This is a genomic window from Microbulbifer pacificus (assembly GCF_033723955.1).
GTDB classification, from domain to species: domain Bacteria; phylum Pseudomonadota; class Gammaproteobacteria; order Pseudomonadales; family Cellvibrionaceae; genus Microbulbifer; species Microbulbifer pacificus.
Genome location: NZ_CP137555.1, coordinates 57,672 through 115,342 on the forward strand (window position 1 = coordinate 57,672; position 57,671 = coordinate 115,342).

The following is a 57,671-nucleotide window of genomic DNA, read 5'->3' on the forward strand; positions in this document are numbered from 1 at the left end:
CACGCCGGCGGCCACCGCTTCCTCACCGATATACAGGTGCAGGAAGCCGCGGATCTTCTCCTCGCCGTAAAGCTCTGCGCACTTTTCCTCCATGCGGCGAATGCGCAGCATGTCCTGCAGCCATTGAAGTCCCTGTTCGCGGCTGATCTGCGAGGGTTTGTCGTTCACTCATTGCCCTCCAGGGTGGAGGTATCGCCTTCGGGCAGGCCGAGTTCGCGTGCTTTCAACAGCCTTCGCATGATCTTGCCGGAGCGGGTACGCGGCAGCGTCTCCTCGATCTGTATTTGCCGGGGCGCCACGGCCGGGCCGAGGCGCTTGCGCGCCAGCGCCATAATTTCCTGTTGCAGGGCTGCACCGGCTTCAAATCCGGGTTTCAGGGAAACGAAACCTTTGACGACTTCTCCCGCCATCGGGTCCGGCACGCCGATCACTGCGGCTTCCGCCACCGCGGGGTGCTCCATCAATGCGCTTTCCACCTCGAATGGCCCAATCAAATGTCCGGAGGATTTGATCACGTCATCGGCGCGGCCGACGAACCAGAAATAGCCATCCCGGTCGCGCCGGGCCAGGTCGCCGGTCAGATACCATTCGCCGTGGAAGCATTTCTGGTAGCGCTCTTCTTCATAGAGATAAGTGCGGAACATCGAGGGCCAGCCGCGTTTCAGCGCCAGTTCGCCCTCTTGGTCCGGCTCGACGATCGGTTCCACCGAGCCATCTTCACAGTGGCGCACCACCGCCGCCTCGATACCGGGCAGCGGCCGCCCCATGGAGCCGGGCCTGATGGGCTGGCTGAGAAAGTTGGCGATCATGATGCCGCCGGTTTCGGTCTGCCACCAGTTGTCGTGGAAGGGCAGGCCGAAGGCTTCCTTGCCCCACAGTACCGCCTCGGGATTGAGCGGCTCGCCGACGCTGGCCATAAAGCGCAGGGCGGGTAATTCAAATTGCCGTACCAGCTCCGCACCGACTTTCATCATCATGCGCACGGCGGTGGGGGCGGTGTACCAGACACTGACCCTGTGATCGCGCAGGATGCCGTACCAGCGCTCGGGGTCGAACTCTTCCCGATCCACGATCATGGTGGCGCCGATGACCAGCGGCGCGATAATGCCGTAGCTCGTTCCCGTCACCCAGCCGGGATCGGCGGTACACCAGAAGATATCCTGCGGATGCAGGTCCAGCGCGAGGCGCGCGCTGGCGTGGTGGGCGAGTACGGCTTCGTGCACATGCAACGCACCTTTGGGCTTGCCGGTGGTGCCACTGGTAAAGTGCAAAAGCGCTGGATCTTCCGGATCGGTATTCTCGATGACAAATTCATCTGCGGCGTGATCCAGTAGCTGGCCGAAATCCAGCGTTGCGGGGGGAAGGGCACTTTCAGGGGCATCCCGAACCAGCAGGACCTGTTGCAGGTGCGGCAGGGACTCGCGCAGTGCCGCAACCTTGCGCTGGTAAAGCCGCTCACTGGTGACCAGTACTTTGGCCTCGCCGATCGACAGGCGCGCACGCAGTGGTTCCGGGCCGAATGCCGAAAACAGTGGGCAGAAAACACTGCCGTTCTTCAGTGTGCCGAGCGCCGTGATATAGAGTGCCGGCTCGCGCTCGCTCAATACAAATACTCTTTCTCCTTTCTGCACGCCCAGTTGCCGCAGGACATTGGCAAACCGGTTGCTAAGCCTGCTCAGTTCGCCATAGCTGAAATCGGTGGCATCGCCTTGCCTGTCCAGCCAGCGCAGGGCGGTGTGGTTGCGGCGCTCGCCGGCGGCGTGACGGTCGACCGCTTCATGGGCGATGTTCAGGCCGCCCGCGGGTAACCCGTCCAGCAGCGCCAGTTCGTGCTCCCAGGAAAAATTTTCCCGGGCGTCATCGTAGTCCAGGAGATTGGGCACCAGTTCCCAGTCGTCGCGGCTTTTATTCAGAGTAACTAGAGCCATAAACAATGTGAGGGCATTTTCACTACAGGGATTACGAGACAGCCGGGGCGATAGGCTAAGGTTGCAGAAACAACAATTGGCCATTCTTCCCGAAGATTCATGCAAGCCGACGTCGACATAACAGACACCAACACCAATAAGCCGTGGCACTGCCTGAATGCTCAGGATGTCGCTGCGCAGTTGGTAAGCGGCGCCAGTGGACTGTCGGCTGCAGAGGCTGCCCAGCGCCTAAGCAGTTATGGCACCAACGCACTGCCACTGCCACGGCTGCCCGGGTTTTCGCGCTTGTTCCTGCGCCAGTTCATCAGCCCGCTGATCTATGTCCTGTTGGCGGCGATGCTGGTTTCACTGATCGCCGGCAAACTTGCCGACGCCTCTTTCATCGGTCTAATTCTGTTGATCAACGCGCTGATCGGCGCCTTGCAGGAAGACCACGCCCATCGCAGTGCCCAGGCGCTGCGCAAGTTGATGGTGAGCCGCGCGCGGGTGATAAGAGATGGTGAAACCAGTGAGATTCCCGCGGAAGAACTGGTGCCCGGTGACCTGGTGCTATTGAGTTCCGGCGACCGGGTTCCCGCGGACCTGCGGTTGCGGGATGCGGTTGGGCTTGAAGTCGACGAATCGGTACTCACCGGTGAATCATTGCCGGTCTACAAACACAGCGACAAGCAGTGCGATGTGCAAACGCCGGTGGCGGAACGGGTGAATACGTGTTTCGCCGGCACTCTGGTGGCCGCGGGACGTGCCAGTGCGCTGGTTGTCGCCACCGGCATGGCGACGGAAATGGGCAAGCTGAGCCAGACCATGGAAGCGGCACAGGCGGTAAAACCGCCGCTGTTCCAGCGTATCGAGCGCTTCAGCAAGAAGCTCACCGTGGCGTTACTGTTGGCGGTCGCGGTTCTGGCCACGATCGAACTGGCCCGCCACACCGAACCCCTGGTGATCTTTATGACGGCGGTTGCCCTTGCGGTATCCGCCATACCCGAAGGGCTGCCAATGGCGCTGACACTGGTGCTGTCTGTCGGCACCCGTCGCATGGTCAAGCGCCATGTGATCGTGCGCAAACTGGTGGCGGTGGAGAGCCTGGGTTCCTGCACCGTGATTGCCACCGACAAGACCGGCACACTGACGGAAAATCGCCTGACCGCGCGGGAAATACGCTTTCTGGATGGCAGCGGCGTAACCGTCGATGGCGGTAGCCTCCCCACCGAGAGTGATTTGCCGGAACAGGACAACGAACTGGTCGCACGCCTGGCGCGCTCGGCCGCGCTGTGCAACGAGGCGGAATTACATCCGCTGGGAAATGGCGACTGGCACAGCAGTGGCGATGCCGTGGATCAGGCGCTGCTGGTGATGGCGCACAAGGTCGGGTTACACCCGCGCAAGCTGCTGGATGCCTGGCCACTGCTGAATCAGGTGCATTACGAGCCCGTATTGGGATTTGCCGCCACCCTGCACGGAAACAGCGCGGGCGAGGGTGCCCCCAGACTGGTGTGCGTGAAGGGCGCGTTGGAAAAGCTGCTGCCGATGTGCGACACCATGGCGAGCGCAAACGGCAAGATGCCGCTGGATCCTGCGCTTGCCCATGCGGTGTTGGATCGCCTCGCGGAGCGCGGTGCCAGGGTACTGGCGTTTGCCGAAGGCGACTGGCCGGGTCACGGTGAATTTACGGCTGAAAACCTCCACGGCCTCAACCTGCTGGGCCTTGTGGGCATGTTTGACCCGCTGCGCCCGGAAGCGGCTGGCGCGGTGGCCGAGTGCCGGGAAGCTGGTATTCATGTGTGCATGCTGACCGGCGATCACCCGCGCACAGCGCTGAGTATTGCCCGGGAACTCGGACTGGCGGACGACGGTGACAGTCCAGTAACCGGTGCAGACCTGGCACAGGCGGAAGCGAAAGGCCCGCAGTCGCTCGATGCGCTGACCGCACATACCCGTGTTTATGCGCGGGTATCGCCGGAACAGAAATTGACCATCGTGCAGTCGCTGCAACGCCAGGGACAGTTTGTGGCAGTTACCGGCGACGGGGTGAATGATGCCCCGGCGCTCAGCAGCGCCCACGTAGGTGTTGCGATGGGCGAGCAGGGTACCGAGGTGGCCAAGGAATCCGCAGACCTGCTGCTCACCGACGACAACTTCGCATCGGTGGTGGCCGGTGTCGAGGAAGGGCGGATCGCCTACCAGAATATCCGCAAGGTGATTTTCTTCCTGATCTCCACTGGCGCTGCGGAAGTGGTGCTGTTCGTGCTGACCACGAGTTTTGGCCTGCCGCTGCCACTCACGCCGGTGCAGTTGCTGTGGCTGAACCTGGTAACCAACAGTGTGCAGAGTATCGGGCTGGCGCTGGAACCGGGCGAGGGCGATGAAATGCGCAAACCGCCGCGTCCACCCGCAGAGTCGCTGTTTAATCTGGTGATGGTGCGCCGCGTCCTGGTCTCCGGCCTGGTAATGGGGGGAATAGCCTTTACCTGTTTTTACATTTTACTGGCACAGGGCTGGGAGCTGGATGCCGCGCGTAATATCGTACTGTTGCTGATGGTGCTGTTCGAAAATGTCCAGGTACTGAACAGCCGTTCCGAAAGCCGTTCCATATTTCACCAACCGTTTTTCTCCAACCCGATTTTATTGCTGGGCACGCTGGCGGCTCAGGCGTTGCATATCCTGTGCCTGTATTCGCCGTTGATGCAGGAGGTGCTGGGTGTGGCGCCGGTGAGTGGGGCGCAGTGGGGCCTGCTACTGGGCATCGCGCTGTTGCAGTTGCTGGCGATGGAGTTGCTGTTACGCCTCGGCAGGCCAGTACCGGACGCAGGTTGAGGTGTGGGGGAATCAGGCTTCGGGGGTTCCGGTATCCTTCACTCCGCGCGCCAGCTCTTCCCGCGCGACGGCGGCCAGATGTTCATACCGGCGCAGAAAGTCCTGCAGGCTGTCGTCATCCAGCTCTTCCAGATCCAGCAGTGCATTGTGCGCGCCCTTGGTTGCACGGATGAGTTCGTCCAGCTTGAGCTGGATGGCTTCGGTATCCCGGTTCTGGGTGTTCTGGATCAGGAACACCATCATGAAAGTGACCGTGGTTGTAATGGTGTTGATGATCAACTGCCAGGTATTGCTGAAATTGAAGATGGGACCAGCCAGTGCCCACAACACGATGATGCCGAAGGCACCGGCAAAAACTTTCGGTTTTCCGCAGAAATGTGCGGCTGATTTTGCGAGCCGTGAGTACCAGGTGTTTGGATGCATGCGGGTGTCCTTTCGTCAGATTTCGATCTGCGTGCCCAGTTCGATCACACGATTTGCCGGAATTCCGAAATATTCCACGGCACTGCTGGCATTGCGCGCCATCACCGCAAAAATCCGCTCGCGCCAGTAGGCCATACCGCTCGGCAAGCTTTTCAGTGGAAAAATCGTTTCCCGACTCAGGAAAAATGACGCCTGCTGCGGATCGACCTGAAGCCCGTGTTCATCGCCCAGTTCCTGCAGTGCCTGCGCGATGTCCGGGCTCTGCATAAACCCGTAATACAACCTGATGCGGGTACAGCCATTGCCGAAATCGTGCAATCGATACCGTTGATCAAGCGGGACCCGGGGGCGATCGACGACTTTCACGTTGAGAAACAGCACGCGTTCATGCAGCACCTTGTTGTGCTTGAGATTGTGCAGCAGTGCGTGGGGCACGGATTCCGGTTTGGAGGTCATGAACACCGCGGTTCCCGGCACTCGCAGTGGAGGGTCGCGAAACAATAGATTCAGGAATTCCCCGAGTTTCGACTCTTCAAGCTGCAGTCGTTTAATGAGCACCTTCCTGCCGTCGCGCCAGGTGATCATCAACACCATGGCCGTAGCAGCAATGGCGAGGGGAAACCAGCCACCGTGCCCGATTTTCATCAAGCTCGATGAAAAGAACGCGACGTCTATGCTGCTAAAAAATATCGCACCCGCCGCGCACCATGCCAGTGGGTAGTGCCAGCGGAAGCGGTAAACAAACGAGGCGATAACGGTATCCATCAGCATGGCGCCGCTCACCGCAACCCCATAGGCCGCCGCCAGATTCGACGACGAACCGAAACCGATGACCGCAGCCAGAACCAGGATCAGTAGCAGCCAGTTAATACCCGGCATATAGATCTGCCCCGCCTGGAGCGGGGAGGTATGTCGCACCGCCATGCGGGGCAGGTAGCCCAGCTGTATCGCCTGTTTTGCCAGGGAAAAGACACCGGAAATGCACGCCTGGGAGGCAATCACCGTCGCCGCTGTGGCCAGTGCCACCATCGGATACAGCGCCCAGCTCGGGAACATGCGAAAAAACGGATTGTCTACCGCACCCGGTTCGGACATCAGCAGTGCTCCCTGGCCGAGATAATTCAGCGTGAGCGCAGGGAACACCAATCCACCCCAGGCGAGCTTGATCGGACCGCGGCCAAAATGGCCCATATCGGCGTACAGGGCCTCGGCGCCGGTGAATACCAGCAGCACCGCACCGAGTATGGCGAAGGAGCCAACGCCGTGGCTCGTGATAAAAACCAGCGCGTGAATGGGATTAAGGGCCTGGAGGATGGCCGGGTTGCCAACAGTCGCGTGGATACCCGACACCATGAGCACCAAAAACCACAGCGCCGTAATCGGCCCGAACAGCGCGCCGACCATGGCGGTACCAAAACGCTGCAGGAAAAATAACGCCACTAATACGACGATGGTCAGGGGCAAGACGAAGGGATGCAGGAACTCTACGCCCACCTCGAGCCCCTCTATGGCCGATAGCACCGAGATTGCCGGGGTAATCACCGCATCGCCGAAAAACAGCGCCACACCACACAAGCCCGCGGTGGCTATCAGCCAGCGCATGCGACGGTTGTGGCCACGGGTTGCTGCCAGTGCCAGGGCGGTCAGTGCCATGATGCCGCCCTCACCATCGTTGTCGGCCCGCATGATCAGCAGCACGTACTTGATGGTAACCAGAAGCATCAGCGCCCAGAATATCGCCGAGATACCGCCCAGGATATTGGCCTGTGTCAGTGGCAGGCCGTGTTCAGAATGAAAGATCAATTTGACGGCGTAGAGTGGGCTGGTGCCGATGTCACCAAAAACAATCCCGAGCGCGGCCAGGGTAAGGGCCGCGCGGCTTGGACCATTTTCGCGCGTCGATTCAGTCATTCGGCGCTACAGATAGAGGAAATTCCCCACGTCAGCGAACGTCAGGGAGTCACGATATTGAACCAGAACTCGAAGTTGTCCAGGTAAGACATCAACTCATCCACCTTGGCCTGGCTGCCATTCACCTTGACCTTGCTTGCGGACACTGCGTCTTTCATCGTGGTCTGCTTCAACACAATCTGGTTCAGGGTATCCCGGGACAGCTGCAGCGTGGCATCGGCATCCTTTGCCTGGCGTTTGGGGGTATGGTTGAGCACACCATTGACCATCTCCAGCACGTATTTTTCACCGATATCCGCAAAGTCCATATTGATAACGATACGCTTGCCGGCTGCCTTGTCGGCGTTGAGTCGCATGGCGAGGTAGTCAAAAAACAGGTCCAGATCCATTGCGCGCACCGTATCGGGACTCGCGGTATTGGGCGCAGGTAATTTCGCCACACCGTTCCGCAGCTCCTTGGCGCCGGTCAGATAGAAGTTGCGCCAGGGTCCGCTCTCTGCCTGGTAACCCAACTGCTCCAGTGCATCGGCCTGCAGGTTTTTCGCCGCGGTATTGGTCGGGTCGGCAAACACGGCATGATTCACCACTTGTGCCACCCAGCGGTATTCGCCCTTGTCATAATAGGCCTTCGCTTTTTTCAGTAACGCATCCGTACCGCCCATCATTTCGACATAGCGTTTGGAAGCGTCTACCGGGGTCAGCTCATGTAATGTAGCCGGATTACCGATAAACCAGCCGAGATACAGCACATAGGTAGCCTTCACGTCGTGATTGAGCGATCCGTAGTAGCCGCGATTGGAGAAGTGTTTGGCGATGCTATCCGGTAGCTGAATTTTCTCGGCGATCTCCACCATGGTGTAGCCCTGATTCGCCAGGCGCAGGGTTTCATCGTTGATGTAGCGATACATATCCCGCTGCAGACCGATATGTTCATTCAGCGCCTCGTTACCCCATACCGGCCAATGATGCATGGAAAACATCACCTGGGCCTCGTCCCCCCACATGTCCAGCGCCTGGTTCAGGTATTTTGACCAGGCCAGTGGATCGCGGATTTTGGCGCCGCGCAGTGAATAGGTGTTGTGCAGGGTATGGGTTGAATCCTCCGCGGCATTCAGCGCATTTTTTTCCTTGATATAGAACAGCATCTCGGAGGGCGCCTCGGTGTTTGGCGCATACAGGAATTCGTAGGTCAAGCCATCGATGGTGCGGGTTTCCCCGGTCTTATTGATGATGTCTGTGGGAGGGATCAGCGTCACGGTACCTGCGGAGGTAGTGGTACCGAGACCGGTTCCGACCTGTCCAGTCGGATCCGGCGGCAGAAGGTTGCCATACATATAGCTGGCACGGCGACTCATAGCATTACCCGCCATGACGTTTTCGGCCACGGCCGCATCCAGGAACCCCACCGGCGCAAATATTTTGACCTTGCCCGACTTTACGTCGGCTTCATCGACGACGCCTCGCACACCTCCGTAGTGATCTACATGGCTGTGGGTGTATATCACCGCTACCACGGGTTTTTTAGGGCGATGCAGGTAATAAAGGTCCAGTGCGACCTTGGCAGTTTCTGCAGAAATCAATGGGTCAAAAATGGTAATCCCGGCTTTGCCCTCAACAATGGTCATGTTAGAGAGATCCTGGTTGCGCACCTGGTAAATGCCGTCGGTGACTTCAAACAGTCCGGAAATATTGGTCAGCTGGGATTGGCGCCAAAGGCTCGGATTGACCGTATCCGGTGCGGGCTCTCCTTCCTTGATAAAACTGTACTGCTGCGGGTTCCAGATGGGATTGCCCTGCTTGCCCTTGATCATCTCGGTAGGTAGCGGTGCAACGAAGCCCTTGTGCGCCTGCTCGAACGAGGTTTTGTCGGAGAAGGGTAAATACTTTAAAAGCGTGTCGTTGGCGGCCTTGGTGGCGCTTGTGGCTGGTTTGGGCTTTTCCGCTGCAATTGCCGTTAACGTGAGCGCGAAACTCACCATTATCACCGCGATGCACTTCAACGGATTAGCAAGGGAAAATTTCATGACGGGCACCTCATATTTATTACTGTGCAAAGCCTAGTCAGTATTCAACAGGTTGTGCCGCCGGTATTGCGTCTCTTTGCACCCGAGCATTGCCCAGTCTCGCCTAAGAGGTTCCCGAATCGCCGTTGGCCACCTTGGTTTCCATTGCCACCACCTTTTCGATGGTGCGCAACAGTGCATCGGGGCTGAGGCTGATGGAGGTGATACCCAGGCTAACCAGATATTCCGCTACCTCGGGGTAGTTGGACGGCGCTTCGCCACAAATACCGGCGGGAATGCCGTTGCGCTTTGCGCCCTCAATTGCCAGCCGTATCATCTGCATTACCCCCGGGTCGCGCTCATCGAAGTCGAACGAGACAATATCGGAGTCGCGATCCACGCCCAACACCAACTGGGTAAGGTCGTTGGAGCCAATGGAAATGCCATCGAACAGCTGGCTGAAGGCATCGATCTGCACCACATTGTTGGGGATCTCGCACATCACATAGACTTCAAGGCCCGCTTCACCCTGCGTAAGCCCATGCTCGGCCATGGCCGCCAGTACCTTTTCGCCCTCGGGAATACGACGACAGAACGGGATCATAACCTTGATATTGTCCAGTCCCATTTCTTCCCGTGCGCGTTTCAATGCCGCACATTCCAACGCGAAGCCCTCGGCATAGGCGGGATGCGCATATCGCGCGGCGCCGCGGAACCCCAGCATCGGGTTTTCCTCGTGGGGCTCAAAACTGCTGCCGCCAATAAGGCGTGCATATTCATTGCTCTTGAAATCGGAGGTGCGCACGATCACCGGTCGTGGGTAAAAGGCGGCGGCGATGGTGCCAATCCCTTCGGAGAGTTTCTGGATAAAAAACTCATTGCCGTTTTCGTAGTAGGCTGTCAGCGCTTTCAGGGCATTGCGGTCCTGTTCATCCGTCACCTTGTCCGGGCACGCCAGTGCCATGGGGTGGGCCTTGATGTGTTCGCTGACGATAAACTCCATCCGTGCCAGGCCCACGCCCTGACAGGGCAGCGCACTCAGGCGAAACGCCTGCTCTGGGCTGCCCAGATTGATCATCATCCTGGTTTTTGGTGTGGGCACCTGATCAAGTGCGGTGGTGGTGATATCGAACGGCAGTTCGCCACGGTAGATTTTCCCGATATCGCCCTCAGCACAGGAGAGCGTCACCACTTCGCCGTCCTGCAGGGGGTGGTCGCTACCAATTCCCACCACGGCGGGAATGCCAAACTCCCGCGCCACAATGGCGGCGTGACAGGTGCGGCCGCCGCGCTCGGTAACCACTGCCGCCGCCTTGCGCATTGCCGGCCCCCAGTCGGGACTGGTGCTCTCGGCGAACAGGATCTCGCCCTCATTAAATGCCGACAGCTGCGTCGCGTCAGAGACACGGCGTAGTTTGCCGCTCGCTATGCCTGTGCCTATGGCACGGCCGGTGGAGAGCAGTGCGGATTTTTCCGGCTTCTCGCTGAATCGATAGCGCTTCAACAGATTGCGGGGTTTTTGCGAGGCCACGGTTTCCGGACGCGCCTGGAGCAAATACAGCTGACCATCGTCACCATCTTTGGCCCATTCCAGATCCATGGGGCAGGGCGCACCGCGTTCGGCGCTGTAATGTTTTTCGGTTTCAATGGCGTAATCCGCCAGGATCAATACATCGGTATCGGTCAGGCTGTAGTGGGCGCGACGCGCGTCCGGGGTTTCAATATTGTGCAGTTCCTGGCTGTTAAGGTCCTCGTCGCACACCAGGGTCTGTTGCTTGGCGCCAAGCTGCCGGCGCAGCACACAACGATGCCCGCGCTCAAAGGTGGGTTTGTGCACGTAAAATTCATCCGGGTCCACGAGTCCCTGGACAATATTCTCACCGAGGCCGTAGGCGGAGGTGATGAACACCACGTCGCGAAAGCCGCTGTCGGTATCCAGGGTGAACATCACACCGCTGGAACCGTGGTCCGCGCGCACCATTTTCATCACGGCAATGGCGAGGAAGACCTTGAAATGGTCAAAGCCGTTGCGCTCGCGGTAACTGATGGCACGCGCGGTAAACAGGGAGGCAAAGCAGCGGCGGCAGGCCTCCAGCAGGCCGTCGAGATTGCCGATATTCAGGAAACTTTCGTGCTGCCCGGCAAAACTGGCTTCTGGCAGATCTTCGGCGGTGGCGGAGCTGCGCACGGCGAGCCGCAATTGCGGCCCGTATTGTTCGCAAAGTTCCACATAGGCGGCGGCAATTTCCCGCACCAGTTCATCTGGCAACCCCGCCTCGTATACGATGGCGCGCGCCTGTGCCGCGATTTCAGCCTGCTGATTGCTGTCGGCACTCGCGAGACTGGCGAGCAGTTTGCGCAGCGGCTGCCACGCAGAGGCCTGGTCCAGCATGTCGCGATACGCGTCTGCGGTAATGGAGAATCCGTTCGGTACGTGAATCCCTTTTGGGGTTAGGGTCCGATACATTTCCCCCAGGGAGGCGGCTTTTCCGCCCACGGCAGAAATATCGGAAAGACCGGTTTCTGCAAACCAGCGGATGTAGTGGTAATCAGCCATGTCGAGTGTAACGCCTGAAATTGACATGTATTTCAACGCGAGTTGCGTTTATTTTCTTCTATCCCAAAATAGCCGAGCTAAGCTCTAAGCGCGCCCTGTTTTTCCGCATTTCTTGTGTTAAGCGCCAGCAATAGCGGAGCAATATCCGCTCTTAATAATTCCGCTGACGTAATTTTCTTTTTTGCCACTTTTTTGGCCACTTTAAGCTTTGCCGATCCAATTCCGGGGGGAGCCGCTATGCCGTTCAAACACCTGTTAATTCCGTTGGACAGTTCGTCACTTGCCGAGGAAGCTATCGCACATGCGATTCCCATAGCGCGGCAAAGTGGTGCCGACATCCACCTGCTGCATGTGCAGAAATCCTCCTCCCATACCGATGATCATTGCACCGATCCGGTGGACTGGCGGCTGCGGCGTGCCGAAATTCGCAGCTACCTGAACAGCCTCAACGAGCAGATAGCCGCTCAGGACATCCAGGTAACCGTCAACATTGTGGAGGGCCGCCCGGCGGAACAGATTGTCGAGTACTGTGAAAAACATGCGATCGACCTGATCGTCATTACTGCCTATGGCAAGGGCGGAATCAGCCGCTTTGACTTCGGCAGTACCGCGCAGAAGGTGTTCAGCGGTGCCGGGCGCTCCTTCCTGATCGTGCGACCCGGTGATCGGCCCTCGTCGCAGGAGCCAACCGCCTATCGGCGGATACTGGTATCCATGGACGGCTCGCCGCGCTCAGAATGGGTCGCGTGCAAGGTGGCTTCACTCATGCGTGGCCAAGAAGTGGAGATCATCCTGCTACAGGTGATTGCCGTACCCGAAATGCCGCGGCGCATGCCTATCACCCGTGAGGAGCACGCAACACGGGAGAAATTTGTCGAGAGCAACCGCCGCGCGGCGGAGGCTTACCTGGAAGAAATTGCCAATCAACTGAAGAACGGCATCAAGGTGCGTCCGCGGTTACTGATTGCCCAGAATGTTGCCGAGCGCATTTATGCGACGGCGGCGGAAGAGGGGGTGGACCTGATCGCAATGAGCGCCCACGACTGGCAGACCGGGGCGCAACAGGTCACCGGTACTCTCTGCCATACCGTGATGTGCCACAGCAGACTGCCGGTTCTGGTGTTCCAGGACATGCCCGAATCCCAATTGCAGGCACTGCGCGGCGGTGTCGACACTGATCATTCATCCCACCCATCATTAGCGAATAACGGCACCAATCATCAATGAAACTGCGTCGTGGAAACTCCGACGGGCTCGCCCGTGCGCGCGAGTTTTTCTCGCGCAAAAAAAAATACCATCGTGCGCCTCTGCCCGCACTGGAGGGTGGCAATACTGCCGCACCCTCTGCGGATGACGAGCAAAAGCGGCGAGGGGATATCACTTCACTGGCCAAGCGTCACCGCCATCTGGTCGCTGCCGATCGTGTCTACCCACTGAATACACGCCTGCGGAATCTCGAACGGGACTTTCAGGATATATACCGGCGCCTGGCCGCGCGTGTGGAGGCAGGGGAGAAAGGCAGCCGCAGCGAGGAGTGGTTGCTCGACAACCGCCATGTGGTTCAGGAAGCGCTGGAGCTGGTCCGCGAGTCGCTGCCGCGCACCTATCTTCGCCAGTTACCCAAGGTCGAGGCAGAGCAGGGCGGAATCGATTTACGTGTGGGGGCACTGGCGACGGCGCTGGTCGCCAATGTACGGCAACCGCTGGACCTTGAGTCTGTTTACGACCTGGTCGACCACTATCAACAGGAAAGCATCCTAACCACCGGTGAACTGTGGGCACTTCCAGCCATGTTGCGGCTGGGTCTGCTGCAGCACCTTGTGGGGTTTGCCGAAAATGCGCTGGACAAAGCGGAGGCGGGCAGCGAGGGCGAGAGCGTCGGGATCGCGAGCGCCATCATCAGCTTGCGGGAACTGCGCACCCACGACTGGCGGGATTTCTCAGAAGCGCAAAGCCGCGTGGATCGCATTCTGCGCGCCGACCCTGCCGGCGCCTACGGGCAAATGGATTTTGAGACCCGGGATCGCTATCGAGGCGTAATCGAGCAACTGGCGCGAGGCAGTAATACGCCGGAGCACCGCATCGCCGAACAGGTCGTGGAGCTGAGTGAAAAGGAAGTTCTGCAGGCGCGTCGTCGACACGTCGGTTTTTACCTAGTGGATGACGGGCGCAGGGAACTGGAAGAAGTGCTGGAGTTCACGCCGAATATCTTCCAGCGGATACATGGATGGGTACTCGAACGCGCGTCCATGGTCTATTTCTCCACGCTCGGTTTACTCTCGATCCCGCCACTCCTGGCTCTGGCCATCTATCTTTTGCACCACGGCACGTCACTTGGGGTGATGTTGCTGACCGTTGCCGTCGTGGCGGTACCAGTGGTCGGTATCGCTCTCGCGCTGGTCAATGGACTGATCACCCACAGTCTGAGCCCGCAGATGCTGCCGAAGCTGGATTTCGAGGGCGGTGTTCCCGATGAATACCGCAGCGCCGTGATCATGCCGGTGCTGTTTAGCGATACCGAGGACGTGGAGAAAATCCTCCAGTGCCTGGAAATCAACTTCCTGAACAATGACGATCGCAATCTTGTGTACGTGGTACTGAGTGATTTCGCGGATGCGGATAACCAGAGCACCGCGGAAGATGCCGAGTTGCTTGAATTTGCCAAAGATGCCGTCGACGCACTGAATCAACGCTATACAGACGGCGAGGGGCGGGAACCGTTTCTGCTGTTACATCGCGAACGGCGCTGGAATCCGGTGGAAAAATGCTGGATGGGGTGGGAGCGCAAACGGGGCAAACTGATTGAGTTCAACCGCCTGCTCAAGGGCCACGACGACCACAGTTACACCACCTGTATCGGCAACCGCTCGGCGCTGAAAAACATTCACCTCGTGATCACGCTCGATGCGGACAGCCAGATGCCTCCGGGTACTGCCGCGCGCTTGGTGGGCACCATGGCGCACCCGCTCAATCGCGCGGTGGTTGATGAACGTACCCGCCGCGTAGTGGCGGGGCACGGGTTTCTGCAACCGCGGCTGGAAACAGACCCGTCGGGTGCTGCCGATACGCTGTTCAGCGAAATATTTTCTGGCGATCGCAGTGTGGATCTCTATACCCACGCGGTGTCCGATGCCTACCAGGACCTGTTCGGCGAGGCCATTTTTGCCGGCAAGGGCATCTACGATCCGCGGGTATTTTCCCAGACCCTGGCGGGTCACCTCGCGCAAAATGCCATCCTGAGCCACGACCTGCTGGAAGGGTCCATCGGCGGTGCCGCGCTGCTTTCCGATGCCATTTTCTACGAGCAGTACCCGCCCAATGTGGTTGCCTTGTTGCGCCGATCCCACCGCTGGATTCGCGGCGATTGGCAACTGCTGCCATGGCTCGGCAAGCGGGTAACCATTGATGGCGGCGAACAGGTAAGTAACCCGCTGCCGCCGATACACCGCTGGAAAATCCTCGACAACATGCGCCGCAGCCTTGAGGCGCCGAGCCTGTTACTGCTTTTCCTGTTGGCGTGGAGCGGTATTTTGCCCGGCAGTGCCTGGGCATGGACACTGGGCGTGCTGCTGCTTTCCGCCGCTCCGGTCTGGCTCGAACCCTTGTCGACCCTGTGGCGGGCCGTGGCCAGGCCCAATCGCGCCCATCATTACCTGCGCAACCTGCGCGGAATAATGTATCAGCGGATACAGCACTGGCTGTTGTCGCTGGCACTGTTGCCGGTGCAGGCGGTCAACGCCCTTGATGCCATAGTGCGGACCCTCTTCCGGCTGGGGGTTTCCCACCGTCACCTGCTGGAGTGGACATCGGCTGCACACGTGAACCGGTCGCTTGGCGGCACTTCCGCTGCCAGCCGCAGCTGGCGCGAACTCTGGGTTTCGCCACTGCTGGCCCTATTGATCGGGGCCTGGCTTGCAGTAACTGCACCGATGAGTTTGTTAACCGCAGCGCCGCTATTGTTGGCCTGGCTGTTGCTGCCGCAACTGAACCAGCGCATCAACCGGCCACATAAATTTGAGGCACAGCCGATTTACGAAACCGACGAGCAGGAGTTGCGCTTGCTCGCCCGTCGAACCTGGTATTTTTTCGAGCACTTCATGGGGCCGGACGATCACTGGCTGCCACCGGACAACTATCAGGAAGAACCAGTGGCGGTACTCGCCCGCCGCACATCACCGACCAACATCGGTCTGGGTCTGCTGGCGACACTCAGCGCATATGATTTCGGTTACCTCGACCTCACCCATTTGCTGGCGCGCCTCAACAACACGTTTGATCGTATGCGCGGGCTACAGCGCTACCGCGGGCACTTCCTCAACTGGTACGAAACCCGTGAGCTTCACCCGCTGGATCCGCGCTACGTATCGACTGTCGACAGTGGCAATCTCGCCGGTAGCCTGCTGACTCTGGCAAGCGGGCTGGAAGCTCTGGATTCCACGCCGATCAACGGCCGTCAGCTGGTGCAGGGGATTGCGGACACCCTCGGTGTCGTGGTCGAGACCCTGCAACCGCAGGAACCCGATGTGGCATCCAGCGCATTGCGTGAGGTTACCGGCTATATCACGCAACTGCGGGAGCGGCTGGCAGCCGGCGGCGAAGGCGGCGAAGGCGGTCACTGGTGGCAAATCATCGACGACATTTACGAACGCGAAGTGCCGGCGTTGCAGGATCGCGTAGTGGCGCTTATCGAGGGTGACGAAAGTTTCAGTGCGGAATCCCTCGGGCGCCTGCGCCACTGGCTCGATGAATTACTCCAGCATTCCATCGCGGCGCGCCGCTACCAGGAAAACCTGGAGCCCTGGCAGCGACTTATCGACGCGCCGCCGGTGGCGTGTCGTGAGCAGGGCGGTCAGGTCGCCGAGTTGTTCCAGCAATTGCACGAAAAACTGAATGCCCCGGTTACCCTGGTGACCTTGCAGGAAACCTGTGCGGAGGCATCGCTGCAGCTGGATCAGCTGCAGGCGGCATTGTCCTATGTAGGCGGCCAGCACCGGGAAGAGGCCGACGCGTGGATCGGCAAGATGCGGCGCTCTTTCGTTGTGGCGCAGGAGAATGCAGAGAAGTACCGGCGGGACCTGAAGCGCCTCGCGGAAAAGGCTCGGCTTTGGGTCGCTGAAATGGACTTCGCGTTCCTGTATGACCCGGAGCGCCATCTGTTCCATATCGGCTACAACGTCAACGACGCCGCACTGGACCCCAATTACTACGACCTGTTGGCCTCGGAATCCAGACTCACGGGATTTATTGCCATTGCCAAAGGCGATGTACCGGCACGTCACTGGCGTCACCTGGAGCGTCCATTCCGGCGCATCCAGCGCCGCGCGGTGTTGATGTCCTGGAGCGCCACGCTATTTGAATACCTGATGCCCCGCCTGCTGATGGAAACGCCGCATCACAGCCTGGTCGGGCGCGCTTGCCGCAATGCCATCGACGTGCACCGGGAATTTGCCGACCGTTACGGAGTGCCCTGGGGTATCGCCGAGTCGGGTTTCTATGAACTCGACAGCCATCTGCATTATCAATACCGGGCGTTTGGTGTGCCGGGGATTGGTTTTCGCCGGGACCTCGGCGAGCGGCTGGTCATTGCCCCATATGCGTCCATGATGGCACTGCCATTTTGTGCGGATAAAGTGATGGAAAACCTGCGGCAATTGCGCAGCCACGGCGGCTATGGACAGTTCGGCCTGCACGAAGCGATCGACTTTGGCCGCACTTCCAAGCCGGCGCCGCGCCGCCCGCGCACGGTGCGGTCTTATATGAGCCACCACCAGGGGATGATCCTGCTGGCGGTCAACAACTTCCTTCACGGCGATGTCATGTTGCGTCGTTTCCATAACGACGCTCGCGTTGCTGGCCTGACACCTTTGTTGCACGAGCGCATGCCGTCATCGCCGCCTGCACTGAAGCCGTGGAAGCGCCCCGGCATTATGCGAAGCTTCCACGCTGAAGTGGTGCTCGAGACCTGGTCCGCAACACCGTCCCGTCCGTACCCGCAGTACAACCTGCTGTCCAACGGACACTTCTCTACCGTACTCGCGGCGGACGGTGCTGGGGGCAGCTACTGGGACAACATCGCGCTGACGCGCTGGCAGACAGATCCCACCCATCATCAATGGGGACGTTATTGCTATGTGCGGGATCTCGATAACGGTGCGCTGTTCTCCGTGGGGCTTGCCCCCTGCGGTGGCAACGATCCGCGCAGCGCGGCCTACTTTTCACCGCAGAGTGTGGAGTACCAGCAGCGGAAGTCGGAACTTTTCTGTCGCCTGCATGTAGCCGTCAGCTCCCAGCACGATGTCGAGGCCCGCCGCCTGAGTATCAAGAATGAAAGCAATCGCGAGCGCCATTTACTGCTGGCAGATTTTGCCGAGGTGGTGCTGGCGCCGGAACGCGACGACTTGCGGCATCCCGCCTTTGCCAAGCTATTTGTGGAAAGCCAGTACCTGCCGGAAGAGCAGGTGATGATTTACCGGCGACGTCCGCGCGGCAGTAATGAAAAGCCGATTTATCTCGCGGTCTCGGTGCTGGTGCAGCCCGGCGTGCGCCACCGTTTGGCGTGGGAAACCGATCGCTTCCGATTCCTCGGTCGCGGTGGTTCACCGGCACGGCCTAAGGCCATGATGGAAGGGCTGGGGAGTTTCAGCGGCACCACGGGTCCGGTGCTGGATCCGATTATCGCCGCCGCGCAGGAAGTCACGATTCCACCGCAGTCGGAAATCGAGGTTGTCTACCTCACTGGCGCCAGCAAATCACGCAGGGAACTGCTCGCAACCCTGAGCGCCTACCGTTCGCGTCCGAAGGCCCGCTGGGTATTTGATCTCGCGCGTATGCAGTCGGAACAGGAGCTGCGCAATCTGCATATCACCTCCGGGTCGATGCACTGGATGATGGATTTGCTTTCTGCAGTTCTCGCGCCCATTGCGCCGCTGCGCGCGCCATCCCGGATTCTGGCCCGCAGCCGGCATATTCAGCCGGGCCTGTGGAGCAAGGGCATCTCCGGGGACAACCCGATCTTGCTGGTGCATATCCGCAACCAGCACGAAAGTGACTTCGCGGGGCCGATCCTGCAGGCGCATACCTACTGGTGCGGGCGCGGGGTCAGCGTGGACCTGATACTGATCGATGAGGAGTCAGCGGGATACGAGCAGCAGGCCAGGGACCGGCTGCAGGAAATGATCACCGACATTCGCGGTCGCACCCTGCGCAAGCTTGCGGGGGCCGTGGTAATGATCCCGGGGCAGGAGTTGCCGGGGGATACGCGTATCCTGTTGCTGGCCGCCGCGCGGGTGATACTCGACTCATCTGCCGGCTCGGTACAGTCGCAACTGCAGAACGGTTTTGTGGCACTGCAGACACAGCTGCAACCGCTGCCGCCGTTTGTGCCGGTGGCTCCCGCAGACACCATCGAGCAATCGACACCAGAATTGCAGCGACCGCAAGACCTGTTGTTCGAAAACGGTCTCGGTGGTTTTTCCGCGGATGGTCGCGAATATGTCATGCATCTGGAACCGGGCCAGCGACCGCCCGCACCCTGGGTCAATGTCATCGCCAACCCCAACTTCGGTTGCCTGGTATCTGAAGGCGGCTCCTGTTGTACCTGGGCCGGTAACAGTGGCGAGCACCGCCTGACCGCCTGGAACAACGACCCGGTGCGCGACCCCAGCGGCGAAGTGCTCTACCTGCGCGACGAGGAGACCGCGGAAGTGTGGACGCCGACACCGGCGCCGCGCCCGGCCAATGCCGCCTATCAGGTACGCCACGGCGCCGGGTACAGCGAATATCGTCACAACAGCAATGGCCTCGAGCAGTCCTGGAGGATATTCGTCGATCGCGAGGCGCCGGTGAAGATCGGTCGCCTGACGTTAACCAATTGCTGGGACAGGCCGCGCAGACTCACCGCAACCTATTACGTGGAGTGGATCCAGGGTTTGGTGCGGGCCAATAGCTGGCCGTATCTGGTGTGCGAATTCGAGTCCGATAGCTGTGCGTTACTCGCGCGCAATGCGTTTGTACCGGACGAAAAGCCCGGGGTAGCCTTTCTTACCGCGAGCCTGCCACCTCACGGGGTCACCATGGACCGGCACGAATTCCTCGGGAATTCGTCCGGTCTCGAGGCGCCCGAGGCACTGTTCAGAATCGGCCTGTCTGGCCGGGTGCAGTGCGGCGGGGATCCGTGCGCGGCCTACCAGGTGCATATCGATCTGGCCGCCGGTGAAACACAGCATGTGTATTTCGTCATGGGCGAAGGCGTAGACCGGTCGCAGGCACTGGAGCTCGCTACAGAGTTTCGCAGTCCGCAACGGGCGGAAACCGCACGGGAGGAATTTGAGAAATTCTGGGAGGAGTTCCTGGGCAGGGTGCAGGTGGAAGTGCCGGACAAGGCCACCGAAATACTGGTCAACCGCTGGCTGCCTTACCAGACCCTGGCCTGCCGTCTTTGGGGGCGCAGTGGCTTTTACCAGTCCAGTGGCGCTTTCGGGTTCCGCGATCAACTGCAGGATGTACAGGCACTGCTATGGACACACCCGGAATGGACCCGCGAACATATTCTGCGCGCGGCATCGCGCCAGTTCCAGGAGGGCGATGTACTGCACTGGTGGCACGAGAAGCCACTGCGCGGGGTGCGCACCCGCTGCTCCGATGACTTGCTGTGGCTGCCATTCGTTACTGCGCAGTACATCCGTACCACCGGCGACTACGACATTCTCAATGAGTCGGTTCCCTACCTGAAGGGGGCTCCGCTGAAAAAGGATGAACACGAGCGCTACGCCGAGTTTGATACCAGCGACGAGTCGGGTTCACTCTACGAGCACTGCTGTCGAACCATAGAGCGGGCAAGCTCTGTTGGCCCCCACGGCCTGCCGATTATCGGCAACGGGGACTGGAACGACGGCTTCAGCCGTATCAGTACCACGGGTCGCGGCGAAAGCGTGTGGATGGGTTGGTTCCTGCTGCGGGTCTGCCGGGATATGGCGCCGCTTTGCGAATACATCGGCGATACCGCACTGGCCGAGCACTATCGCAAGCTTGGCGAGACCTTCCGTGAAGAGGTCGAACAAAGTGGCTGGGACGGCGCCTGGTACCGGCGCGCCTATTACGATGACGGCACACCGGTGGGGTCAAAAGAAAGTGACGAGTGCAAGATCGACCTGATCGCGCAGACCTGGTCGGTACTGGCTCAGGAAGCGCCGACCGCACGTGCACGCGAGGCGATGACCTCTGCCTACACCCATCTGGTGCAGCAGGACGCGCGGCAAATCCTGCTGTTGAAGCCGGCGTTCGATAAAACCAAGAAGGATCCCGGCTACATCAAGGGCTATCCACCGGGTATTCGTGAAAACGGCGGCCAGTACACCCATGCGGCGACCTGGGCGGTTTGGGCCGCAGCGGGACTGGAGCACAGCGAGCGGGCACACCACCTGTTCAGCCTGTTGAATCCGATCACGCATACCGACAGCGCAGAGGGTGTCGCCCGTTATCGCACCGAACCATATGTACTGGCCGGTGATGTCTACGGGGTTCCTCCCCATGTGGGGCGCGGCGGCTGGACCTGGTATTCCGGAGCTTCCGGCTGGCTGTATCGCGGGGCACTGGAGGCGTTGCTGGGCGTGCGTATTCTCGACGGCAACAGTCTGGAAATTAAGCCCTGCCTACCGGAAACCTGGGGTGAATTCCGTCTGTCACTGCGTTTCGGCAACAGCCGGTATGACATAGAAGTGCAAAACTGTGGTGAATGTCCGCGCGAGATCGCGGAATTGACCGTGGATGACCAAGCGATAACCGGCGAACGCGTTCCATTGCGTGACGATGGGCAGCAGCACCGGGTGCGGCTGGTGTTTTCTATGGCCGCGACAACAAGCGAAAATTGAGGTCATTTTCAATTGCAGTGAGCAACATCTGGCATGGCCAGATAGCTGGGTCTCTATAATTTTTCTACCAAGCATTTCCGCCTCGGGGCAGGTTTTGCAGTTAACAGGTGAAAAATTCGGGACCAGAGCATGCCAGCCAAGCTCATCAAATTTGGTACAGACGCCCACACGCAGTTGATCGCGGGCGCGGCAATACTTGCCGACGCGGTTAAGGCCACCCTGGGGCCTAAGGGCCGAAATGTCATCATCGAGAAGCATTTTGGTTCGCCCGGCGTCACCAAGGACGGGGTTTCCGTGGCGAAGGAAGTGGAGCTGGAAGACAAATTCCAGAATATGGGCGCGCAGATGCTGCGGGAAGTAGCGGCCAAAACCTCCGATGTGGCCGGGGACGGGACGACCACGGCCACGGTACTGGCCCAGGCCATCATGCAGGAGGGGTTCAAGGCGGTGGTGTCGGGCATGAATCCGATGGACATCAAGCGCGGTATTGATCTGGCGGTCGCCGCCGCCGTGGAGCAGTTACACCAGCTGGCAACGCCCTGTGAAACCAGCAAGGCCATTGCACAGGTGGGAACCATCTCTGCCAACGGTGACGAGGACATCGGCAGCATCATTGCCCGGGCGATGGATAAGGTAGGGCGCGACGGTGTGATCACGATCGAGGAGGGCTCGGGGTTGATCAATGAGCTGGAAATCGTCGAAGGCATGCAGTTTTCTCGCGGTTATCTTTCCGCTTACTTTGTCAACGATCGCAGTGCCATGCGGGTAGAGCTCGAAGACGCGTTCGTACTTCTCTACGACAAGAAAGTTGGCAATATCCGTGATTGCCTGCCACTGCTCGACCAAATTGCCAAAACCGGCAGACCGCTGCTGTTTATTGCGGAGGACGTGGAAGCAGACGCGCTGGCGACCCTGGTGGTCAACGCGATGCGCGGGACCATGCATACCGTAGCCATCAAAGCCCCTGGTTTTGGTGATCGTCGCAAAGCCCTGCTGGAAGATATCGCGGTAATGACCGGGGGACGGGTGATTACGGAGGAGGTGGGGCTCAGCTTTGAGAACGCCACGCTGGAGGACCTCGGGCGCGCCCGCAAAGTCATCGTGACCAAGGATGACACCACCATAATTGGCGGTGCCGGTTCGCAGGAAAGTATCAACGCACAGATCGAGAATATCCGCGGACAGCTGGAATCCGCGCCGCTGGAATATGAAAAGGAAAAGTTGCGGGAGCGCCTCGCCAAACTGTCTGGCGGCGTGGGACTGATCAAAATCGGTGCGGCTACCGAAATCGAAATGAAGGAAAAGAAAGATCGGGTCGACGACGCCCTGAATGCCACCCGCGCTGCGGTGGAAGAGGGCGTGGTGCCTGGCGGTGGCGTGGCGCTTATCCGTGTCATGCAGGCATTAAAGAAAGCCAGGTTGAAGGGCGCCAACCACGATCAGGATGTGGGCATCGGTATCGCCATCGCGGCGCTGGAGCGACCTTTGCGAGAGATTGTGAACAATGCCGGGGAGGATGCCTCGGTGGTGATCAATGAAGTTAAGAAGCACAAAGGCAATTACGGTTATAACGCACAGACCGAAAAATTCGGTGATTTGGTGGAAATGGGGATTATTGATCCAGCCAAAGTGGCACGTACGGCGCTGCAGAACGCTGCGTCAATTGCCGGGCTGATGATCACTACGGCGGCAATGATTGCGATCAAGCCGCAACCCCAGGATGCACAGCCGGGTATGGAGCAGGGTATGTGACGCCGCGGTTAACACCGCGTCGTTATCGGGTCATGCTTGCTTTCTTACAATCGGTAACAACAAGAATTACATACTTCTGAACAGCAGCTCTGCATCCTCGCTGCGGCAAAGTTCGGTGCCCTCGGTCATGACAGCGGCCGCGCCGGCGGCCACGCCGAACTTTGCCGCCTCCAATAGCGTCATACCCCGAGAGAGGGCTGACAGCAGTCCACCAACCACGGCATCGCCGGCCCCCACCTTACTGCGTAGATGAACCGACGGCGCTGATATGCGCTCCAGTCCATCTCTGGTAGCAAGCATCACACCCGCTCTGCCGAGGGACAGGATCACCACCTCTGCGCCACGGCGGTCGATAATTTCGCGCACCGCCTGTTCGATCGCTGCATCATCAGTGAGCTCACGCCCAACCAGCTCCTCCAGTTCGCGCACATTGGGTTTGATCAGGTACACGCCAACATCCAGGGCGTGGCGCAGCGCGGCCATTTTGGTATCCACCACCACACGTATCCCGGCGGGCACCATGCGCAACAGCTCGCTGTACCATTCTGGTGCTATGCCCTCGGGCAAGCTGCCGCTAAACACCACGTACTGGGTGGCAGGGGGGATTTGGCGAACCTGGGCTAGCCACTGGGCGCGCTCTGTTGCCGAAAGCAGGGGACCCGGCATGCCAAAGCGGAAGAGGTTGCCGCTAGACGCCTCCTGAACAATTAGGTTCTCCCGCACCGACTCCGCAATCGGAATCGGCAGGTGTCGGACTTTTTCGTTATCGAGGAATTGGCCCAGCCTGCGGCCATTTTCACCCCCGCACGTCCAGTAGGCGGAGACATCGATGCCCAGTCGGGTAATGACCCGCGCTACGTTAAGGCCGCCACCGCCGGGATATGCGCCAATGTCGCTACAGGTAAGCTTGCAGTTGGGCAGGATTTGCGCGACGGATACCGTCTTGTCGATGCAGGGGTTCAGCGTAATGGTGACGATGGTCATGGGCGCGGTGCTCCACCGATGGCTACATCATCCGCGTGATCATATCCACGCAGCGTTGCGAAAACGCCCACTCGTTGTCATACCAGGCAAACACCTTGAGAAATTTGTCGCCCACCATCAGCGTATCTTTGGTAGTTATGATGGCACTGTAGGGCTTGCCGACGATATCACTCGATACGAGCTCCCGGTCGTCGACCGCAAGGATGCCCTTTAACGGACCCTCCGCCCAATGCCGGAATACGTTGTTGACCTCGTCGACATTAGTACCTTTTTTCAGGGTACAGGTGAGGTCGAGTAACGAGCCGCACTTAAGTGGCGAGCGCACGGCACAGCCGTGCAGCTTGCCCGCCAATCCCGGCAGGATCAGGCCGATGGTCGCCGCCGCGCCAGTGGTTGTGGGCACCAGATTGGCGGCCGCGGCGCGACCTCGACGGAATTTACTGCATTGGCCATCAACGAGATTCTGCGAGGATGTATAGGCATGGATGGTATTGATCATGCCGTGTTCGATACCGAATTCTTCGTTGAGGACCTTGGCCACTGGCGCGAGACAATTCGTGGTGCAGCTGGCGGTGGAAATGATGTTGTGCCGATGCCGGTCATAGCGGTGATCGTTGACGCCAACCACAAAATGGCCATCGATCATGCTCTGGCCTGGTGCGGATATAAGCACTTTTTTAGCGCCCGCCGTGATGTGTTTGTTGGCCCCGGCTCTGGTGCGAAACATGCCGGTAGCCTCGAATACAACGTCAACACCCTTTTCACCCCAGGGCAGTTTGGCGGGATCCTTCTCGGAACTGGCAGAAATTTCCTGACCGTCAACCAGCAGTACGTTGCCTTCACCGTGAACCTTCATGTCGCGGGTGTGGTAGGTGGTATCCAGCTCCAGCAGATAGGCGAGATTTTCCACGCTGGCGAGGTCGTTCACGTGCACGACTTCCAGACCACCGTGATGGGATTCAAGTGCGATGCGCAGTACTTGTCGGCCAATACGACCAAGTCCGTTTATGCCGATTCTCATTCGTTACTTCCTAATGTCCGTCTGCGGTCAAGCGCGGCAGTTGGGGGGCAACCCTGCACCGACACATTTCCTTATACGGTGGTCAGGTCGAGGGTATAGATAACCTGGGTGTGATCCCCCGGGTCGGTGCGGCAATCCCAGCCCATATTGCGTGCCACTTCACGCAGCCGGGAATTTGCCGCCGAGTCGATTGAGTAGAGGTGCTCAATCCCCCGTGCTCGGGCCGATTCAATCAGGCGGTTGATCAGCAGGGTACCCAGCCCCTGCATCTGCCAGTCATCGGCGATGACCACCGCACACTCGGCCGATTTGCCCGCAGGCTCAAGCGCGTAACGGGAAACACCAATTTCCGTTTCATCACCGTCGCTTTCGATGGTGGCGATAAAGGCCTCCCGCTGATCATGGTCGATATCTGTCAGCTGCTGCAGAAGAATTTCACTGGGGGCGCCGACGCCACCGAGAAAACGAAAATGGCGGGATTCCGGCGAGAGATTGGTAATGAATTCGCGCTCAAGGTCGATATCCGCTCTTTCCAGGGGACGTATCTTCACCACTTTGCCACTGCGCAACTTCTCTGTGACCGTTCTGGATAGTGCTTCCTGATGATGTTCGTTCGACATTGTCACCTGTCTCCTCTCAAGTGGTACCGTCCGTTTCTACACTCTGCATGAATAATAGTTCTGTGCGTTTGCTACCGCCCAATCCACAGAGGCAATTCGTGCACAATCTTTGGCGGCCCCGGGATGGGGTAGGGCGGTGGAATCATGGGAAAGTTCCTGCTGCAGGCAGACGATCTGGATGTGCTGATCCAGGTCATTGGTGCAGAAGGACACCGGCTCGTAGGGCCGGTTTTACGCGATGGCGCGATTGTCTATGACGAAATCCACAGTGCCTGCGACCTGCCGCGGGGCTGGACCGATGAACAGGAAAAAGGTCAGTACCGAATAAAAAGACGGGATGACGGCGCCTATTTCGGCTACGCCGCCGGCCCACACTCCTGGAAAAAATTTTTGCAGCTTCCGCGTCGTCAGGTGTGGCAGGCAGAAAGAGACACCAGCGGCATACGGATCACCGCCATAGAAGAGCCAGTGCCATCACTGGCATTTATTGGGGTGCGCAGCTGCGAGCTGCACGCCATTGCCATTCAGGATCGGGTCTTTCTGAGCGACCGCTATCCCAATGACAGTTACGCCAGGCGACGAAAACCTTTACTGGTGATTGCGGTGAACTGCACCGCTGCCGCATCCACTTGCTTTTGCACATCGATGAATACCGGGCCGGAAGTAACGCTGCCAACGGACCTGACCATGACCGAAGTCATTGACGGCGAAACCCACTTTTTCGTGATCGCGGCCGGCTCCAAACGGGGCGAGCGAATTCTTCAGCAGTTACCGGTGCAACCCGCAGAAACACAGCACATCGAGCAGGCACAGCGGGGTATTCAGGCCGCGGAAGTGCAGATGCAACAGGGCCCCCGCCACTTCGACAGTTCCGATATCAAGGACCTGCTGTATCGGAATTACGAAAGCCCGGAATGGGAGGAGGTGGCCAATCGCTGCCTCAGCTGTGCCAACTGCACCATGGCGTGCCCCACCTGTTTCTGCTCGACGGTGGAAGACACCACAGACCTGAGCGGTGACAACGCGGCGCGTTGGGAGCGCTGGGACTCCTGCTTCACCGGGGACTTCAGCTACATCACCGGTGGTGCAGTGCGGCCAGATACGCGTTCCCGCTACCGCCAGTGGATGACCCACAAACTGGCGACCTGGCACGATCAGTTTGGAACCTCTGGCTGCGTGGGCTGCGGTCGCTGTATTGCCTGGTGCCCGGTGGGAATAGACCTGACAGAAGAACTACAACGTATACGGGAAATGGAAAAACCATGAAAAGCATGGCGCAACTGCTGCACGAGCACCCGTTCTTCAACGGCATGAACGAAAGCCAACTGGACTTTATCGCCGGTTGTGGAGAAAACCATATTTACAATGCCGGCGAATATATCGCGCGGGAAAACGAACCGGCGGATCACTTTTTCCTGATCCGGGACGGGCAGGTGGCGGTGGAATGTTTCGTACCCAACTACGGCGCGCTGTGTTTGCAAACACTGCACGACGGCGACATCTTCGGCTGGTCCTGGCTGTTCCCGCCCTATCTCTGGACCTTTGATGCCCGTGCCGTGGATGAGGTGCATGCGATCCGTCTCGATGGTAAGTGCCTGCGGGAGAAATGCGAGACGGACACGGCGATGGGATGCGAGCTGATGAAGCGTTTCGCACGCATCGTTACCCAGCGGCTGCGCGCAACACGTATGCAGCTGATGGACGTTTACAGCCTGCAGCGTCCGCCAGTGGATCGCGGTCAATGATACCGACACTGTATCGGATCGATGAACGCAGCGAAGAATATACGGGGACTTTTACCCTGCAAATTCGCCCGCAACCCGGCGACCGGCCAACACCGTTTGTGCCTGGGCAGTTCAATATGCTGTATGCATTTGGCGCCGGCGAAGTGCCTATTTCCATGAGCGGCTCACCGTCGGATGACGACAGCTACGTACACACCATCCGCAGTCACGGTTTGGTCACCCAGGCGCTTGCGCGACTGAGACCGGGGGATGTGATCGGGGTGCGCGGTCCTTTTGGCTGCGGTTGGCCACTAGAAGTCGCAGCCGGCAAGGAAGTATTGATCATTGCCGGGGGGCTCGGGCTAGCCCCTCTGCGCCCGCTGATTTACAGCCTGCTGGGTGGACACCACCGCGCAACTCGAGTGTGGCTGTTTTATGGCGCTCGCCGTCCGCAGGAACTGCTCTATCAGCGAGAACTCGAGCGCTGGCAATCCGAACACAGCGAGGGGGACCTGAAACTCACCGTAACCGTGGATCAAGCGGACAGCGGCTGGCGCGGCAGGGTTGGTGTAATTACCCAACCACTCGAGGCCGCACACATCGACGGCCAGAGTGCCATAGCGTTTCTGTGTGGCCCGGAAGTGATGATGCGCTTCTGCATTCAGACCCTGCTCGACAAGGGGGTCCCTGAAGGCGCCATCTACCTGTCGATGGAGCGTAATATGAAATGCGCCACCGGCCTCTGCGGCCACTGCCAGTGGGGGCCGAATTTTGTGTGTAAGGACGGGCCGGTGTTCCGTTACGGGAGTGTGCGATCGTGGTTCAACCTGCGCGCACTCTAGACGAGCCCAATGACAAGGCGCGCCTGGCGGTGTGGAAATTCACCTCCTGCGATGGTTGCCAGCTGAGCCTGCTGGACTGTGAGGATGAACTGTTGCAGCTGGCGGACTGTATGGAAATTGCCTATTTCATGGAGGCTTCCAGCAACCCGTCACCCGGGCCTTACGATCTGTCGCTGGTGGAAGGTTCGGTGACCACCGCGGATGAAGTACGGCGAATCCGCGAGATCCGCGCGCAGTCCCGGGTACTGGTGACCATCGGTGCCTGTGCAACCGCCGGCGGTATCCAGGCACTGCGTAACTTCGCCGATGTCGACGATTTCATCGCCGCGGTTTACGCCCAGCCGGAATATATCGACACGCTCAAGACCTCGACGCCCATCAGTACCCATGTAGCCGTGGACTTCGAGCTGCACGGTTGCCCCATCAATAAAAAGCAATTGCTGGAAGTCATCAGTGCTTTCCTGCATCGGCGCCCGCCACAGGTGCCACCACACTCGGTCTGCATTGAGTGCAAAATGCGTGGCAATGTGTGCGTCTGGGTAGCGCACGGGACCCCCTGTATGGGGCCGGTGACCCACGCGGGCTGCGGTGCCATCTGCCCGGCGTATTCCCGCGGTTGCTACGGATGTTACGGACCCAAAGAAAACCCTAACACGGCCTCCCTGAGTCACTGGTGGCAGCGCGAACTGGGTGCCGAGAAGGTGGTGCTGATCGAAAACCTGCGCAACTTCAATGCCGCTGCCCCGGATTTCGAAGCGGAGAGCCGGCGCCAGGAAGGTGGCGATGGCCAAAAGTAAAACCATCAAGGTCGATTACCTGGCGCGGGTGGAAGGCGAGGGAGCGCTGTACATCCGCTATGACGACGCCGGCGTGCACGACGTCAAATTGAAGATCTTCGAGCCACCGCGTTTTTTTGAAGGATTTATGCGTGGGCGGGATTTTCGCGAAGCGCCGGATATCACCGCGCGCATTTGCGGCATCTGCCCGATTGCCTACCAGATGAGCGCCGTCCACGCGATGGAAGACGCACTGGGGCTGACACTGCCACCAGAACTGCATGCGCTGCGCAGACTGATCTACTGCGGTGAGTGGATCGAGAGCCACACACTGCACATATATATGCTGCATGCACCAGACTTTCTCGGTTATCCCGGGGCGGTAGCCATGGCCAAAGACCACCCGCAGATTGTGCAGGACGGTCTGAGCATCAAAAAAGCCGGCAATGCCATCGTCGGCTTGCTGGGGGGCAGGGAGGTGCACCCGATCAATGTGCGGGTTGGGGGCTTCTACCGGGTGCCGAGCGCGGGTGAGCTTCAGCCGCTGCGCGAACAATTGTTGCATGGGCGGGACATGGCCATGGAGACCGTACGCTGGGCGGTATCCCTGCCATTTCCCAAATTCGAGCGCGCGCTGTCCGAGCAGTACGAGTTTGTCGCGCTCTCCCATAGCAACGAATACCCGATGAACCGGGGTTCCATTGTTTCGACCCGCGGGCTCGCGATACCCGTGCGCGACTACGACAGTCATTTCCGCGAGGAGCATGTCGAATACAGCAGCGCTCTCCACAGTACCCTGATTGAACGCGGTGCGTATTTTGTCGGCCCGATGGCGCGCTACAACCTGAATTACGACCGGCTGTCACCCATGGTGCGGCAAGTGGCAGGCGAAATGGGCTTCCCGCCATTCTGTGCCAATCCGTTCCACAGCATAGTGGTGCGAAGCCTCGAAGTACTTTTTGCCTTCGATGAAGCCGTGCGACTTATCGATGAATACCGCAAGCCCGACGTCGCTTATATATCTGCAGAAACTCACGCGGGAACTGGCTATGGCGCCACCGAAGCACCCCGCGGCCTGTTATACCACCGCTACTCCATCGACGACGCCGGCAAAATTACCGAGGCAAAGATTGTTGCACCGACCTCGCAGAACCAGAAAACGATCGAGGATGACCTGCGCCTGATGTTGCCGAAGTTTATGCACCTGCCTGAAAAGCAGTTACAGGCCCAGTGTGAACAGGCAATACGCAATTACGACCCGTGTATATCCTGCTCCACCCATTTCCTGAAAATGAACCTGCAGCGCGTCGAGAGGACCAGTTCATGAGCGATTGGGCGGTAATCAGCCTCGGCAACCGCTTTCGCGGTGACGACAGTGTCGGCCCCTATGTGCTCCACAGGCTGCGGCCACACCTAGAGCCGGCGGTGCCGTGTATCGAAAACGGTGGGGACATCGCGAGCCTGCTGGAGGTGTGGAAAGACCGCCATGTTTGCATGGTGGACGCCGTGGCCGCGGACGATCTCGCCACCGGCGCGATCCTGCGCCTCGACGGGCTCGCGCAAGAGATTCTGCCGAGTCTCTGCACCACTTCAAGCCACGGCATCAATCTCGGTGAGGCGCTGGAGATGGGCCGCCTTCTGCAAGCTCTGCCACAACGGCTGGAAATCTATGGGATCTGCGGCGAGAACTTTGCCATTAGTGCCGGCCTGTCGCCGGCGGTACAGGCCGCCGCAGAAATCGTGGAACAGGAGATCCTTGCTCTGCTAAATACATACTCCGGAGGTTCGCCATGCACGAACAATCGCTGATCAATAACCTGCTCGACAAGATACAGCGGCTGGCGGCCACCGAGGACGGCCGGCTGATCGCCGCGACACTTCGCCTGGGGGTACTGGCCCATATCTCTGCCGAGCACCTGCGCGAACATTTCGAGCAGGCTACGGCCGGCACCAGCTTGGAAGGACTGCGGCTACATATCGAGGAACAACCGGACATCCACCACCCCGAGGCGCAGGACATCATCCTCGACAGTCTGGAGTTTGAACGTGCCGATGAATGCTGAAGCTCAAGAGCGTCTTCGACTCGATATTCGCGGGGTGGTACAGGGGGTCGGCTTTCGCCCGTTTATCTATAAACTCGCCATGGCTTGCCGTCTGAACGGCTGGACCGCCAATAATGGCACCGGTGTCAGAGTGGAAATAGAAGGGAGCCGCGCGGACCTACGTCGATTCCTGGAAACATTGCCGCTGGAAAAACCCGCACTTGCGGAAATCGAGTACCTTTCAAGCACACCCATCCCGCTTCAGCAGGCTAGGGGTTTCCACATCTGCACCAGCGAAACCGGCACCGAGGTTGCGGCGGTACTTCCTCCGGACCTCGCGCCCTGCGAGGACTGCCTGCAGGAAATTTCCGATCCGGAAAACCGCCGCTTTCGCTACCCATTTACCAATTGCACACGCTGCGGCCCGCGTTTCAGTATTGTCGAGCGGTTGCCCTACGACCGCGCCCGCACCGCCATGAAGCATTTCCCGTTGTGCGCCGCCTGTGAACGCGAATACCGCGACCCTGGCAACCGGCGCTTTCACGCCGAACCAATAGCATGTCCGGATTGCGGGCCGGCTCTGACGTTGCTGGACCAGTTTGGCAATGCGCTCGCGGAACGGGACGATGCTCTGCGACAGGCAGTCTCGGCAATCCGCGCCGGCAAGATTGTTGCGCTAAAAGGCGTCGGCGGTTTCCAGTTACTGGTGGATGCCGCCAATACCACCGCTGTAAAGCGGCTGCGGGATCGCAAGTGTCGCCCCCACAAGCCATTCGCACTAATGTACCCGGACATACAGAGCCTGCAGGCTGACTGCGTTACCTCGACGGAGGAAGAAGCCCTACTGTGCGCCCAGCAACGACCAATATTGCTGCTGAAAGCTAAAGCACAGTCACAAGCCGTTATCAGTCCCGAGGTGGCGCCGGCAAATCCGAACCTCGGCGCGATGCTGCCGAGTTCGCCATTGCACTATTTATTGCTGCAATCGTTGCAGCGACCACTTATCGCCACGAGTGGCAACCTGTCTGGTGAGCCGATCTGTATCGACAATGCCGAGGCAGTCCAGCGGCTCGGTAAAATTGCCGACCTGTTTTTGCTCCACGACCGCGCCATCCTGCGCCCGCTGGACGATTCCGTGGTGCGGGTGATGGGGGGGCAGCCCGTGCTGTTTCGCCGTGCGCGCGGCTATGCACCGCTGCCGCTGCCATTACCGGATACCTTAAGCTGTGACGAGCCATTGCTTGCGCTTGGTGCCGATCTTAAAAATTGCGTAGCGGCCTGCTGCGGTAATACCGCCTATCTCGGCCCCTATGTCGGTGACTTGCAGGACCGCAGCGCGCAGCGACAGTTTGAGCGCGCCATTGCCGATATCGCCCACCTGCACGGCCTGACACCAGCGAATCTGCTGTGCGATCGACACCGGGGTTATATTTCGAATCGCTGGGCCCGCCAGCAATGGTCAGAACATGGTGGAGAGAAGACCGCGGGAGCGCTGGAGATTCAACACCATGTCGCGCACTTTTTTTCCTGCATGGCAGAGCATCAGTACCGCGGCTCGGCGGTGGGAATCAGCTGGGACGGCACCGGGTTCGGGGAAGACGGTAGCGTGCGCGGCAGTGAGTGCCTGTACTGGAACGGCCGCGATGCCGTAAAGCGCATCGCGAGTTTACGCGACTTCCCGCTACCCGGCGGTGAAAGTGCGATCCATGACCCACGCCGAATCCTCGCCGGTATGCTGTATGAATGCCTCGGAGAGCGCGCATTTTCATGTGTACTACTGCAGAACAAATTCGACACCACCGAATTATCCATTGTGCGCACCATGCTCAAGCGCGGGATCAACACGCCGCGCTGCTCCAGTATGGGACGGCTGTTTGATGCCGTAGCGGTAATTCTGGGGTTGGTCGATTCCGTCAGTTTCGAAGGTCAGGCGGCGATGGCGGTTGAGTTTGCGGCGGAGCCTTCCGCTAGCGAGATCTGCTATCCCTTCTCTATAGAAGATACAAGCCAGGCAAGCTGCACCCTCGACTGGGCACCGATGGTGCTGGCACTGCTGGATCAAGAGGATTGCGGACTTTCCGTCGCTGACCGCGCTTGCGCCTTTCACAACACCCTCGCACAAATGGTGCAGGCCGCCGTGCACCGCGCCGGCGAGCGGCATGTCTTTCTGTCCGGCGGGGTGTTCCAGAACAAACGCCTGCTGGAAAACACCGCCGGGCTTTTGCGGCACAACGGCTTTCACGTGCACTGCCACAGCAAGGTGCCGCCCAATGATGGTGGCATTGCCCTCGGGCAGCTGTATTACGCCCGCTGTATGGCCGATTGCCGGGTAGCCAGCGACGAGGGCAGTGCGATATGTGTCTAGGCATACCCGGGCGTGTCGAGGAAATCCTCAATCTCGCCGCGCTCGAGCGCACGGCACGGGTCAGCTTCGGCGGTATTACCAAGGACATCAATATTGCCTATGTGCCGGAAGCTGTTGTGGGGGATTATGTGATCGTGCACGTGGGGTTTGCCATCAGCCGCGTCAATGAGCAGGAAGCCCAACGAATATTCGATTATCTCGGGCAGCTCGGTGATCTGGAGGAACTGGAATAACCCATGAAATTCCTGCACGAATATCGCCAGCGCCAGGACATTGAGCGAGCTGCACGCGTAATCGCGAAAATCACCACCCGCCCCTGGACGATCATGGAAGTGTGCGGTGGGCAGACACACGCGATCGTCAAATACGGTCTGCAACAGTTCCTGCCATCGGCGATTACACTGGTGCACGGTCCCGGCTGCCCGGTGTGCGTCACCCCGCTGGAGATCATCGATCAGGCCATCGCCATTGCCTCGCGGTCGGACGTCATATTCTGTTCTTTCGGCGACATGCTGCGGGTGCCGGGCAGTGCGCACGATCTGCTCACAGTGAAGGCCCGGGGTGGGGATGTGCGCATGGTTTATTCCCCGCTGCACGCGCTGGCTATCGCCAGGCAAAATCCCCAGCGCAAGGTGGTGTTCTTCGCCGTCGGATTTGAGACCACCGGGCCCGCCAATGCCATGGCCGCGTTCCTCGCCCGTGAGCAAGGCCTGCGAAATTTTTCCCTGCTGGTATCCCAGTTTCTGGTACCCCCCGCCATAGCGGCAATCAGCGGCGCCACCGATTCACAGGTTGATGGGTATCTGGCCGCCGGTCATGTGTGCGCGGTGACCGGCTTCGAGTCCTACAATGTACTAGCAGATAACTTCAAAGTGCCGATCGTGGTAACCGGGTTTGAGCCGCTGGATATTCTCCAGGGAATCTTGATGGTCGTGCGGCAGCTCGAACGCGGGGAATACCTGGTACAAAACCAGTATGCGCGTGCCGTAGCGCGCACCGGTAACCAGCGGGCGCAGGACATGCTGCGGCAGGTGTTCGAGGTCACTTCACAGACCTGGCGCGGCGTTGGCGAAATTCCCGCAAGCGGCCTGCGCCTGCGCGCGCCATTTTCTGCGCTGGATGCCAGGCAACTTTTTGCCGGCGAAAGGTCGTCCCCGTGTGATACCAGTGGCTGTATCAGCGGCGAGATCATGCAGGGGCGCAAAAAACCGATCGAGTGCCCGCATTTTGGCCAGCGCTGCCAGCCTCAGCATCCATTGGGGGCGCCGATGGTGTCGTCCGAGGGCCCGTGCGCCGCCTATTACCGCTACCGTACCCGGGTGATCACCAGCGACGCTATAAACAATCAAACCAATACCTCAGCCAACAATTTAGCCAACACCTCAGCCCATGAATATTGATTGTCCGCTTCCCGTTGATACCGAAGAGACCATTCGCCTCGGTCACGGCAGTGGCGGTGAGCTGAGCCAGAAATTGTTCCGCGACTACATCCATCCCTACATCAAAAATCCCTGGTTGGACCGGTTGCACGATAGCGCATGTCTGCCATTTGCCGGTGGGCGGCTGGCGTTCACCACGGATTCTTTCGTGGTCTCGCCGTTATTTTTCCCCGGCGGCAATATCGGTGAACTCGCGGTTTACGGCACCGTCAATGATCTGGCGATGAGCGGGGCGCGCCCGATGTATTTGAGCTGCAGCCTGGTCCTCGAAGAGGGGTTGCCCCTGAAAACCCTGGCGAGAGTGATGGCGTCAATGGGGCGCGCTGCCGCACAAAGCGGTGTGCAGCTGGTCACCGGCGACACCAAGGTAGTGGAGCGGGGAAAGGGTGATGGCTTGTATATCAATACCGCCGGGGTCGGGGTGTTGGAACACGAACGAGCGATTGAACCCGGGGCCATATGCGCCGGCGATCGGATACTCCTGTCTGGCGATATCGGCCGTCACGGTATGGCGGTGATGGCGAGTCGCGAAGGGCTCGCGTTCGATACGCCGTTGCAAAGCGATTGTGCACCGCTACATGGACCGGTTCATGACCTGCTGGAGGCAGGTATCCGGGTGCACTGCCTGCGGGATCTCACCCGCGGTGGCCTTGCCACGGCACTGGTGGAACTGGCGAGAGCACGGGGCGCATCCTTTGTGCTGCAGGAAAGCGCGGTACCGATCTGCGCGTCGGTGGAGGGGGCGTGCGAGCTGTTGGGGCTGGATCCCTTCTATGTGGCCAACGAAGGGCGCTTTGTGGTGTTTGTGGCGCCGGAGGATGAACCGGCGGCGCTGGACATATTGCACCGCCATACGGTGTCTGCGGCAAGCCGGACCATAGGGCAGGTGACCGCCGTAGGCCGCCCAGACGTAGTCCTGACGAATGTCCTCGGCTGCGAGCGTCTGCTCGACCTGCTTCCGGGGGAGCAGTTACCGCGCATTTGCTGAGGGCGAAGTCTTAAGGCATCGAAATGGCTAGTCGATGTCCTCCAGTGCGGCCATTTTTTCCATCAGTGTTGTCGTTGCATTGTCGGTGAGTCGCTGACCTTCCTCGATGTACTCCCACACTGTGGCATCGCTTTTCCAGCCCCCCTGTTTCTTGATCAACTCAAAATCCACCTTCTCTCGTGCGGCGGAAGTAGAGAGACCGCGGCGAAAGCTGTGGCTGCTCAGGCTTGCCACAAAATCAAAACCGCATTCTGTACCCAGCTGCTTGAGCAACTGATTGATGGCCCCGGGATTTAGCGGCTTTTGCTGCACCTGGTCCCAGCGGTTTACCGCGCGGAACACCGGCCCCTCTTTTATACCCGCAGTATCAAGCCAGTTTCTGAGCGCGCTGCCCGGGCATACCGTTTTGTTGCCAAAGGGCAGGGCCCGCTGTATCCCCTGACCGGTCTGGTCTGTTTTCGAACGCGGCAGCCGCACGATCAGGCCCTCATCCTCCCACATCAGGTCCTCCACGCGGATCGCCACCAGCTCACTACGTCGAAACGCACCGAAGAATCCCATCAGTACCAGCGCCAGGTCGCGGTACTTCTTCGAGCTGTCCGGTTGCGTCCGCAAATGGCGCGCCATAGTGGCGATGTGCTCGAGGCGCAGCGCCTTCGCCTTCTGCTTGGGTCTGGCGTGAACACGGCGGATTCCGTTCATCGTTTTTTGAATCAGTGGCTCCACTGCCGGATTGGCGATGCCCTGGAAGCGGTGCCACTGGCCAATGGCGGTGAGGTGCAGGTCGAGCGTGCGCGGATTGAGTGTCTCCGCACGGCTCAGCAGGTAGTGCACCAGGGTTTCGCTGTCCGTCGGCAAGCGTCCGCCCCATTTTTCAAACTGGCGGATCGCAGAGCGGTAGGCCTTGCGGGTGCTCTCAGAAGTGGCCGCATTCAGGTACGCCTGCACGGTCTCCCGGGAAAGTAGTGCTCTGGGTTCTGTGGAGTCTGACGGGGTCGGAGTGTTGGTCGGCAAATTTTGTGGATGATTTTTCATAATTTGGGGCATTGCCGAAGTGGTGGTTTGTGTACCGGAGCGGCGCATATTTTCGCACAGATTAAAATCATAACGCACGATAAGTGTTATTATCGTGGGTTATAAATTGCGAATTAAATAGCGAGCTAAAAATCGTAAATTATGTATTATTACGTACCACGTAATACGTAACGTTATTCGTGCACTAAATGATTCCAAAAAAAAACAACAGGGGGCCCAGATGGCACGTATAGGCGTCAGTTACTTCGATATTGCCCAGGCAGCAGAAACTATCCGGCAGCGCGGTGACGAACCGACGGTGGACCGGGTGCGCGAGGAACTGGGCACCGGCAGCAAGAGCACCATCGCGCCGCTGCTGAAACGCTGGAAAAGCGAAACGGGAAACACCCAGCACGACGCCACGGGCCTGCCGCAAGATCTGGTGGACGCGCTCAAGGCGTTACATCTGCGCGTACAGGAAGACGCCGATCGCAAGGTGGATGCGGTGCGCGAAGAAGCGACGGCGACGGTGGAGCAGGTGAGGGCAGAACTCGCCCAGCTGCGCGCGGTACTTGCGGAGCGCACCGGCAACCTGCGGGAACTGGAGCAAAAATTGCAGGACTCTGAACAGGAGAGTCGCAGTCGCAAGCTTGCACTGGATGAAGTGCAGGCCGCACTGGTGAAAAGCGAGTACCAGCGGGAAGAGGGGAGTGCGCGGATCACTGAACTGCGTGCAAACCTCGACGAACTCAAGCAGGAAAATCGCACGGTACGCGAACATTTTGAGTTCTTTCAGCAGAGGATTGCCGACGATCGCCAGCAGGAGCGCGACCAGTTTCGCCAGGCCAATGCACAGCTCAACAGCCAGATTGCCAGCCTGAATGAGCAGCTGACGTTTGCGGGTCAGCGACTTGCCGAGCGCGAGCAAAAGATCGAGGAGCAGGGCGCCCTGCATGCTCAGCAGACCGCAGAGCTGCAAAAGACGCAGCAGGCACTGGCTGCGAATCGAGCGGAATACGACACGCTGCTACAGAGTTTTACCCGGCAACAGGCACAGCTAAGCGCGCAGCTCGAGGAGGCAGGAGGGATGCGCGACAAGATCGCCACGCTGTCGAGCAGCAATGCGGCGCTTGTCCGCGAGACGGAGCTTCAGCGTGAAACCGGCCACAAGCTCGAACGCGAGATAATGCAACAGCGCGAGGTTCTCACCGCGCTGAACACAGCGCACCAGCAAGTGCTGCAGCAGAAGGCAGAATTGCAGGGCCAATTGACCCAATTGGAACGCAAGGTATTGGCTCCGGCACCGGTCGCCTAACCGTCACCGCAGCGATCACCGCAGCGATCACCGTCGCTTGCAGAGACATATTCGTAATAAAGCAGCAACAGGGGCAGTAACCATGCAAAACACCCGCGATCACCAGCTCAGCATGAGCGTACTGATGACACCGGATATGGCCAATTTCACCGGCAAGGTTCACGGTGGTGAGCTGCTTTCCTATCTCGACAAGGTCGCCTATGCCTGCGCCAGCCGCTACGCCGGATGTTATGTAGTGACGCTGTCCGTGGACCGGGTGATCTTCCGGCAATCCATCAATGTGGGTGAACTGGTGACCTTCCTCGCGTCCGTCAACTACACCGGCAATACCTCGCTGGAAGTGGGTATCAAGGTGATCACCGAAAACATACACACCCGCGAGATACGCCACACCAACAGCTGTTATTTCACCATGGTGGCACTGGATCCAAGCGGCAAACCCACTAAAGTGCGCCCCCTGGAACCCCTGACCCTGGTTGAAAAACAGCGATTCGAAGCGGCCGCCCTGCGCCGCAAGTTGCTGCACGAACAGGAAGCCGCGCATATGGCGATCAAGGAAAAGGTGCGCAATCCGGACTGGCAACCGGAGCAGGAGGGGGCTACCCCATAGTCACGGCAGTGCGGCCGCGTGTTTCGGCGAGTGACGAAAGGACGATAAATGAGACACGCGGGGCGTCAGCCCGCCAGGCGGCACTCCTCTGGTTCAATCCAGCGGTTCAATCCAGCGCCTGGATATAAGACTGCAAGCGGGAAATATCCGGTATCGTCACTTGTCCGTAGGCGAACTCAATCAACCCCTGCGCTTCTATCTTTTTCAACACCGCATGGACCCCCTGGCGGGTCATACCCATCATATTGGCCAGCAGTTCCCGGGTCAGGCGAAAACTCGCCCCACCGCTATCGACACCCGACGGATTGTGCATCTGGGCAAGGAACAGTAACCGCCGCCCGATCCGCGCCTCAGTACCCCGCAGTACGTCGTCCTGGATAATCGACATGGCAGCCCACAGTCGCCGGTTCACGAGATCGAGGGCCACGGGGTAGGCCTCCGGGTTGCGGGCAAGCAGAGACCTCAGGGCGGTTCCGGGCACATCCACAACCACACAGTCGTCATGCGCGGTAGCTCCAAATACCCGCGACATCCCCGGGGAAAAAACGGTGTCGCCAAACCAGGCACCTACATCCAGTATTGCGAGCGTCGCCTCGCGCCCCGCGGCATTGCTGGAACAAATACGCACCCGCCCTTCGGCGACAATCGACAACTGGCTCTGCATGGAACCGGGCAGGTAGATCAGCTCATCCGCCCGGTAGGGGCGTATCCGGACAAGTGGCGCCAGCTCGGCAAAGGCCTCTTCCGGGAGGCCGCCGAGTATGGGGCAGGCCTTAAAAATGGGTATTGGGTCAATCATCGGTGCAGTGTAAACAAAAAACGTCAACAAATTGACAGTGTTGTGGGCCATTCCATTCCTAGAATGTAACCGTCCGATAACAACGCAATAACAACCAGAGAATAACGAGAGAAAACCGATGCACGCACCAACGCTAGCAATCTCATCCGCCAAGGGCAGGGTAAGCGACGCTGAATGGCAGCTGCGGGTCGACCTTGCCGCAGCCTATCGCCTGGTTGCCCACTTTGGCTGGGATGAACTGATCTTCACCCATCTTTCCGTGCGCATTCCCGGCCCAGAGCACCATTTCCTGATCAATCCATTTGGCACCATGTTCGAGGAAATTACTGCCTCAAGCCTGGTCAAAGTTGATATGAATGGCGAAAAGGTAGAAGACAACCCGTTCCCGGTGAACCCTGCTGGCTTCACCATTCACAGCGCTATTCACGAGGCGCGGGAAGATGCCCAGTGCGTGATGCACACCCACACCACTGAAGGCGTAGCGGTGTCTACTCACTGTGAAGGCCTGCTGCCGATTTCCCAGCAGTCACTGTTCCCCCTGTCTGATCTCGCCTACCACGATTACGAGGGCATTGCGGTACGGGAAGACGAGAAGGCGCGCATTGTGCGCGACCTGGGCACCGCCAATTACATGATCCTGCGCAACCACGGCCTGCTGACCTGCGCGCCGACCATCGCGGATGCCTTCCTGTCCATGTATATCCTGCAGCGCGCCTGTGAGATCCAGGTTGCGGCGCTTGCGGGGAACCGCCCGTTGACCCCGGTGCCCCAGGCCATCATCGACAAGATTCAGGGTGAAGGTAACAAGGTGACCAGCAGTAAGGGCGGCATGCTCGCGTGGCCGGGCCTTCTGCGCAAACTCGACCGTATCAATCCTGGCTACCGCGACTGAGGGTAAATAGATGGAACACGCATTAGAAAAACAAGCCCAATTCAAGCATATGGAAGAGGGCACCCAGGAAGACTGGAGCATTATTGCCGAAGCCTTCGGGCCCTTCGCCAAGGAGCTGCCCGAACGCATCATGGCCCATTTGAACCTGCTGAGCGGCGACTACGGCGGTTTCCCGGTTGATCGCCTGACCCACTGCCTGCAGACCGCGACCCTGGCCTATCGCGACGGCAAGGACGAGGAGTATGTGGTATGTGCGTTGCTGCACGATATTGGCGACACCCTTGGCAGCTACAACCATGCCGATGTCGCCGCCGTGCTGCTGGAGCCGTTTGTCAGTGATGAGAACCACTGGATGATCAAGCACCACGCCATTTTCCAGGGTTATTATTTCTTCGAGTACCTGGGCATGGACCGCAACCTGCGCGACCAGTTCAAGGATCACCCGCACTACGCCCGGACACTGGAGTTCATCGAAAAGTACGATGCACCGGCGTTTGATGCGGAAGGCGAAGTTCTGCCACTGGAATTCTTTGCCCCCATGTTGCGCCGTGTATTTGCGCAGCCTCGGAAGTCTCTGTACAAAAAGGCGATGGAAGCCACCGCCTGATCTGGCATTACCCACAGTGCGCTCCGGCATTTGCCGGAGTCACGCGCCACCGCTCCACACTACCTTTTCAATCCTCTCAACCCAGGATACTCGTCTCATTTCAGAGGACATCCCGGGCGCCTAATCATTGCCCACCAAACCCCGTTGCCGAACCACGCGACAATTGGCCGTTTGCCGAGGGGCAGGGCAGAGGTGTTGTCTATCGCCCTTGCTACCATTCCATATAGGCCACGACGGGAACTGGCCCAATTTCTATTGTTTATGGAGGCGGAGCGTGCAAGTCGAGACGTTGAAAGATGTGCTGGAGTGGACCGAACAATTTCACAGGAACTTGTCCGATTGCCTGCATGAATGCGCGGGAAAAAACGAAAGCGAGCGCGCCAGGCTGTTGCTCGATTATCTGGCAAAGCATGAGAACAAACTCTCGGGATTGGTTTCCGAATTCGAGGTTGGCGCGGAAACGAAAGCACTGAATACATGGTGCTATGACTATATGGAGAAGCATCCAATTCTGCACAGCGCGCACTGCGATGCGCCTTTCCAGAAGCTGAATGCAGAAGAAATCATGGATGTGATTACCGATCAGCACGAACAGGTTATCGACCTCTATCGCTATCTCCACGCCAGAGCAGATACCGAATCTATAAGGGAACTGATGGGCAACCTGAAATCACTGGAAGAACAGGAAGCCATGTTGATGAACCAGGCAGCGAATCGGCTACAGGATTTGTAGTTGATATATGGAAAAGCAAAAAAGGCGTCTAAATCACACGAATGTTCTATTTTGGCACGTAAATTTAGATGCATTTCCTATGTACGTGAAAAGGCTGGATTACACTTTTTATTCCACAGGTATACAAGGAGTTACCTTAGATGAAACGGCTACTTAAATTCTCACCTATCCTGGCCCCCCTGGCCCTCGCATTTTCCAGCACGGCATCCGCCGACTTCCTTGGCTTAACCGGTCCACAGGACTTTATAGTCCGTGTTGGTGGGACTTATATGTCGCCACGGCAGGACCAGGTTAGCTTTGTCGACGATAGCTTCCAGTTCTTTGATTCGTTCCGCACCACTGTTGATCCAGATACTAATTGGGGCTGGAACATCAACGTTGAATGGAAACCCATCGAACACTTCGGTATTGAACTCGGTTATATCGATGGCGACACGCATAGCGGCGGTAATGCTGACGGCTATTTTCCTCTGATTACCGAGGACATCGTATTTGGTGATGTAACCGGTGATATTGCGCGTTTTGATGCAGACGTCAGCACCGCGAGCCTGAAATTCTACCCCCTGGATGATACCTGCATGGTTCAACCCTATGTTGGTGGTGGTATCAGCTATACCGACTTCAGTGCCAATCGCTTTCGTGGTTCGTTACGCGATGACCTCGCTGAATTCGGTTTGCGGGGTACCTTCGATATGGGTTACTCCTGGGGCTATACCTGGCAGGCGGGCATCGACTTCAATTTTGGTCGCGACAGCTCCTGGCTGGTAAATGTTGCAGCGATTTACGCGCGTTCGGTAACGGATATGCGCATAGGGATATTTGACGATGTTCCGCCACCGGTCGATGTAGAACCGGTTATCGAGTCCTACTCCGGGGACTACATCTACGACCCCTGGATGTTCAATCTGTCAGTAGGCTACAAGTTCTCCTTCTGACCTTCTCGATTCGGCAGATTAAATTGGGCGCTTCGGCGCCCATTTTTATTGGGATGCTGGTCAATATTGAGGCCGCGCGCACCGTTGATCTAACCGGCGGGGGCTAGTCACACACAGTGGAGCAGGGGGCCCATACAGAAAATTGGTCATTAGCCTCCGCAACTCTCTGATCTCGGCGAATCGCCATCCTCCAGCACACATACCATTGCACACACTCAGTAACGGGATGAGTGGATACGTTGTAGAGATAAACAACGTGGCGCTGAATTCCCAGTCACCACCGAGATGATATATTGGACAGCTGCACGGTGATCAACCTGTTGCCAGCCTTCAGGGCGGCAACAAGTACACGGAAACGGTATATCCGTCTGCACAAGACTGTGCAAAACACTCGAAATAACACAATCCGGAGAATGAAATGCGGAAATCCCTGCTTGCGGTGGCCATTTTGGCTGTTGCTGCCTGTTCTGAGGCGCCTGATTCAGACGCCAAGAAGTCTGTGATGGCAACTGAAGTAGAAAACGCACAGGTAGCTGGCGACGTAACCGCGCCGGTAGCGCAAGATAATCCCTTGCTGCAGCCGAGCGCTCTGCAGTACCAGGCACCGGATTTCAATCAAATAAAGGACAGCCACTTCGAGCCGGCCTTCGAGCAGGGAATGAGCGAGCACCTGCGCGAAATCCAGGCGATTATCGACAACCCGGAACCGGCCAGCTTCAACAACACTATTGTGGCCATGGAGCAGGCGGGCTCTCTGCTTACGCGAGTATCGCGTATCTTTTTCAATCTCGTCGGTAGTGACAGCAACGAAGAACGCCGGGCACTGCAAAGTAAACTGGCCCCAATGCTGGCGGCACACTCCGACAGTATTTACCTAAATGCCGATCTGTTTGCGCGGGTGGAAGCGCTATACAAGCAGCGTGTTACCCATGAAATGGATGCTGAATCCACGCGCCTGCTGGAAGAGTACTACGATAAATTCGTCAAGGCAGGTGCCAAGCTCAACGCAGAGCAAAAAGTGACTCTGCGTGCACTTAACGAAGAGCACTCAAAGCTCACCACGGAATTCAGCCAGAACCTGCTGAAACTCAGTAAAGCCATTGCCGTGGTTGTTGAAGACAAGAGCGAGCTGGAAGGTCTTTCTGACAGCGAGATTAAAGCCGCTGCGGAAGCCGCAGCAGACGCCGGTCACGAAGGCAAATATCTCATCAGCATCACCAATACCACGCGCCAGCCCGTGCTCACTTCCTTGAAGAACCGCGAACTGCGCCAGCGCATCTGGGAAGCCTCTGCTTACCGCGGCACATCCGGCGAACTCGACAACCGGCCTCTGGTCAAGCGTATGGCACAGATCCGTGCACAAAAAGCCGATCTGCTGGGCTACGAAAACTGGGCCGAGTACCAGTTGACCAGCACCATGGCGAAAAAGCCGGAAAACGTATTCAGCATGCTGAACTCCATGGTGCCGGCAGTGGTGAGCAACACCAAGGCAGAGCAGGCCGATATTCAGGCCATGGTTGCGCAGGAAGGTGGTGATTTTGACGTGCAGGCCTGGGACTGGGCTTACTACGCGGAAAAGGTGCGCCAGGCAAAATACGATCTGAACGAAAGCGAAGTGCGTGAGTATTTCGAGTTCAATCGGGTGCTGCACGATGGCCTGTTCTACACCATGAACCGTTTGTTCGGCATTCGCTTTGAGCCGCGTCCAGATCTGCCGGTTTACCACCCGGACGTGCAGGCCTTCGAACTGTTTGATCACGACGGCAAGAGCCTCGCGATTTTCTATGCAGATTACTTCGCGCGCGAAGGCAAGCGTGGCGGCGCCTGGATGAGTTCCTTTGTGGGTCAGTCAGGCCTGCTTGAGCAGAAGCCGGTTGTGGTGAATGTAATGAACATTCCCAAAGGCCCCGAAGGCGAGCCGACCCTAGTCAGCTTTGACAACGTCACAACCATGTTCCACGAATTGGGACATGGCCTGCACGGAATGTTCTCCAACGTCCGTTACCCGAGTCTTGCCGGTACCAGCGTATCCCGCGACTTTGTCGAGTTTCCGTCTACCTTCCAGGAAGACTGGGCGAGCAATCCGGAAGTACTGGCCAATTACGCTTACCACTACAAAACAGGTAAGGCCATTCCTGCCGAACTGCTGGAAAAAGTACTGAAGGCCAAGAACTTCAATATGGGCTTCGATACCCTGGAGTATATGTCCGCTGCACTGCTGGACATGGAATGGCACTCGCTGCCGGCCGATGCACCGCAACAGGATGTAGAAAAGTTTGAAGCCGACGCACTGGCAAAACACGGCGTCGACCTGGCGGCAGTACCGCCGCGCTACAAGTCGACCTTTTTTGCACACTCCATGGGCGGCGGCTACTCGGCCGGTTACTACGCCTATATGTGGAGCGAGATCCTGGCCGCCGACGCCTTTGCCTATTTGGGTGAACGCGGCGGCTTGAACCGGAAAAACGGTGATTGGTATCGCAAGAATATCCTGGAAGTGGGTAACTCCCGCGCACCTATGGAGTCCTTCGTGAAATTCCGTGGCCAGGAGCCAACCACCGAAGCTCTGTTGATCCGCCGCGGACTCAAGCAAAAAGAAGAGGGCTAAAGACTGGTAACGAGCGGCACACGGATGTGCGGCTTACCGGGGCGCTAGAACAGGCATTGCGGAGTTCTGGGCAGAATCAGCGCAAGCAGCTTATGGCAGAGAGTTGAGGCAGTATTGCCACCTCTCACTATGTCCAATACTGTTTAGTGTTCGACATTACCTATTAAGAGCGGCTAGTATGGCTTTCTTGTGAATTTCCAGGCTCAGGCGCTCAGATATGGCTATCCCGAAACCCGTTCCGCTGTATCCAACTTACGCTGAACTCAAAGGCTTCAAGCCGATTAACCCGGACCAGACCTTTTTCAACGACCATCGCGAGCTCAAGCAATTTCTGCAATCCGGCGAATCCTGGTGGATGCCGCACTGGCTCTGGGGCCAGGAATTCCTGAGCTATATCGGCCGCAATAAATCCGAACACACATTTACCCGCTTTAGAAATGAAACCGAGCGCTTTCTGCTGTGGGTGTTCCTGGTCAAGGCTACGCCGATGGATCGTTTGCGCAAGGCGGATATTCTCGAATACGCGGATTTCTGCTGGCAACCACCGGTGGACTGGATTTGCCTGGCAAACCACGAAAAGTTCCTGCTCAACAACGGCTGCTTTGTACAGAACCCGGCCTGGGCGCCGTTTCGCCTGAAGTTGCCAAAAAATCGCCAGCCGCTGGAATCCGAAGCGGACAGGAAAAAATATCGACCGTCACAGCAGACACTGACCGCCACGTTTACCGGCATCATTGCGTTCTACAAGTATCTGATGAACGAGGAATACCTGTACGGCAATCCTGCGCAGATCGCCAAGACCGATTGCCGGCATTTCATCAAGGACGCGCAGGTCAAGGAAATTCGCCGCCTGACCGAAGCCCAGTGGCACTATGTGTTCAATGTGGCCGCCAGCATGGCGGATGAAGATCCAATTTACGAGCGCAGCCTGTTCGTTATTTGTGCACTGAAAACACTGTTTTTGCGTATTTCCGAGCTGTCGGAACGCACCAACTGGACCCCGGTGATGAGCCATTTCTGGCAGGATTTCGACAGTAACTGGTGGCTCAAGGTATTCGGAAAAGGGCGCAAACTAAGGGATATCACCGTGCCTCCCAGTTTTATTCCGTATCTCAAGCGTTACCGTCATTACCGCGGGTTGAGTCCCCTACCCGCGGTCGGTGAAAACCACCCTATCGTGGAAAAAATCCGCGGTCAGGGCGGCATGACCGCACGCCAGCTGACCCGCATTGTGCAACAGGTGTTTGATCGCGCTTATGACGACATGCGTCAGGCTGAGGGTGAAGACAATGCGCGCAAACTGCGCGAAGCCTCAACCCACTGGCTGCGTCACACCGGTGCCAGTATGGAGGTGGAACGCGGGCGCGCCCTCAAGGACCTGTCGGAAGATCTGGGGCATTCCAGCATGGCGACGACCGACACGGTGTACGTGCAGACCGAAAATAGGATTCGCGCGCAAAGCGGTAAGGGGCGCGATGTTGAGTAAATCCGGACGCAACAGCGTCTTAAATATCGTCCAGTAAAGGGATTACCGCCATTCCCATATGAACCCGTAAAACTGTCGCGAAACTCGCACTATCTGGCGGTCGATTCTCTTCGGTATCGGCCGCCCTTCGATTAGCATGCGCCGCTCATTTTACGGGGGGAACAGAACATGTCTATCGGACAGAAAATCTACCAGTTGATTGAACAGTTTGCGATTGAACCCACGTGCTGGAAACAATTCACCAGTGCGTTCAAAAATGTGCTGGTGGACCAGGGCACAGCAGATGACCTGGCCCACAAAATGGCAACCATTGCCTTTGACGCATTGCGCCTGCACGCAGGAAACGATTACCACCTCGGCATGGTGGAGGTCATCGCCCTGCATCCTGAATTCGAGCAAACGATGTATCAGGATATCGCGGCTACCAGTGCCATGCACAAGTACATGACATTCTGTATGCACCTCGACAACATGCAATCCGTATCCGGATCGACACGGCAGTGATCACATGAGAAAAACAACCGCAAAGGACGAAAAATCGATTATGGAGTGACAGGCTCCTGCCATGCAGCCGCAGCATTCGCACTGCGGCTGTGCGCCAGGCGATAGAGTGCCGGTAGCACCAGCAGGGTTAACAGCGTCGATGAAATTATCCCGCCTACGACCACGGTTGCCAGCGGCCGCTGTACCTCGGAACCGATTCCGGTATTGAGGGCCATGGGCACGAAACCCAGGGATGCCACCAGCGCGGTCGTGAGTACCGGGCGCAAGCGAATCTGGGCACCTTCAATAATCGCCTGGTCCAGATCGTATCCGTGCCAGCGGAGATCGCGGAAGAAAGCCACCATCACCAGCCCATTGAGGATGGCGATACCGGACAGTGCAATAAAGCCGACCGCGGCCGAAATAGAAAACGGAATATCCCGCAACATCAGCGACAAGATGCCACCGGTCAGTGCCAGCGGTATGCCACTGAAAATCACTACCGCATCGCGCAATGACCCCAGCGCAAGTAACAACAGCCCCATGATCAAGGCCAGGGTCAGCGGTACTACCATGGCGAGACGGTGTGTGGCCGAGCGCAGAGACTGATACGTCCCGCCATATTCCAGCCAGTAGCCAGGGGGTATATCCACATTGCTCACGGCTTTCTGAACATCACCCACAAAACTGCCGAGATCCCGCCCCCGCACATTCGCCGTGACCACCAGCCGGCGCTTGCCGTTTTCGCGATAAACCTGATTGATACTTTGCAGCAACTTGAGTTCGGCGACTTCGTCGAGCGGCACATAATTCCCGTCGGCCCGATATACGGGTAACCTCGCGAGTCCTTGCAAGTCTTTGCGCTGGTGGTCCGCCAACCGCACAACGATATCGACCCTGCGATCGCCCTCGTAGAACTGCCCCGCTACCGCGCCTTTCATCGCCGTGGCCAGCTGCTGTTGTACCCGATCGACATCAAGCCCGTATTGGGTCAGCGCTGTGCGATCCGGTACCACGGTGAGCATGGGCAGGCCGGTAATTTGCTCCACATGAATATCGGCAATGCCATCGATGTTGGCGATGGCCTTTTCTATGGACGTACCGAGCGCTGTCAGCTGCTCAAAGTCATCGCCGAATACCTTTATTGCCAGCTCCGAGCGCACACCGGCCAGTAGTTCATTGAAGCGCATCTGGATTGGCTGCAGGAATTCGTAGCGGTTACCCGGAATCGGTTCGACCAGCGCCGCCAGTTCCTCAACCAGCTGCACCTTGGGTTTGTGGGGGTCCGGCCACTGCTCACGGGGTTTCATGATGATGAAATTGTCGGCCACACTGGGGGGAACCGCGTCCGTTGCCACTTCCGCGGTGCCAAGTTTGGCGAAAACGCGTTCCACCTCCGGCAGATCCTTGATGCGGGACTCCAGCGATTCCTGCAATGCAACGGCCTGTTCGAGCGATGTGCCTGGAATACGCAGCGCATGCATCGCGATATCCCCTTCATCCAGATTGGGCACAAATTCACTGCCAAGCCTGGTGGCGGCAACACCAAACAGCACTACCAGCAACCCTGCCCCGGCAACCACGAACAGCCTCTGGCGGATGGCGAATTCCAGTATCGGACGGTATAGCCTGCGCATCCGGTCCAGTACCAGATGATTCTTTTCCACCACAGGCTTGCGAAAGAGCAGCGCGATACAGGCGGGCACAAAGGTAATGGATAGCAGCATCGCGGAAAGCAGAGCCATCACCACGGTGGTCGCCATCGGGTGAAACATTTTGCCCTCAACGCCTGACAGGGCAAATATCGGCAGATATACCGCCGTGATGATAAACACACCGAACATCGCCGGGCGAACTACCTCCCGCGTAGCCAGGAAGACGATTTCCAGCCGCTGTTTCAATCCGGTTTGGCTGCCACCTTCCGATGCCTCACCCAGCCGGCGCAGGCAGTTTTCCACGATGATAATCGCCCCATCCACCAGCAGCCCAAAATCCAGCGCGCCGAGACTCATCAGGTTGGCACTGACGCCGGACTGCACCATACCGGTAACCGTCATCAGCATGGCGATCGGAATGACCAGTGCCGTCAAAATTGCGGCGCGCACGTTACCCAATAACAAGAACAGGATGACGATGACCAGCGTCGCCCCTTCCAGCAAATTGGTGCGCACCGTATTCAGTGTTTTGTCCACCAGGCCCGTTCGATCGTAAACCGCAGTGACGGTGATTCCCGGCGGCAAACTCGGCTTGATCGCCTCCAGCTTTTCACCTACAGCGTGCGCTACGGTGCGGCTGTTTTCCCCGATCAGCATAAACACCGTACTCATGACCACTTCGCGCCCGTTCTGGGTGGCGGCACCGGTGCGCATTTCCCGCCCTTCCCCAACGTGCGCGACGTCCCCTAGGCGTACCGGTACACCGCCTACTTCAGCAACCAGAAAATCAGTGATGGCATCCAGTGTCTCGACCTGACCGGGTACGCGCATCATCCACTGCACGCCGTTGTATTCGATGAATCCAATACCGCGGTTTTCGTTATTGGATTGCACCGACCTGATCAGGTCCTCCGGTGTGAGTCCGAGGGCCAGCAATCTGTCCGGTTCTATGGACACAAGGATTTCGCGTTTGTAGCCGCCAATGGGATTGACTTCGATCACCCCGGGCACCCGCAGCAATTGTGGGCGGATGATCCAGTCGTGGACAGTGCGCAGATCCGTGGTGGTAATGGGGCTTCCGTCCTGTTTCACGGAACCGGGCTCCGCATCCACGGTAAACATGAAAATTTCCCCGAGTCCGGTGGAGATCGGGCCCAGTTCCGGCTCCAGACCATCGGGCAAATTGCTGCGTGCGGCAGCTAGCCGCTCGTTTACCAACTGGCGGGCAAAGTAAATATCCGTGTTGTCCTGGAAGATAATGGTGACCTGCGACAGGCCGTAACGGGACAGTGAGCGGGTATAGGCGAGCCTGGGCAGCCCGGCCATCGCGCTCTCCACCGGGTAGGTGACCCGCTGCTCAACCTCCAGCGGCGTGAAGCCCGGGGCCTCGGTATTGATTACCACCTGGATATTGGTGATATCCGGAACCGCGTCGATAGGTAGCCGGGTGAAATTCCAGACACCGATGCCGCAGAGCAGTGCCACGATGACCAGCACCATTGCCCTGTTCTGTATCGAAGTGCGGATGATGAACGCGAGCATCAGGAAACCTCAGTGCTCGTGCGCGGCGCCGGACTTCTCGATGTCGGCCTTGATGATGTAGCTGTTTTCGATGACATAGCGGGTGCCGGGTTCGAGACCACCCAGCACCTCCACCCACTCCCCGGACTCTCGCCCCAATTCGAGCATGCGCACTTCATACTCATCGCCCACCTGTGCGTACAGCACCGTGAAATCTCGGTAGTTTTGCAATGCACTTCGCTTTACCGCCAGAGGCACTTGATAGGAAGCCACCTTTATCTCTGCCGTGACGAACGCACCCGCGGCAAGATCCGGTGCTGCGTCTTTCAAGGAGACGCGCACGGTGCTCGCCTGATTCGGCCGAATAACCGGGTCCAGCTGTCTCACCACCCCCGCAACAGGAGTACGCAAGCCGCGCATCATCATCCGAACCGGATTGCCCGCTTTGATGCGACCCCGCGTTGACGGAAACACATCGAGCTCCGCCAGCAGCGCATCGTCATTGGCAATGACCAGAAGATTGCGGCCTGCCGTCTGTTCACCGGGGTTTGCATTACGCTGAAGTACTACCCCGTCGATCGGCGAGTTCACCGTATAGGTGTTCAGGTTTTCGTTGCTGTTGATCGCAATAATCGGCTGACCTTTGCGGACACGCTCACCAAGCTGGACTTTTACCGAGTCCACCGCACCATCAAACCGCGCGCGAACCTCGCGTGTCTGTTCAGGATCCACCACCAGCCTTCCGTAGGCGTTGGTTGTCTCGCTCATTAATGCCGGACCCGCGATCGCTGTCTTAATGCCCAACGAGGCGGCGATGACCGAATCAATGCGCGTGCGCCCTTCAAAGCTCTCGTATTGCCAACGGTGACTTTTTCCCTGGTAACGGGCATTTACCGTGATAACAAAGGAGTGCGGTTCGCCAATGGATTTGTCGCTGCGCAGGTAATCTTCCCGCGGTGTGAACCCTATGGACTCCTCCGTGCCACCGAGCCGGGTCAACACCAGGGTGAGCCCTACCCTTTCAGGCTTCACCGCTGTGCCCTTGTCACTTACCCAAGCCCGGAACTCGGGTGGTGTACCGGATTCGACAATGGCAAGCTCGACGGCAAAATCTCCCGCGCGGAGTAGCCGACCGTGATGGGGCCCGGTTTCCGGCAATTGCGGATCTTCCGCTGCGGTCGCCGCAGATGTCTGTACATTACCGCTAAAGCCGACGAATAACGCCATCAGAAAAACCATCAGCAACGAGATGATCGCGATACTTTTCACTTTGAGTATCCGGGAAACTGCGCCAACGAAAGGCCGGTGAGCTTTTCGATTTCGATCAGGTACAGATGTGCCGTGTACTGCGCCTCCAGATAGGACAAGCGGGCATCGATCAGGTCCTGCTGCGCCGAAGCCAGCTCGTAATAGCTGTATTTTCCCTGCTGGTAGGCATGTTGAGTGTCCGCCAACGCCTGTTCCAGACTCGGGATAATGCGCTCGGTCATGGCGTGGGCAACATGCCGGCTGTGCCGAAGCTGTTCTGCCATGACATAGACCCGGGTTTCCAGTGCAATCTCCTGCGCATTGCGCTCCGCGCGGTACTGATTCTGATTCGCCTGAAGTGCCGCTACCTTTGCCGCATTGCGATCGCGGCGACCGAGGGGAATGGCGACCCCCGCCACCAGGCCAAAGTCATTGGATGCTTCGAGCCTGCGTATGCCCGCCTCAAGCCGCCACTGAATACCGGCCTCGGCCCTCGCCAGCGCGATCTCGGCATCGGCGACTCGCTCGCGATTGAGGAATATCGCCAGCGTCGGGTTATTCGTGACCTGCTGACGCAGATAGGCGATATCGACGTCGGGAAGCGGTGCGGAGAGGCTGCCGACAACGGCTGAGAATGCGGGGGTCCGCTCTCCCCACTGGGCCGCCAGTCGATATTTGGCGACCGCATATTCGTGCTCAACGTCTTCCGCGGCGAGACTCCTGCGCTCGACCTCTGCACTGGCACGGGACGCTTCAGCCTGCGGGAGTTTACCCGCGCGTACATGCCGGCGAATATCCGCCAGTCCCCGCTGCGCCTGCACCACCGCCCGCTGCACCAGCGTCAGCCGTTCCTGCTGTGCAACCACCTGGAGAAAATAGCGGGCGGAATCTGCGGCGATATCGAGTGCAGCAATCTGCTGTTGGGTCCCGATCACCGCGACCTCGCGCTGCGCCGCCTGTACCCGTTTGTCGATGACATCGCACTGCAACAGCCAGCTGATACCGAGGGTTGTCTGTGCACTTTCAACCCCACTCACGTCGCCCGTACCGGCAACGTCTTCAATTTCCAAACCGAGTTCCGGGCGTGGCCCCAGGGCAGCATGTTCGGCATCCGCTGCGGCTGCCTGCAGGCGGAATTCATATCCGGCGAGATCGGGGTGGCTTCGCAAGCTTTGGAAAATCGCCTGCTCGTAGGAAAGGCGGGGCAAGACTGTGCCATCTTGCGCCTGCGACGGCTGCCCACCGAGGAAGGCGGCGCAAACACAGCACACCAGCCTGGTTGCCGTTTTCAAGCGCAGTGGTCTGGAAAGATGCATCCAGTAGCGGCTGTGGTGGAGATGCAGTATTCGGAGCACAGAGGATCCTTTCGGACGGCCCGGCACACAGGCAGTCATGGCCAGGCCCGTTTTATCGCACTTATGCACCTACATTAGCAGTTCCAGAAGGATCCGCTGACGTTCAACGACCTCTGGCAACCCGTTGCTTGGCCAAAAATTGCGGGATTCGCTGCTCCAGCCAGTACTCGGGGCGCCAGAGACTGCCGCTGATAAATCCCACATGGCCGCCCTTGCTGGTGATATCCAGCTCCACATCGGGGCCGACTTCGTCGCTGGTCGGAATGGCACTCGGGCATACAAAGGGATCATCTGCCGCATGGATGATCAGTGTGGGCGTGCTGATATGCCGCAGCAGTGGCTTGCTGGATGCGCGGGTGTAGTAATCATCCACCCCAAGGAAACCATGCAGTGGCGCAGTGAAATGATCGTCGAAGTGACGGAAGTCCGAAAAATAGCGCTGCTCATCCAGCGCGGGCATCTGTTGAGCGAGCTCCGGGTCAAGCGCCTTTTTCCGCAGGCTCTGTTGGAGGCTGTTGAGCAGGTGCCGCTGGTAGACTTTGGAAAAGCCCTGCCCCATTCGCCGGCAGGACGCGTGCAGATCCAGCGGCGCAGAGACCGAAACCGCCGCGGAAAGTGGCGAGTCGTCACGATCCTCCCCGAGCCATTTCAACAGTACATTCCCACCCAGGGAGTAACCGACCGCCATCAACGGCGTATTCGGGAAACGCTCGCGCAGATGTGCGGCCAGCCACCGGGGGTCGCCGCTGTCACCGCTGTGATAGGCCCGGGCCAGTAGATTCGGCACCCCGCCACAACCGCGGAAGTGCATTACTGCCACCTGAAACCGGCGCGCGAGCAGTGACTGCATGATGCCCTGTACGTACGGCGACTCGACCGAGCCCTCCAGCCCGTGCAGCACCAGCACCAGCGGCCGCTCCGAATCATCTACCAGTTTAACGGGCGTATGCAGGGCGATGCGGTCCCCGTCCGGGGTCTGTAGCCACTGGCACTGGGTGTGGATCCAGGGCTCGGGCCGGTGAAAGCGGGGAAAGATGGTCTGCAAGTGGCAGTTGCCGAGGCCAACTGCCGGAGCGAATGGAGAAGTCATTACTGCCGCCCGGCAAAGAAATCACGAGGAATAATACGGGCTGCAAGCCTAGCTTCCGGAGGCGAGTGGATCAATCACCAATTCCTCCTATGAGGCCTCTGGCGCGGTGACCCTTTCGTAGAAACGATATTCGCCATTTCGTTGAATCTGATACACCACGTAGGGTTCGAACTCACCGCCGCGATACATACCGGGGCTCCCTTTGGGCATTCCGGGCACCGTAAGGCCGATGCTGTCTTTGGGTGGATTGGCGAGAAATTTTCGGATCAGGCGCGCCGGCACATGCCCTTCAAAAACGTATTGACCGCGCCACACTCCGGTATGGCAACCCTGCATGCTCGCTGGAACACCCCATTGTTGCTTGACCGACGCCATATCCAGCCCGTTTTCACTGCCGACGGAAAAATCGTTCTGTTCCAGGTGTGCCATCCACTCCTTGCAGCACAGGCAGAAAGGCGATTTGTATACCACGATGTCTTCCGTGTGCTCCCCCGTCCCGGCTGGCACTGCTGCAGTGGTATTCGTATTGGTATTGGTATTGCTGCAGGCGGCCGTCAAGCCGCCGAGCAACACAAGCAGTAGCAATGAAAACAGGCGCGATAAACTCAGGTCGCGATCACCGGATTTGGGCAAAGTAGATGGCATAGTGTTGGTTATTATCCGTCCAGTATTTTTCAGGGGAAAACCCGGTTTCCCGCAGCAGCTCCTGCAGTCCGGGTAAGGTGTATTTGTGGCTGTTTTCGGTATGGATCGTTTCGCCCTCGGCGAACTGGAATTGTCGGCCCGCTACGGAAACCTGCTGTTCCACCAGGCTCACCAGATGCATTTCCACCCGCTGGCGGAAGCTGTGATAAAACGCCCGGTGGGCAAAAGCCTCTGTATTGAAGTCACCGTTCAATTCGCTGTTGATCCGGCTCAACAGATTCTTGTTGAAGGCCTCGGTAACATGATTGCTGTCGTGGTAGGCGCGCTCCAGCACCACGGAATCCTTGACCAGATCTGCTCCCAGCAACAGCCCATCCCCGGGGTTCAACTGCCCGGCAAACCGAATCAGCAATTCGCGGGCCTGCTCGTGAGAGAAGTTGCCAATGGTGGACCCCGGGAAAAAAATCACCTGACGCGCAGCAGACGGCGGTAATCGACCCCAGACTTCATCGCCGGTAAAGTCACCAAAGATGGGGGCGATCTCAAGCTGCGGCAGTCTCTGCTGGATCCGCTGCTGTGCTTCCAGAAGAATTTCCGGCGAAATATCCAGGGGATAATAGGCCCTGGGGTTCTTCATGGCCGCCAGCAGCGGTTCGGCCTTTTCGCAATTGCCGGCACCGGGCTCGATCAGCACCGCCTGGCGGCCGAGCACCGACGCCATTTCATTCAACGCGCGGTTAAAAATGGCGGCTTCCGTGCGCGTCAGGTAGTAATCATCCAGATCGCAGATGGCCTCAAACAACTTGGACCCGGTTTCATCGTAGAGATACTTGCACGGCAGGGCCTTCTGGGGAGTGGACAGCCCGGCCAGCACATCCCGCTCAAACTGCCTGCGCAGGTTTTCCCCCGGAGGCAGCCCTGCCCCATTCGCGTTGCCAATTGCCATGTTCACTGCACGTCTCCTGCCAGGCGGATACCGGTAAACTGCCAGGCCTGGTGCGGATAAAAGAAATTGCGATAGCTGATTCGAATGTGGCTGCGGGGCGTTACACAGGAACCACCGCGAAGCACCATCTGGTTACACATGAATTTGCCGTTGTACTCCCCCACCGCGTCGCTGCTGGCGCGATAGCCTGGATACGGCGAATAGGCACTCGACGTCCACTGCCACAAATTGCCCAGTAACTGCAGGTCGCGCCCGCCGGATTCGTATTCCGCAACGGGTTGGAAGTGCCGGTTTTCCAGCAGGTTGGCGTCGTCTAGCGCGTCACTTTTGCAGTGCAGCCAAGCCGCGATTTCCCATTCAAACTCCGTGGGCAGGCGCTGCCCCGCCCAGCTGGCATATGCATCCGCCTCATAAAAACTGACGTGGCACACGGGAGCATTGAGATCCAGGGGTTGCAGGCCCGCGAGGGTGAATTGAAACCATTCCCCATCGATTTCCCGCCAGTACAAAGGGGCGGACTGGATGCCCTGCTTTCCGCTCTGCTGAATCTGGCTCCAGCCGTCGGACAGCCACAGGCGTGGCTCCCGGTATCCGCCGTCCCGCAGGAACTCAAGAAATTCTCCGTTAGTAATTAACCTTGATGCGATGCGGAATGCGGGCTGGAAGCGCTGGTGTGAGGGCCGCTCATTGTCAAAACTGAAAGATTCGCCGTCACTGCCAAGGGTGTAGTGGTCTTCCGGCACCTGCAGCCACTGCAACGGCGTATCGCCATCTTCGTTTTCACCGGCATCGTCCAGGTCTTCACGGTAGGCGGGCAATGCGGGATTCAGGGAGAACGCATGCTTGATATCCGTCAGCAACAATTCCTGGTGTTGCTGCTCGTGATGGATACCCAGTTCGAGTAATTCTGCCTGCGCCGTGTTTATATCTTCCTCGGTCAGCCACCGCTCAATGTGCCGATCGACATGGGCGCGATAGGAAAATACCTGTTCGATAGTCGGTCGCGACAACAGGCCGCGGTTCGGCCGCGGAAAGGGTTGCCCCAGGGAGTTGTAGTAGGAATTGAAAATAGGGTGAAAGTCGCGATCAAACACCCGATAACCGGAGAGCATGTCCCGCAGGATAAAGGTTTCAAAGAACCAGCTGGTATGAGCGAGATGCCATTTGCTGGGACTCGCGTCCGGCATGGATTGCAGCTGCATATCCTCTGCGGTGAGCGGGTCGGTCAGGCTTTCGGTCTCGCGGCGGACCCGCAGGTATAAATCGATCAGCGCGGCGCGCTCATCCAGGGAGAGATCCCGGTTTGCGTCGTCGAATGTCCGATCGCCGGTGTCATCCCCAGCCCCGGTAACTTTGGATACCACTGAACCTGCGTCAGAAATCAGACTCATCCCCTGGCCCGGTCAACTGCAAAAACTGCCCTTGATCATACAACCATTGTGGCGGATTCCCATCTGCGCGCCGGAATTGACGACGTAATCAGCGCCAGGAATTTGCCACTGAAAACCCGCACATAAAAAAGGGCCGGCATTGCCGACCCTTTTGTTTCTGATCCGAAGCAGGAATCAGAAGCGAACCGCGAAGTCCGCACCATACATACGAGGCATGAAACGCCACGCAGGGCTGGCGCCGATTGCCGCACCAGTGCCGCCGTAGCCACCGGCGATCTCC

General features: G+C 58.4%; 43 protein-coding genes (2 of these 43 cut by a window edge). 24 read left to right on the plus strand and 19 right to left on the minus strand.

What is annotated here, in order from left to right; genetic code table 11:
• Positions 1–168: the start of a pyruvate dehydrogenase (acetyl-transferring) E1 component subunit alpha gene (pdhA, locus tag R5R33_RS00245; protein ID WP_318954078.1), read on the minus strand. It extends 843 nt beyond the left edge of the window; the window shows 168 of its 1,011 coding nt (coding positions 1–168); the start codon lies at positions 166–168; its stop codon lies beyond the left edge, outside the window.
• Positions 165–1,928: an acetate--CoA ligase gene (gene acsA, locus R5R33_RS00250; protein ID WP_318954079.1), complete on the minus strand. Its 1,764-nt coding sequence runs from the start codon at positions 1,926–1,928 to the stop codon at positions 165–167. Before acsA ends, pdhA begins: the two co-directional genes overlap by 4 nt.
• Before the next feature lie 99 nt (positions 1,929–2,027).
• On the opposite strand from acsA, the gene R5R33_RS00255 reads away from it, so the two are divergent.
• A complete protein-coding gene (locus R5R33_RS00255; RefSeq protein ID WP_318954080.1) occupies positions 2,028–4,742 on the plus strand; it encodes a cation-translocating P-type ATPase in 2,715 nt (904 codons plus the stop codon).
• Between the two features lie 12 nt (positions 4,743–4,754).
• Here R5R33_RS00255 and R5R33_RS00260 read toward each other — a convergent pair whose 3' ends face one another.
• The 4 genes from R5R33_RS00260 to ppsA form a co-directional block, all read right to left on the minus strand.
• Positions 4,755–5,165, minus strand: coding sequence for a low affinity iron permease family protein (locus tag R5R33_RS00260; protein ID WP_318954081.1), 411 nt, complete (start codon positions 5,163–5,165; stop codon positions 4,755–4,757).
• 15 nt (positions 5,166–5,180) lie between these two features.
• Complete coding sequence (locus R5R33_RS00265) at positions 5,181–7,076, minus strand: potassium transporter Kup (protein WP_318954082.1); 1,896 nt, start codon at positions 7,074–7,076, stop codon at positions 5,181–5,183.
• A gap of 41 nt (positions 7,077–7,117) precedes the next feature.
• Positions 7,118–9,100 (minus strand): alkyl/aryl-sulfatase, encoded by a 1,983-nt coding sequence (locus R5R33_RS00270; RefSeq protein ID WP_318954083.1) that lies wholly within the window; start codon positions 9,098–9,100, stop codon positions 7,118–7,120.
• A gap of 103 nt (positions 9,101–9,203) precedes the next feature.
• Positions 9,204–11,636, minus strand: coding sequence for a phosphoenolpyruvate synthase (ppsA, locus tag R5R33_RS00275; protein ID WP_318954084.1), 2,433 nt, complete (start codon positions 11,634–11,636; stop codon positions 9,204–9,206).
• 237 nt (positions 11,637–11,873) lie between these two features.
• Between ppsA and R5R33_RS00280 the strand changes: the two genes are divergently transcribed.
• The 3 genes from R5R33_RS00280 (at position 11,874) to groL (ending at position 23,257) form a co-directional block, all read left to right on the plus strand.
• Positions 11,874–12,863, plus strand: a complete 990-nt coding sequence (locus R5R33_RS00280; protein WP_318954085.1) for a universal stress protein — start codon at positions 11,874–11,876, stop codon at positions 12,861–12,863.
• On the plus strand, positions 12,860–21,505 hold the full coding sequence (locus tag R5R33_RS00285) for a GH36-type glycosyl hydrolase domain-containing protein (RefSeq protein ID WP_318954086.1): 8,646 nt from the start codon (positions 12,860–12,862) through the stop codon (positions 21,503–21,505). The genes R5R33_RS00280 and R5R33_RS00285 overlap by 4 nt, the downstream gene beginning before the upstream one ends.
• A 129-nt stretch (positions 21,506–21,634) precedes the next feature.
• Positions 21,635–23,257 (plus strand): chaperonin GroEL, encoded by a 1,623-nt coding sequence (gene groL, locus R5R33_RS00290; RefSeq protein ID WP_318954087.1) that lies wholly within the window; start codon positions 21,635–21,637, stop codon positions 23,255–23,257.
• A gap of 66 nt (positions 23,258–23,323) precedes the next feature.
• Here the strand turns inward: groL and R5R33_RS00295 are convergent, their stop codons facing one another.
• The 3 genes from R5R33_RS00295 to R5R33_RS00305 form a co-directional block, all read right to left on the minus strand.
• Positions 23,324–24,241 (minus strand): 1-phosphofructokinase family hexose kinase, encoded by a 918-nt coding sequence (locus R5R33_RS00295; RefSeq protein ID WP_318954088.1) that lies wholly within the window; start codon positions 24,239–24,241, stop codon positions 23,324–23,326.
• Between the two features lie 22 nt (positions 24,242–24,263).
• A complete protein-coding gene (gene gap, locus R5R33_RS00300; protein WP_318954089.1) occupies positions 24,264–25,262 on the minus strand; it encodes a type I glyceraldehyde-3-phosphate dehydrogenase in 999 nt (332 codons plus the stop codon).
• A 71-nt stretch (positions 25,263–25,333) separates the two neighbouring features.
• Complete coding sequence (locus R5R33_RS00305; protein ID WP_318954090.1) at positions 25,334–25,882, minus strand: GNAT family N-acetyltransferase; 549 nt, start codon at positions 25,880–25,882, stop codon at positions 25,334–25,336.
• 144 nt (positions 25,883–26,026) lie between these two features.
• Here R5R33_RS00305 and R5R33_RS00310 point away from each other — a divergent pair, with 144 nt between their 5' ends.
• From R5R33_RS00310 to hypE, 11 genes are read left to right on the plus strand one after another with little or no spacing between them, the layout of a single operon-like run.
• On the plus strand, positions 26,027–27,148 hold the full coding sequence (locus tag R5R33_RS00310; RefSeq protein ID WP_318954091.1) for a 4Fe-4S dicluster domain-containing protein: 1,122 nt from the start codon (positions 26,027–26,029) through the stop codon (positions 27,146–27,148).
• Entirely contained in the window at positions 27,145–27,627 is a 483-nt protein-coding gene (locus tag R5R33_RS00315) for a cyclic nucleotide-binding domain-containing protein (RefSeq protein WP_318954092.1), read from the plus strand. Before R5R33_RS00310 ends, R5R33_RS00315 begins: the two co-directional genes overlap by 4 nt.
• Positions 27,624–28,448, plus strand: a complete 825-nt coding sequence (locus R5R33_RS00320) for an FAD/NAD(P)-binding protein (protein ID WP_318954093.1) — start codon at positions 27,624–27,626, stop codon at positions 28,446–28,448. Before R5R33_RS00315 ends, R5R33_RS00320 begins: the two co-directional genes overlap by 4 nt.
• The gene (locus R5R33_RS00325; RefSeq protein ID WP_318954094.1) at positions 28,424–29,245 is read left to right on the plus strand and encodes an NADH-quinone oxidoreductase subunit B family protein; all 822 of its coding nucleotides are present in this window, start codon (positions 28,424–28,426) and stop codon (positions 29,243–29,245) included. Before R5R33_RS00320 ends, R5R33_RS00325 begins: the two co-directional genes overlap by 25 nt.
• Positions 29,232–30,551 carry a Ni/Fe hydrogenase subunit alpha gene (locus tag R5R33_RS00330; protein WP_318954095.1) on the plus strand — a complete coding sequence of 440 codons (1,320 nt, stop codon included), beginning with the start codon at positions 29,232–29,234 and terminating at the stop codon, positions 30,549–30,551. The genes R5R33_RS00325 and R5R33_RS00330 overlap by 14 nt, the downstream gene beginning before the upstream one ends.
• Positions 30,548–31,033 carry a hydrogenase maturation protease gene (locus R5R33_RS00335; RefSeq protein ID WP_318954096.1) on the plus strand — a complete coding sequence of 162 codons (486 nt, stop codon included), beginning with the start codon at positions 30,548–30,550 and terminating at the stop codon, positions 31,031–31,033. The genes R5R33_RS00330 and R5R33_RS00335 overlap by 4 nt, the downstream gene beginning before the upstream one ends.
• Positions 31,015–31,287 (plus strand): hydrogenase/urease maturation nickel metallochaperone HypA, encoded by a 273-nt coding sequence (locus R5R33_RS00340; protein ID WP_318954097.1) that lies wholly within the window; start codon positions 31,015–31,017, stop codon positions 31,285–31,287. The genes R5R33_RS00335 and R5R33_RS00340 overlap by 19 nt, the downstream gene beginning before the upstream one ends.
• Positions 31,277–33,631, plus strand: coding sequence for a carbamoyltransferase HypF (gene hypF / locus R5R33_RS00345; protein ID WP_318954098.1), 2,355 nt, complete (start codon positions 31,277–31,279; stop codon positions 33,629–33,631). The genes R5R33_RS00340 and hypF overlap by 11 nt, the downstream gene beginning before the upstream one ends.
• A complete protein-coding gene (locus R5R33_RS00350; RefSeq protein WP_318954099.1) occupies positions 33,622–33,864 on the plus strand; it encodes a HypC/HybG/HupF family hydrogenase formation chaperone in 243 nt (80 codons plus the stop codon). The genes hypF and R5R33_RS00350 overlap by 10 nt, the downstream gene beginning before the upstream one ends.
• Positions 33,865–33,867: 3 nt before the next feature.
• Entirely contained in the window at positions 33,868–35,031 is a 1,164-nt protein-coding gene (gene hypD, locus R5R33_RS00355) for a hydrogenase formation protein HypD (RefSeq protein WP_318954100.1), read from the plus strand.
• Complete coding sequence (hypE, locus tag R5R33_RS00360) at positions 35,021–36,058, plus strand: hydrogenase expression/formation protein HypE (RefSeq protein WP_318954101.1); 1,038 nt, start codon at positions 35,021–35,023, stop codon at positions 36,056–36,058. Before hypD ends, hypE begins: the two co-directional genes overlap by 11 nt.
• 27 nt (positions 36,059–36,085) lie before the next feature.
• On the opposite strand, the gene R5R33_RS00365 is transcribed toward hypE, so the two are convergent.
• Positions 36,086–37,006 (minus strand): site-specific integrase, encoded by a 921-nt coding sequence (locus R5R33_RS00365; protein WP_449843687.1) that lies wholly within the window; start codon positions 37,004–37,006, stop codon positions 36,086–36,088.
• A 307-nt stretch (positions 37,007–37,313) separates the two neighbouring features.
• On the opposite strand from R5R33_RS00365, the gene R5R33_RS00370 reads away from it, so the two are divergent.
• Positions 37,314–38,387, plus strand: a complete 1,074-nt coding sequence (locus tag R5R33_RS00370; RefSeq protein ID WP_318954103.1) for a DNA-binding protein — start codon at positions 37,314–37,316, stop codon at positions 38,385–38,387.
• Between the two features lie 82 nt (positions 38,388–38,469).
• Positions 38,470–38,997, plus strand: a complete 528-nt coding sequence (locus R5R33_RS00375) for an acyl-CoA thioesterase (RefSeq protein WP_318954104.1) — start codon at positions 38,470–38,472, stop codon at positions 38,995–38,997.
• A gap of 106 nt (positions 38,998–39,103) precedes the next feature.
• Here R5R33_RS00375 and R5R33_RS00380 read toward each other — a convergent pair whose 3' ends face one another.
• Entirely contained in the window at positions 39,104–39,847 is a 744-nt protein-coding gene (locus tag R5R33_RS00380; protein ID WP_318954105.1) for a Crp/Fnr family transcriptional regulator, read from the minus strand.
• 67 nt (positions 39,848–39,914) lie between these two features.
• On the opposite strand from R5R33_RS00380, the gene R5R33_RS00385 reads away from it, so the two are divergent.
• The 7 genes from R5R33_RS00385 to R5R33_RS00415 all read left to right on the plus strand — a co-directional run bounded on the left by R5R33_RS00385 (position 39,915) and on the right by R5R33_RS00415 (position 47,561).
• Complete coding sequence (locus R5R33_RS00385; protein ID WP_318954106.1) at positions 39,915–40,688, plus strand: class II aldolase/adducin family protein; 774 nt, start codon at positions 39,915–39,917, stop codon at positions 40,686–40,688.
• 10 nt (positions 40,689–40,698) lie between these two features.
• Positions 40,699–41,295 (plus strand): HD domain-containing protein, encoded by a 597-nt coding sequence (locus tag R5R33_RS00390; protein ID WP_318954107.1) that lies wholly within the window; start codon positions 40,699–40,701, stop codon positions 41,293–41,295.
• Between the two features lie 274 nt (positions 41,296–41,569).
• Positions 41,570–42,028, plus strand: coding sequence for an ATPase (locus R5R33_RS00395; RefSeq protein ID WP_318954108.1), 459 nt, complete (start codon positions 41,570–41,572; stop codon positions 42,026–42,028).
• A 140-nt stretch (positions 42,029–42,168) separates the two neighbouring features.
• The gene (locus tag R5R33_RS00400; RefSeq protein WP_318954109.1) at positions 42,169–42,963 is read left to right on the plus strand and encodes an OmpW/AlkL family protein; all 795 of its coding nucleotides are present in this window, start codon (positions 42,169–42,171) and stop codon (positions 42,961–42,963) included.
• A 502-nt stretch (positions 42,964–43,465) separates the two neighbouring features.
• A complete protein-coding gene (locus tag R5R33_RS00405; RefSeq protein WP_318954110.1) occupies positions 43,466–45,571 on the plus strand; it encodes a M3 family metallopeptidase in 2,106 nt (701 codons plus the stop codon).
• A 217-nt stretch (positions 45,572–45,788) separates the two neighbouring features.
• Positions 45,789–47,057, plus strand: coding sequence for a tyrosine-type recombinase/integrase (locus tag R5R33_RS00410; protein WP_318954111.1), 1,269 nt, complete (start codon positions 45,789–45,791; stop codon positions 47,055–47,057).
• A 168-nt stretch (positions 47,058–47,225) separates the two neighbouring features.
• Entirely contained in the window at positions 47,226–47,561 is a 336-nt protein-coding gene (locus R5R33_RS00415) for a hypothetical protein (RefSeq protein ID WP_318954112.1), read from the plus strand.
• 38 nt (positions 47,562–47,599) lie between these two features.
• Here R5R33_RS00415 and R5R33_RS00420 read toward each other — a convergent pair whose 3' ends face one another.
• The 8 genes from R5R33_RS00420 to R5R33_RS00455 form a co-directional block, all read right to left on the minus strand.
• Positions 47,600–50,737, minus strand: coding sequence for an efflux RND transporter permease subunit (locus tag R5R33_RS00420; RefSeq protein WP_318954113.1), 3,138 nt, complete (start codon positions 50,735–50,737; stop codon positions 47,600–47,602).
• 9 nt (positions 50,738–50,746) lie between these two features.
• Positions 50,747–51,985 carry an efflux RND transporter periplasmic adaptor subunit gene (locus R5R33_RS00425; RefSeq protein WP_318954114.1) on the minus strand — a complete coding sequence of 413 codons (1,239 nt, stop codon included), beginning with the start codon at positions 51,983–51,985 and terminating at the stop codon, positions 50,747–50,749.
• The gene (locus tag R5R33_RS00430; RefSeq protein WP_318954115.1) at positions 51,982–53,319 is read right to left on the minus strand and encodes a TolC family protein; all 1,338 of its coding nucleotides are present in this window, start codon (positions 53,317–53,319) and stop codon (positions 51,982–51,984) included. The genes R5R33_RS00425 and R5R33_RS00430 overlap by 4 nt, the downstream gene beginning before the upstream one ends.
• A gap of 103 nt (positions 53,320–53,422) precedes the next feature.
• A complete protein-coding gene (locus tag R5R33_RS00435; protein ID WP_318954116.1) occupies positions 53,423–54,409 on the minus strand; it encodes a hydrolase in 987 nt (328 codons plus the stop codon).
• An 87-nt stretch (positions 54,410–54,496) separates the two neighbouring features.
• Complete coding sequence (locus R5R33_RS00440; RefSeq protein WP_318954117.1) at positions 54,497–55,054, minus strand: DUF411 domain-containing protein; 558 nt, start codon at positions 55,052–55,054, stop codon at positions 54,497–54,499.
• The gene (egtD, locus tag R5R33_RS00445) at positions 55,026–56,000 is read right to left on the minus strand and encodes an L-histidine N(alpha)-methyltransferase (RefSeq protein ID WP_318955757.1); all 975 of its coding nucleotides are present in this window, start codon (positions 55,998–56,000) and stop codon (positions 55,026–55,028) included. Before egtD ends, R5R33_RS00440 begins: the two co-directional genes overlap by 29 nt.
• Positions 56,001–56,002: 2 nt before the next feature.
• Entirely contained in the window at positions 56,003–57,391 is a 1,389-nt protein-coding gene (gene egtB / locus R5R33_RS00450) for an ergothioneine biosynthesis protein EgtB (protein ID WP_318954118.1), read from the minus strand.
• Positions 57,392–57,565: 174 nt separating this feature from the next.
• Positions 57,566–57,671, minus strand: the 3' portion of a protein-coding gene (locus R5R33_RS00455) for a TonB-dependent receptor (RefSeq protein ID WP_318954119.1). 2,462 nt of this gene lie beyond the right edge of the window; only the last 106 of its 2,568 coding nucleotides appear in the window; the start codon falls outside the window, past its right edge; it ends in the stop codon at positions 57,566–57,568.

Bases quoted from the DNA above. Each gene is read 5' to 3' on its own strand.
- hypF (WP_318954098.1), top strand. From the start codon at position 31,277: ATGAATGCTGAAGCTCAAGAGCGTCTTCGACTCGATATTCGCGGGGTG.
- R5R33_RS00270 (WP_318954083.1), bottom strand. From the start codon at position 9,100: ATGAAATTTTCCCTTGCTAATCCGTTGAAGTGCATCGCGGTGATAATG.
- R5R33_RS00265 (WP_318954082.1), bottom strand. From the start codon at position 7,076: ATGACTGAATCGACGCGCGAAAATGGTCCAAGCCGCGCGGCCCTTACC.
- R5R33_RS00260 (WP_318954081.1), bottom strand. From the start codon at position 5,165: ATGCATCCAAACACCTGGTACTCACGGCTCGCAAAATCAGCCGCACAT.
- egtD (WP_318955757.1), bottom strand. From the start codon at position 56,000: ATGGCAATTGGCAACGCGAATGGGGCAGGGCTGCCTCCGGGGGAAAAC.
- R5R33_RS00305 (WP_318954090.1), bottom strand. From the start codon at position 25,882: ATGTCGAACGAACATCATCAGGAAGCACTATCCAGAACGGTCACAGAG.
- R5R33_RS00335 (WP_318954096.1), top strand. From the start codon at position 30,548: ATGAGCGATTGGGCGGTAATCAGCCTCGGCAACCGCTTTCGCGGTGAC.
- R5R33_RS00435 (WP_318954116.1), bottom strand. From the start codon at position 54,409: ATGACTTCTCCATTCGCTCCGGCAGTTGGCCTCGGCAACTGCCACTTG.
- R5R33_RS00330 (WP_318954095.1), top strand. From the start codon at position 29,232: ATGGCCAAAAGTAAAACCATCAAGGTCGATTACCTGGCGCGGGTGGAA.
- egtB (WP_318954118.1), bottom strand. From the start codon at position 57,391: ATGAGTCTGATTTCTGACGCAGGTTCAGTGGTATCCAAAGTTACCGGG.
- R5R33_RS00350 (WP_318954099.1), top strand. From the start codon at position 33,622: ATGTGTCTAGGCATACCCGGGCGTGTCGAGGAAATCCTCAATCTCGCC.
- hypD (WP_318954100.1), top strand. From the start codon at position 33,868: ATGAAATTCCTGCACGAATATCGCCAGCGCCAGGACATTGAGCGAGCT.
- R5R33_RS00255 (WP_318954080.1), top strand. From the start codon at position 2,028: ATGCAAGCCGACGTCGACATAACAGACACCAACACCAATAAGCCGTGG.
- R5R33_RS00280 (WP_318954085.1), top strand. From the start codon at position 11,874: ATGCCGTTCAAACACCTGTTAATTCCGTTGGACAGTTCGTCACTTGCC.
- R5R33_RS00340 (WP_318954097.1), top strand. From the start codon at position 31,015: ATGCACGAACAATCGCTGATCAATAACCTGCTCGACAAGATACAGCGG.
- R5R33_RS00415 (WP_318954112.1), top strand. From the start codon at position 47,226: ATGTCTATCGGACAGAAAATCTACCAGTTGATTGAACAGTTTGCGATT.
- R5R33_RS00385 (WP_318954106.1), top strand. From the start codon at position 39,915: ATGCACGCACCAACGCTAGCAATCTCATCCGCCAAGGGCAGGGTAAGC.
- R5R33_RS00440 (WP_318954117.1), bottom strand. From the start codon at position 55,054: ATGCCATCTACTTTGCCCAAATCCGGTGATCGCGACCTGAGTTTATCG.
- R5R33_RS00370 (WP_318954103.1), top strand. From the start codon at position 37,314: ATGGCACGTATAGGCGTCAGTTACTTCGATATTGCCCAGGCAGCAGAA.
- R5R33_RS00285 (WP_318954086.1), top strand. From the start codon at position 12,860: ATGAAACTGCGTCGTGGAAACTCCGACGGGCTCGCCCGTGCGCGCGAG.
- R5R33_RS00400 (WP_318954109.1), top strand. From the start codon at position 42,169: ATGAAACGGCTACTTAAATTCTCACCTATCCTGGCCCCCCTGGCCCTC.
- R5R33_RS00390 (WP_318954107.1), top strand. From the start codon at position 40,699: ATGGAACACGCATTAGAAAAACAAGCCCAATTCAAGCATATGGAAGAG.
- R5R33_RS00315 (WP_318954092.1), top strand. From the start codon at position 27,145: ATGAAAAGCATGGCGCAACTGCTGCACGAGCACCCGTTCTTCAACGGC.
- R5R33_RS00310 (WP_318954091.1), top strand. From the start codon at position 26,027: ATGGGAAAGTTCCTGCTGCAGGCAGACGATCTGGATGTGCTGATCCAG.
- R5R33_RS00375 (WP_318954104.1), top strand. From the start codon at position 38,470: ATGCAAAACACCCGCGATCACCAGCTCAGCATGAGCGTACTGATGACA.
- R5R33_RS00320 (WP_318954093.1), top strand. From the start codon at position 27,624: ATGATACCGACACTGTATCGGATCGATGAACGCAGCGAAGAATATACG.
- R5R33_RS00380 (WP_318954105.1), bottom strand. From the start codon at position 39,847: ATGGCCCACAACACTGTCAATTTGTTGACGTTTTTTGTTTACACTGCA.
- R5R33_RS00405 (WP_318954110.1), top strand. From the start codon at position 43,466: ATGGCAACTGAAGTAGAAAACGCACAGGTAGCTGGCGACGTAACCGCG.
- ppsA (WP_318954084.1), bottom strand. From the start codon at position 11,636: ATGGCTGATTACCACTACATCCGCTGGTTTGCAGAAACCGGTCTTTCC.
- R5R33_RS00295 (WP_318954088.1), bottom strand. From the start codon at position 24,241: ATGACCATCGTCACCATTACGCTGAACCCCTGCATCGACAAGACGGTA.
- hypE (WP_318954101.1), top strand. From the start codon at position 35,021: ATGAATATTGATTGTCCGCTTCCCGTTGATACCGAAGAGACCATTCGC.
- groL (WP_318954087.1), top strand. From the start codon at position 21,635: ATGCCAGCCAAGCTCATCAAATTTGGTACAGACGCCCACACGCAGTTG.
- R5R33_RS00410 (WP_318954111.1), top strand. From the start codon at position 45,789: ATGGCTATCCCGAAACCCGTTCCGCTGTATCCAACTTACGCTGAACTC.
- R5R33_RS00420 (WP_318954113.1), bottom strand. From the start codon at position 50,737: ATGCTCGCGTTCATCATCCGCACTTCGATACAGAACAGGGCAATGGTG.
- acsA (WP_318954079.1), bottom strand. From the start codon at position 1,928: ATGGCTCTAGTTACTCTGAATAAAAGCCGCGACGACTGGGAACTGGTG.
- gap (WP_318954089.1), bottom strand. From the start codon at position 25,262: ATGAGAATCGGCATAAACGGACTTGGTCGTATTGGCCGACAAGTACTG.